The organism is Acidovorax temperans, from assembly GCF_006716905.1.
In the GTDB taxonomy this organism is placed as follows: Bacteria; Pseudomonadota; Gammaproteobacteria; order Burkholderiales; family Burkholderiaceae_C; genus Acidovorax; species Acidovorax temperans.
Genome location: NZ_VFPV01000004.1, coordinates 446,278 through 489,425 on the forward strand (window position 1 = coordinate 446,278; position 43,148 = coordinate 489,425).

38 protein-coding genes, 6 tRNA genes and 3 pseudogenes (1 of these 47 running past the window's edge) are annotated in these 43,148 nt (G+C 62.7%); 31 read left to right on the plus strand and 16 right to left on the minus strand.

Features of this window, described 5'->3' with window-relative positions; genetic code table 11:
• A pseudogene (locus tag BDD18_RS20680) lies at positions 1 to 171 on the plus strand (ABC transporter substrate-binding protein) (its annotated part extends 507 nt beyond the left edge of the window); the annotation flags it as partial.
• Here the strand turns inward: BDD18_RS20680 and BDD18_RS20685 are convergent.
• The 4 genes and pseudogenes from BDD18_RS20685 to BDD18_RS22195 form a co-directional block, all read right to left on the minus strand.
• Positions 170 to 544 (minus strand): annotated as a pseudogene (locus BDD18_RS20685) (helix-turn-helix domain-containing protein); the annotation flags it as partial. The pseudogenes BDD18_RS20680 and BDD18_RS20685 overlap by 2 nt on opposite strands.
• Positions 545 to 804: 260 nt before the next feature.
• Positions 805 to 1,233 (minus strand): type II toxin-antitoxin system VapC family toxin, encoded by a 429-nt coding sequence (locus tag BDD18_RS20690; RefSeq protein WP_211360851.1) that lies wholly within the window; start codon positions 1,231 to 1,233, stop codon positions 805 to 807.
• Positions 1,230 to 1,484, minus strand: coding sequence for a type II toxin-antitoxin system Phd/YefM family antitoxin (locus BDD18_RS20695; RefSeq protein ID WP_142085626.1), 255 nt, complete (start codon positions 1,482 to 1,484; stop codon positions 1,230 to 1,232). The genes BDD18_RS20690 and BDD18_RS20695 overlap by 4 nt, the downstream gene beginning before the upstream one ends.
• 80 nt (positions 1,485 to 1,564) lie before the next feature.
• Positions 1,565 to 1,732: a hypothetical protein gene (locus tag BDD18_RS22195; protein ID WP_170207427.1), complete on the minus strand. Its 168-nt coding sequence runs from the start codon at positions 1,730 to 1,732 to the stop codon at positions 1,565 to 1,567.
• Between BDD18_RS22195 and BDD18_RS20700 the strand changes: the two genes are divergently transcribed.
• From BDD18_RS20700 to BDD18_RS20805, 22 genes are all read left to right on the plus strand, one after another.
• Positions 1,716 to 1,937 (plus strand): transposase, encoded by a 222-nt coding sequence (locus BDD18_RS20700; protein ID WP_142085628.1) that lies wholly within the window; start codon positions 1,716 to 1,718, stop codon positions 1,935 to 1,937. The two genes, BDD18_RS22195 and BDD18_RS20700, sit on opposite strands and share 17 nt — an antisense overlap.
• A gap of 206 nt (positions 1,938 to 2,143) precedes the next feature.
• Positions 2,144 to 2,219 (plus strand) — tRNA-Arg (locus BDD18_RS20705).
• 67 nt (positions 2,220 to 2,286) lie between these two features.
• Positions 2,287 to 2,372, plus strand: a tRNA-Tyr gene (locus tag BDD18_RS20710).
• A 55-nt stretch (positions 2,373 to 2,427) separates the two neighbouring features.
• Positions 2,428 to 2,501, plus strand: a tRNA-Gly gene (locus BDD18_RS20715).
• A gap of 54 nt (positions 2,502 to 2,555) precedes the next feature.
• Positions 2,556 to 2,630: transfer RNA gene (locus tag BDD18_RS20720), tRNA-Thr, on the plus strand.
• 74 nt (positions 2,631 to 2,704) lie between these two features.
• Positions 2,705 to 3,895, plus strand: a complete 1,191-nt coding sequence (gene tuf / locus BDD18_RS20725) for an elongation factor Tu (RefSeq protein ID WP_044397365.1) — start codon at positions 2,705 to 2,707, stop codon at positions 3,893 to 3,895.
• 13 nt (positions 3,896 to 3,908) lie between these two features.
• Positions 3,909 to 3,984: transfer RNA gene (locus tag BDD18_RS20730), tRNA-Trp, on the plus strand.
• A gap of 90 nt (positions 3,985 to 4,074) precedes the next feature.
• The gene (gene secE / locus BDD18_RS20735; protein ID WP_066698575.1) at positions 4,075 to 4,461 is read left to right on the plus strand and encodes a preprotein translocase subunit SecE; all 387 of its coding nucleotides are present in this window, start codon (positions 4,075 to 4,077) and stop codon (positions 4,459 to 4,461) included.
• Entirely contained in the window at positions 4,458 to 5,051 is a 594-nt protein-coding gene (gene nusG / locus BDD18_RS20740; RefSeq protein ID WP_066698573.1) for a transcription termination/antitermination protein NusG, read from the plus strand. The genes secE and nusG overlap by 4 nt, the downstream gene beginning before the upstream one ends.
• Positions 5,052 to 5,180: 129 nt before the next feature.
• Positions 5,181 to 5,612 carry a 50S ribosomal protein L11 gene (rplK, locus tag BDD18_RS20745; protein WP_044397362.1) on the plus strand — a complete coding sequence of 144 codons (432 nt, stop codon included), beginning with the start codon at positions 5,181 to 5,183 and terminating at the stop codon, positions 5,610 to 5,612.
• Complete coding sequence (gene rplA / locus BDD18_RS20750; protein WP_015012232.1) at positions 5,613 to 6,308, plus strand: 50S ribosomal protein L1; 696 nt, start codon at positions 5,613 to 5,615, stop codon at positions 6,306 to 6,308.
• 233 nt (positions 6,309 to 6,541) lie between these two features.
• Positions 6,542 to 7,048: a 50S ribosomal protein L10 gene (gene rplJ / locus BDD18_RS20755; RefSeq protein WP_044397358.1), complete on the plus strand. Its 507-nt coding sequence runs from the start codon at positions 6,542 to 6,544 to the stop codon at positions 7,046 to 7,048.
• Between the two features lie 42 nt (positions 7,049 to 7,090).
• Entirely contained in the window at positions 7,091 to 7,468 is a 378-nt protein-coding gene (gene rplL / locus BDD18_RS20760) for a 50S ribosomal protein L7/L12 (protein ID WP_005797571.1), read from the plus strand.
• Positions 7,469 to 7,757: 289 nt separating this feature from the next.
• Positions 7,758 to 11,870 carry a DNA-directed RNA polymerase subunit beta gene (gene rpoB, locus BDD18_RS20765; RefSeq protein WP_142085630.1) on the plus strand — a complete coding sequence of 1,371 codons (4,113 nt, stop codon included), beginning with the start codon at positions 7,758 to 7,760 and terminating at the stop codon, positions 11,868 to 11,870.
• A 131-nt stretch (positions 11,871 to 12,001) separates the two neighbouring features.
• Positions 12,002 to 16,234, plus strand: coding sequence for a DNA-directed RNA polymerase subunit beta' (gene rpoC, locus BDD18_RS20770; protein WP_142085632.1), 4,233 nt, complete (start codon positions 12,002 to 12,004; stop codon positions 16,232 to 16,234).
• A gap of 150 nt (positions 16,235 to 16,384) precedes the next feature.
• Positions 16,385 to 16,921 (plus strand): LemA family protein, encoded by a 537-nt coding sequence (locus BDD18_RS20775; protein ID WP_142085634.1) that lies wholly within the window; start codon positions 16,385 to 16,387, stop codon positions 16,919 to 16,921.
• A gap of 91 nt (positions 16,922 to 17,012) precedes the next feature.
• A complete protein-coding gene (rsmB, locus tag BDD18_RS20780; RefSeq protein WP_142085636.1) occupies positions 17,013 to 18,473 on the plus strand; it encodes a 16S rRNA (cytosine(967)-C(5))-methyltransferase RsmB in 1,461 nt (486 codons plus the stop codon).
• 10 nt (positions 18,474 to 18,483) lie between these two features.
• Positions 18,484 to 19,083, plus strand: coding sequence for a DUF4390 domain-containing protein (locus BDD18_RS20785; protein WP_420837345.1), 600 nt, complete (start codon positions 18,484 to 18,486; stop codon positions 19,081 to 19,083).
• Positions 19,084 to 19,109: 26 nt separating this feature from the next.
• Positions 19,110 to 21,401 (plus strand): sensor histidine kinase, encoded by a 2,292-nt coding sequence (locus BDD18_RS20790; protein WP_244939174.1) that lies wholly within the window; start codon positions 19,110 to 19,112, stop codon positions 21,399 to 21,401.
• A gap of 204 nt (positions 21,402 to 21,605) precedes the next feature.
• Positions 21,606 to 22,286 (plus strand): response regulator, encoded by a 681-nt coding sequence (locus tag BDD18_RS20795; protein ID WP_142085642.1) that lies wholly within the window; start codon positions 21,606 to 21,608, stop codon positions 22,284 to 22,286.
• 52 nt (positions 22,287 to 22,338) lie between these two features.
• Positions 22,339 to 22,414, plus strand: a tRNA-Phe gene (locus BDD18_RS20800).
• A gap of 179 nt (positions 22,415 to 22,593) precedes the next feature.
• Positions 22,594 to 23,847, plus strand: coding sequence for an Hsp70 family protein (locus tag BDD18_RS20805; protein WP_066699603.1), 1,254 nt, complete (start codon positions 22,594 to 22,596; stop codon positions 23,845 to 23,847).
• A 133-nt stretch (positions 23,848 to 23,980) separates the two neighbouring features.
• Here the strand turns inward: BDD18_RS20805 and rsmI are convergent, their stop codons facing one another.
• Positions 23,981 to 24,922 carry a 16S rRNA (cytidine(1402)-2'-O)-methyltransferase gene (rsmI, locus tag BDD18_RS20810; RefSeq protein WP_142085644.1) on the minus strand — a complete coding sequence of 314 codons (942 nt, stop codon included), beginning with the start codon at positions 24,920 to 24,922 and terminating at the stop codon, positions 23,981 to 23,983.
• Between rsmI and BDD18_RS20815 the strand changes: the two genes are divergently transcribed.
• The 3 genes from BDD18_RS20815 to BDD18_RS20825 all read left to right on the plus strand — a co-directional run bounded on the left by BDD18_RS20815 (position 24,922) and on the right by BDD18_RS20825 (position 26,704).
• A complete protein-coding gene (locus tag BDD18_RS20815) occupies positions 24,922 to 25,323 on the plus strand; it encodes a YraN family protein (protein ID WP_044397342.1) in 402 nt (133 codons plus the stop codon). The genes rsmI and BDD18_RS20815 overlap by 1 nt on opposite strands.
• A gap of 125 nt (positions 25,324 to 25,448) precedes the next feature.
• Positions 25,449 to 26,048, plus strand: coding sequence for an SIS domain-containing protein (locus BDD18_RS20820; protein ID WP_142085645.1), 600 nt, complete (start codon positions 25,449 to 25,451; stop codon positions 26,046 to 26,048).
• Entirely contained in the window at positions 26,048 to 26,704 is a 657-nt protein-coding gene (locus tag BDD18_RS20825; RefSeq protein WP_044397338.1) for a BON domain-containing protein, read from the plus strand. The genes BDD18_RS20820 and BDD18_RS20825 overlap by 1 nt, the downstream gene beginning before the upstream one ends.
• A gap of 142 nt (positions 26,705 to 26,846) precedes the next feature.
• Here the strand turns inward: BDD18_RS20825 and BDD18_RS20830 are convergent, their stop codons facing one another.
• From BDD18_RS20830 to BDD18_RS20845, 4 genes are all read right to left on the minus strand, one after another.
• Entirely contained in the window at positions 26,847 to 27,761 is a 915-nt protein-coding gene (locus BDD18_RS20830) for an NAD(P)-dependent oxidoreductase (protein ID WP_142085647.1), read from the minus strand.
• Between the two features lie 98 nt (positions 27,762 to 27,859).
• Entirely contained in the window at positions 27,860 to 28,996 is a 1,137-nt protein-coding gene (locus BDD18_RS20835; RefSeq protein ID WP_142085649.1) for a PilT/PilU family type 4a pilus ATPase, read from the minus strand.
• Between the two features lie 66 nt (positions 28,997 to 29,062).
• Positions 29,063 to 29,698 carry a cyclic nucleotide-binding domain-containing protein gene (locus tag BDD18_RS20840; RefSeq protein WP_044397333.1) on the minus strand — a complete coding sequence of 212 codons (636 nt, stop codon included), beginning with the start codon at positions 29,696 to 29,698 and terminating at the stop codon, positions 29,063 to 29,065.
• A 66-nt stretch (positions 29,699 to 29,764) separates the two neighbouring features.
• Positions 29,765 to 30,808, minus strand: coding sequence for a type IV pilus twitching motility protein PilT (locus BDD18_RS20845; RefSeq protein ID WP_044397331.1), 1,044 nt, complete (start codon positions 30,806 to 30,808; stop codon positions 29,765 to 29,767).
• 38 nt (positions 30,809 to 30,846) lie between these two features.
• Here BDD18_RS20845 and BDD18_RS20850 point away from each other — a divergent pair, with 38 nt between their 5' ends.
• On the plus strand, positions 30,847 to 31,575 hold the full coding sequence (locus BDD18_RS20850) for a YggS family pyridoxal phosphate-dependent enzyme (RefSeq protein ID WP_066697706.1): 729 nt from the start codon (positions 30,847 to 30,849) through the stop codon (positions 31,573 to 31,575).
• A gap of 16 nt (positions 31,576 to 31,591) precedes the next feature.
• On the opposite strand, the gene ltaE is transcribed toward BDD18_RS20850, so the two are convergent.
• Positions 31,592 to 32,662, minus strand: a complete 1,071-nt coding sequence (gene ltaE / locus BDD18_RS20855) for a low-specificity L-threonine aldolase (protein WP_142085651.1) — start codon at positions 32,660 to 32,662, stop codon at positions 31,592 to 31,594.
• 143 nt (positions 32,663 to 32,805) lie between these two features.
• Between ltaE and BDD18_RS20860 the strand changes: the two genes are divergently transcribed.
• Together BDD18_RS20860 and BDD18_RS20865 are read left to right on the plus strand one after the other, a co-directional pair.
• Positions 32,806 to 33,942 (plus strand): aminotransferase class V-fold PLP-dependent enzyme, encoded by a 1,137-nt coding sequence (locus BDD18_RS20860; RefSeq protein WP_142085653.1) that lies wholly within the window; start codon positions 32,806 to 32,808, stop codon positions 33,940 to 33,942.
• A gap of 36 nt (positions 33,943 to 33,978) precedes the next feature.
• Entirely contained in the window at positions 33,979 to 35,304 is a 1,326-nt protein-coding gene (locus BDD18_RS20865) for a DUF445 domain-containing protein (protein WP_142085655.1), read from the plus strand.
• A gap of 77 nt (positions 35,305 to 35,381) precedes the next feature.
• On the opposite strand, the gene BDD18_RS20870 is transcribed toward BDD18_RS20865, so the two are convergent.
• From BDD18_RS20870 to BDD18_RS20895, 6 genes are all read right to left on the minus strand, one after another.
• Complete coding sequence (locus tag BDD18_RS20870) at positions 35,382 to 36,107, minus strand: LrgB family protein (RefSeq protein ID WP_142085657.1); 726 nt, start codon at positions 36,105 to 36,107, stop codon at positions 35,382 to 35,384.
• Complete coding sequence (locus tag BDD18_RS20875) at positions 36,091 to 36,453, minus strand: CidA/LrgA family protein (RefSeq protein WP_142085659.1); 363 nt, start codon at positions 36,451 to 36,453, stop codon at positions 36,091 to 36,093. The genes BDD18_RS20870 and BDD18_RS20875 overlap by 17 nt, the downstream gene beginning before the upstream one ends.
• Positions 36,454 to 36,462: 9 nt before the next feature.
• Positions 36,463 to 37,959 carry an FAD-linked oxidase C-terminal domain-containing protein gene (locus tag BDD18_RS20880; RefSeq protein WP_370541303.1) on the minus strand — a complete coding sequence of 499 codons (1,497 nt, stop codon included), beginning with the start codon at positions 37,957 to 37,959 and terminating at the stop codon, positions 36,463 to 36,465.
• Positions 37,960 to 38,166: 207 nt separating this feature from the next.
• Positions 38,167 to 39,081, minus strand: a complete 915-nt coding sequence (locus tag BDD18_RS20885; RefSeq protein ID WP_067512390.1) for a LysR substrate-binding domain-containing protein — start codon at positions 39,079 to 39,081, stop codon at positions 38,167 to 38,169.
• A 23-nt stretch (positions 39,082 to 39,104) separates the two neighbouring features.
• Positions 39,105 to 39,953, minus strand: a complete 849-nt coding sequence (gene purU / locus BDD18_RS20890) for a formyltetrahydrofolate deformylase (protein ID WP_044397315.1) — start codon at positions 39,951 to 39,953, stop codon at positions 39,105 to 39,107.
• Between the two features lie 86 nt (positions 39,954 to 40,039).
• The gene (locus tag BDD18_RS20895) at positions 40,040 to 40,939 is read right to left on the minus strand and encodes a ChaN family lipoprotein (protein WP_244939175.1); all 900 of its coding nucleotides are present in this window, start codon (positions 40,937 to 40,939) and stop codon (positions 40,040 to 40,042) included.
• A 104-nt stretch (positions 40,940 to 41,043) separates the two neighbouring features.
• Here BDD18_RS20895 and BDD18_RS20900 point away from each other — a divergent pair, with 104 nt between their 5' ends.
• Together BDD18_RS20900 and BDD18_RS22650 are read left to right on the plus strand one after the other, a co-directional pair.
• Positions 41,044 to 43,014, plus strand: coding sequence for a type IV pili methyl-accepting chemotaxis transducer N-terminal domain-containing protein (locus BDD18_RS20900; protein WP_142085724.1), 1,971 nt, complete (start codon positions 41,044 to 41,046; stop codon positions 43,012 to 43,014).
• A pseudogene (locus BDD18_RS22650) lies at positions 43,011 to 43,148 on the plus strand (DNA-binding response regulator); the annotation flags it as partial. The gene BDD18_RS20900 and the pseudogene BDD18_RS22650, both read left to right, overlap by 4 nt.

Below are 43,148 nucleotides of genomic sequence, written 5' to 3' on the forward strand. Positions count from 1 at the left end.
CTGATCGAGGCCAAGAAGGCCGGCCAGTTCCGCAGCCTCTGGAAAGACTTCAACGAGTCGGTCAACCTCATGGCCTCGGGCGAGGTGGTCATTCAGTCGATGTGGTCGCCCGCCGTCACGGCTGTGCGCTCCAAGGGCATTGCCTGCACCTTCCAGCCGCTGAAAGAGGGCCCACCGCTCGCACAGATAGTTTGAGCCCCAGGTCGCGCTCGATAAGTTCGCGCACTGCGGCTCGACTCCAAAGCGCAAACTCCATCTTGATCTGCTCGGGGCGTTTGTCGATGATGGTCATTCGAATGGCGAGCTCTTGCTCAGCGATCAGGCTGCGTCCACTGCCCGGTTTCTTTCCCCTGGCGTGGGGCTTGAGTGCAGCCGCCCCGCCTTGCTCGAACAGGCGCAGTGCAGTGTTGACCCCAGACCAACTGAGTCCGGTTTGCTCAACGATCTGCATCACCCCGACACCTTTTCGATGCAAGCGGATGACCTGCTTGCGCCGTTCGTGCAGCACTTCCCGCGACTGCGTGCGTGCATCTTCGTTTTCCATGAACTTTGGAGTGATGCCATCAACAAAAGTTCATGAATAAATGATGCCGGGTCTATAGTGTCGACGCCATTTTGACCGCCCCTACCGATCTCGATTGACCAAGATTATCTGTTCTACAGCCCGCATGAACGTTCAGATTCCATAAGACCGGTGGTGATCATCGATTTTCGGCGCTCGTGATCAAAACAGGGGTGGCGCCAACACCTCAGTGCTCCCGGAGCGTTACCCCAGCCATGTCATGTAACGCTCATGGGCAGCGGTCATTGCATCGCCTCCCACGGATTGAGAATGATCGCGCCCGTTGACTGGAAATCAGCAACGTTGCGAGCAACCACCGTCATGCCATGCACAAGGGCTGTTGCCGCAATGAGTGCATCACGCTCGCCGCGCTTGTCGGGGACATGCAACCGGGCGCAGCGTTGCGCCACGGCGGTATCAATAGGCAGCGTGCGGCCGGAGAACTCGGGCAATACGTGCTGCTCCAGCCATGAGCGCAACATGGCCCCCTGGGTGGAGTCCTTGCGCTCAATCGACAGAACGCCAAGCTCCAGTTCCATGATGGTGATGGCTGACACAAAGAGGTCGGCCGCATCGACGGTTTCAGCCCATGCGGTCACGTTCGCATCGGCCTTGCCAATCCGTACCTTGCGCAGCTCGGACACCACGTTGGTGTCAAGAACAAACATCATGAGAAATCAACCGACCGGGGTTTGATGGTCACACGCGGCGGCACAAACTCGATGTCGGCGATACCCGGCATTGCCAGCGCATCGGCAATGTTGCGCCGCTGCTTGGTGAGTCGCTGATAGTCCTCAAAGCTCATCAGCACATGGGCTGGGCGGCCTCGATCTGTAATGAACTCTGGCCCGTTGTTTGCCGCCCGTTTTGCCTCGCTCGCCCCTTGGTTGAACTCGCGGCTTGATAGGGTGGTGATGGTCATAACGGCACCTCCAGTTTATGAGCAGTGTTACAACATAAAACCGGGAGCAAGCGTTTTTAGAGTCGGCAAACGGTGGTTTCCTAGCCCGGTGCCGCCCCGGCCTTGGGCAGGATGGCCGCTGCCTCGGCCCAAATGCCTGTGATCTTTTCCTTCGCCATGTTGGTGTGCAGGTACTCGCCTCGGTGTTCTTGCCCCAAGCGCACAGCACGCTCGCGGACCCCGGGGGAAAACATGTTTGACTTCGTCATGGCTCAATCCTCTCAGAGTGTTGGGTCTCCACAAAAACCGGGGCGATTCAAGCATCGCTGGCAGGTGGAGTGGTTCTTCAAGTGGATCAAGCAGCACCTGCGCATCAAGTTAGGGGGGGTGAAGACCCGGCGGGGCAAGAAGCAAGAGGCCAAGAGTCATCAATTGCGAGTGGCGCTTCGGGCCGTTTTTGCGGGATCGGCGTGACAATGTGTGCCTCTTGAGCGCAAATGAGGGCTCTGTGATGTCCCAATGGGGAGGGGTGGAAATCCTGTATGATCAACGACTTACGTCGATTGGTTGCTTTTTGAGTGGAAAAATTGCTGTTGATGCGCAGCAATTTTTTTGCCCTCCGAAGGCTATAGTCATCCGGGCTGCCAGCGGAATTTTGAGTATTGGTCTTTTTCAGCGTTGCGGCTGTAGCTCAGTGGATAGAGTATCGGCCTCCGAAGCCAAGGGTCGTGGGTTCGATCCCCGCCAGCCGCGCCAAATCTTTTGTCTTTTCGCCGATTTTTGTGGGTGTTGATGAAAGTCGTGCTAGAATTCGAAATTCTTCGGAGGGGTGCCCGAGTGGCTAAAGGGGGCAGACTGTAAATCTGTTGGCTTACGCCTACACTGGTTCGAATCCAGTCCCCTCCACCAAATTTAGTGAGTGGCTTGTCAGTCTGACGAGCTTCGCAGAGGCTGAAAAGCCAGTGCGGGAGTAGTTCAATGGTAGAACCCTAGCCTTCCAAGCTAATGACGCGGGTTCGATTCCCGTCTCCCGCTCCACTTTTTTGGTTCTTTGGTTTTTCGTCTGTCATTGTTTTTATGATGATCAGATTTGCCCATGTGGCTCAGTGGTAGAGCACTCCCTTGGTAAGGGAGAGGTCGCGGGTCCGATTCCCGCCATGGGCACCATTTGAAGGTGCGTCCGGTTCTGGTTGCGCCGAGATCCTGTTGTTTTGAGATAGATATTTTTCGGAGTCGGAAAAATGGCAAAAGGAAAATTCGAGCGTACCAAGCCCCACGTCAACGTGGGCACGATCGGTCACGTGGACCATGGCAAGACAACCCTGACGGCTGCTATCGCAACCGTGCTGTCTGCCAAGTTCGGCGGCGAAGCCAAGAAGTACGATGAAATCGACGCAGCGCCCGAAGAAAAGGCACGCGGCATTACCATCAACACTGCCCACGTTGAATACGAAACCGCTAACCGCCACTACGCTCACGTGGACTGCCCCGGCCACGCTGACTATGTGAAGAACATGATCACTGGCGCCGCTCAAATGGACGGCGCCATCCTGGTGTGCTCCGCTGCTGACGGCCCAATGCCCCAGACCCGTGAACACATCCTGCTGGCTCGCCAAGTGGGCGTGCCTTACATCATCGTGTTCCTGAACAAGTGCGACATGGTGGATGACGAAGAACTGCTCGAACTCGTCGAAATGGAAGTGCGTGAACTCCTGGACAAGTACGACTTCCCAGGCGACGACACCCCCATCATCCGCGGCTCGGCCAAGATGGCCCTCGAAGGCGACAAGGGCAAGCTGGGTGAAGAAGCCATCATGAAGCTGGCTGAAGCCCTGGACACCTACATCCCCACGCCCGAGCGTGCGGTGGACGGCGCCTTCCTGATGCCCGTGGAAGACGTGTTCTCCATCTCCGGTCGCGGTACCGTGGTGACCGGCCGTGTCGAACGCGGCGTGATCAAGGTCGGCGAAGAAATCGAAATCGTGGGTATCCGCGACACGCAAAAGACCACCTGCACTGGCGTGGAAATGTTCCGCAAGCTGCTGGACCAAGGTCAAGCTGGCGACAACGTGGGTCTGCTGCTGCGCGGCACCAAGCGCGAAGACGTGGAACGTGGCCAAGTGCTGTGCAAGCCCGGCTCGATCAAGCCCCACACCCACTTCACCGCTGAAGTGTATGTGTTGAGCAAGGACGAAGGCGGCCGCCACACTCCCTTCTTCAACAACTACCGTCCTCAGTTCTACTTCCGTACGACTGACGTGACTGGCGCCATCGAGCTGCCAGCCGACAAGGAAATGGTGATGCCTGGTGACAACGTGTCGATCACTGTGAAGCTGATCAACCCCATCGCCATGGAAGAAGGTCTGCGCTTTGCTATCCGTGAAGGCGGCCGTACTGTGGGCGCTGGCGTGGTTGCCAAGATCATTGCTTAATTAGCGTGTTCGTAGGGGTATAGCTCAATTGGCAGAGCGTCGGTCTCCAAAACCGAAGGTTGTAGGTTCGATTCCTACTGCCCCTGCCACTTGAATGTGGCTCAAACAAAGCCCGCCAGGATCTGGCGGGCTTCGGTGTCTTGTGTGATGCCGTGTGAAATGAAGTGGAAATATTAAACATGGCTGCCTCACAGGTTGAAACCGTCAGTTCGGGTGCAGACAAGGCGAAGCTCTTTGCTGTTGCTGCCTTGGTCGTTGCTGCTGTTGCCGGCTTTTATTTCTTGGCAAAGCAAGGTGTCTATGTTCAATGGGGCGTCTTGCTGGTTGGCCTAGTGGCAGCGGCAGGCGTATTCCTGATCTCCGAGCCTGGTCGTCAGTTTGTTGCTTTCGCCCGTGATGCATGGCGCGAAGTCAAAAAAGTGGTGTGGCCTACGCGCAAGGAAACACTGCAGATGACTGCTTATGTGTTTGCCTTCGTTGTCATCATGGCGCTTTTTCTGTGGTTTACGGACAAAACCCTGGAATGGGTTTTTTACGACCTCATTTTGGGATGGAGAAAGTCATGACAACCGATGCTGTGATGGTGGATAGTGCTGCTTCTGCACCTGCCGCGTCTTCCAATCCTGATTTGCGCTGGTATATCGTCCATGCCTATTCAGGCATGGAGAAGGCCGTAGAGCGCAATATTCTTGAGCGTATTGGTCGCGCAGGAATGCAAGACAAGTTTGGTCGCATCCTCGTTCCCACCGAAGAGGTGGTGGAGATGAAAAACGGCCAGAAGAAAACAACTGAACGCAGACTGTTTCCGGGCTATGTGTTCGTCGAGATGGTCATGGATGACGACACTTGGCACTTGGTGAAGCACACCAACAAAGTGACGGGTTTTGTCGGCGGTGCGAAGAATCGCCCTGCTCCCATCTCTGAAGAAGAGGTGCAAAAAATCGTCAGCCAGATGCAGGAAGGCACTGACAAGCCACGCCACAAGATCGAATTCATGGTGGGTGAGTTGGTTCGTGTCAAAGAAGGCCCATTCACTGACTTCAATGGTTCGGTGGAAGAGGTCAATTACGAGAAGAATCGTCTGCGCGTGTCGGTGATGATCTTTGGTCGCTCGACTCCTGTGGAATTGGAATTTGGTCAGGTTGAAAAAACCTGATTTGAAAGTGATCCTCGCATTTTTCGGCTCAATGCGAGGATTTGTTTGATGAGTCGTTAACCCCGGGGAGCCGGTTCCCGTACGCGACGGTGCACGAGAACTGGCGTTACAACCCGCAAGGAGCAAAACATGGCGAAGAAAATCGTCGGTTTTATCAAGCTGCAAGTTCCAGCTGGTAAGGCCAACCCATCCCCACCAATCGGTCCTGCACTGGGTCAACGTGGTCTGAACATCATGGAGTTCTGCAAGGCATTCAATGCCCAGACCCAAGGTGTTGAGCCAGGTCTGCCACTGCCCGTGGTGATCACTGCGTTTGCCGACAAGAGCTTCACCTTCATCATCAAGACGCCTCCAGCGACGACCTTGATCAAGAAGGCCATCAAGCTCGAAAAGGGTTCTTCCAACGCGCTGAAGACCAAGGTAGGCAAGATCACACGCGAACAGCTCGAAGAGATCGCCAAGACCAAGATGAAGGACATGAATGCTGCTGACGTGAACGCCGCTGTGCGCACGCTGGCTGGTTCTGCTCGCTCGATGGGCGTGACGGTGGAGGGTTTGTAAATGGCCAAGTTGACTAAAAAGCAAAAGGCCCTGCAGGGCAAGGTAGACAGCACCAAGCTGTACGCTTTCGCTGATGCCGTGGCTTTGGTGAAGGAAGCAGCTACTGCCAAGTTCGATGAATCCATCGACGTGGCTGTGCAGCTCGGCATCGACGCCAAGAAGTCTGACCAAGTGGTGCGCGGCGCTGTGGTGCTGCCCAACGGCACAGGCAAGACAACTCGCGTTGCCGTGTTTGCACAAGGTGCCAAGGCTGAAGAAGCCAAGGCTGCTGGCGCTGACGTGGTTGGTATGGACGACCTGGCCGCCATGGTCAAGGCCGGTGACATGCCCTTCGACGTGGTGATTGCTGCTCCAGATGCGATGCGTGTGGTGGGTACGCTGGGTCAAATTCTGGGTCCACGTGGCCTGATGCCTAACCCCAAGGTTGGCACAGTGACTCCAGACGTTGCCACGGCTGTGAAGAACGCCAAGGCGGGTCAGGTGCAATTCCGTGTCGACAAGGCCGGTATCGTGCACAGCACCATTGGTCGCCGTTCGTTCGACAACGAAAAGCTCCAGGGTAACCTGGCTGCGTTGATCGACGCGCTGAACAAGGCCAAGCCTGCTTCGAGCAAGGGTCTGTACCTGCGCAAGGTGGCTGTTTCCTCCACGATGGGCGTTGGCGTCCGCGTGGACACACAGTCCATCGCAGCGTAATTGCAAGAAATCTTCGGGTCTTTCGCGAGGCCCGATGTGGTGGGCTGGGAGTGCTGCACAAGAACTCCCAGGCCATCCAAGACCGTTGGTGTGCGCTGCTGCACTTAATCCGTTAGAGGGCCAACGCAGATGGCGATCCCGCTGCAGATGGAATTCGTTCCGAAACAGTTGGTCGCTGCAACAAGAGCGTGCATGAGGGTGAAAACCTGATTGCGCAAATGAAGGAGTAGACCTTGAGTCTTAATCGCAGTGAGAAAGAAGCGGTCATTTCTGAAGTGACCAGCCTCGCCGCAAAAGCTCAAACGCTTGTGATCGCGGAATACCGTGGCATCACGGTCGCCGACATGACCAAACTGCGCGTTGAAGCACGCAGCAAGGGTGTGAGCCTGAGTGTTCTGAAGAACACCCTGGCCCGCCGTGCTGTGGCTGGCAGCCAGTTTGACGTGGTGGCCGACCAGATGACTGGTCCCCTGATCTATGGCTTCTCCGAAGATGCCGTGGCCGCCGCCAAAGTGGTGGCCGATTTCGCGAAGACCAACGACAAGTTGGTGATTCGCGGCGGTGCTTTCGGTGGCAAGGCCCTGGATGTCAACGGCGTTAAGCAACTGGCCAACATTCCTTCCAAGGAAGTGTTGCTGGCCCAGTTGTGTGGCTTGCTTATGTCGCCTATTTCCCGCACCGCAGTGGTGTTGGGTGCCTTGGCGGCGAAAAAAGGCGAAGGCGAAACTGCCGCTGCTTGATAGCAGTGCAGTCACGTGTTAACCAATTGTTAGGAAATCAAAATGGCATTCGATAAAGACGCATTTCTGACCGCTCTCGACAGCATGACGGTCCTGGAACTCAATGACCTGGTGAAGGCCATTGAAGAGAAGTTTGGCGTGAGCGCTGCAGCCATGGCTGCTCCTGCTGCCGCTGGTGGTGGCGCTGGCGCTGCTGCTGCTGAAGAAAAGACAGAATTCAACGTGGTGCTGACCGATGCTGGCGCCAACAAGGTTTCCGTCATCAAGGCAGTGCGCGAAATCACTGGTCTGGGCCTCAAGGAAGCCAAGGACCTGGTGGACGGCGCTCCCAAGAACGTCAAGGAAGGCATTGCCAAGGCAGATGCCGAAGCCGCTGTCAAGAAGCTGGTGGAAGCCGGCGCCAAGGCCGAACTCAAGTAATTCGGTTCCTTTCAAGGGCTGGAGTGCTCCTCAAGGGCCTCCAGCCTTTGGCGCTTTCAGAGCGCACTCGAAAACCGGCTTGGCTCTTCATTCAAGGGCCTTGCAAACAGCCCAGGTTTTCGAGTGTCTTCTGACAACCCCGACAGCAGAAGATACCTTGGTTCGGGTGATGTGCAACGCATCGCCGTCCGCCATGGTTGGTAGTGGCCAACCGCCAAGCCCGCACAGGAACGCACCTTGCGGGTCAGTCGTCGAAGACCCAGGACTCATGTCTTTGCCCGGAGATCTCATGGCCTATTCTTACACCGAACGCAAGCGAATTCGCAAAAGTTTCGGCAGCCGCGATAGCGTGCTCGAAGTTCCTTACCTGCTGCAGATGCAGAAGGATGCGTACACCGCTTTCTTGCAGGCTGATACGCCCCCCCAGAAACGAACCATCGAAGGGCTTCAGGCCGCTTTCGACGCAGCTTTCCCTATCGTCTCTCACAACGGTTTTGTGGAGATGAAGTTCATTGAGTACAACTTGGCCAAGCCTGCCTTTGATGTACGTGAATGCCAGACCCGTGGTCTGACGTTTGCGTCTGCCGTGCGTGCCAAGGTGCAGCTCATCATTTATGACCGCGAGTCTTCGACTTCGCAGTCCAAAGTGGTCAAGGAAGTGAAAGAGCAAGAGGTCTACATGGGCGAAGTGCCCCTGATGACTGACAAGGGCTCGTTCATCATCAACGGCACGGAACGCGTGATCGTGTCCCAGCTGCACCGCTCGCCAGGCGTGTTCTTCGAGCACGACAAGGGCAAGACGCACAGCTCGGGCAAGTTGCTGTTCTCCGCCCGCATCATTCCTTACCGTGGTTCGTGGCTGGACTTCGAATTCGATCCGAAGGACATCCTGTACTTCCGCGTGGACCGTCGTCGCAAGATGCCCGTCACCACGCTGCTCAAGGCCATTGGCCTGAACCCCGAGTCGATCCTGGCCAACTTCTTCGTCAACGACAACTTCCGCCTGATGGACAGCGGCGCACAAATGGAGTTTGTGCCCGATCGCCTCAAGGGTGAAGTTGCCCGTTTTGACATCACTGACAAGAGTGGCAAGGTCGTCGTCGCCAAGGACAAGCGCATCACCGCGCGCCACACGCGCGAGCTGGAGCAGTCCGGCACGACCCACATCAGCGTGCCCGAAGACTTCCTGATTGGTCGCGTCGTGGCCCGCAACATTGTGGATGCGGACACCGGCGAAATCATCGCCAAGGCCAACGAAGAGCTGACCGAAGCCCTGCTTAAGAAACTGCGCTCCGCTGGCGTGCGTGACCTGCAAGTCATCTACACCAACGAACTCGACCAAGGCGCCTACATCTCGCAAACCCTGCGCATTGATGAAACGGCCGATGAGTTCGCTGCGCGCGTGGCCATCTACCGCATGATGCGCCCCGGCGAGCCGCCGACGGAAGACGCCGTGCAGGCCCTGTTCCAGCGCCTGTTCTACAACCCCGACACGTACGACCTCTCGCGCGTGGGCCGCATGAAGTTCAACGCCAAGATCGGCCGCGACGAATCCACAGGCCCCATGGTGCTGTCCAACGAAGACATCCTGGCCGTGGTCAAGATCCTCGTGGATCTGCGCAATGGCCGTGGCGAGGTGGACGATATCGACCATCTGGGCAACCGCCGCGTGCGCTGCGTGGGCGAACTGGCTGAGAACCAGTACCGCACTGGCCTGGCGCGTATCGAAAAGGCTGTGAAGGAACGTCTGGGTCAGGCTGAGCAAGAGCCGCTGATGCCCCATGACCTGATCAACAGCAAGCCGATCTCGGCTGCTCTGAAAGAATTCTTCGGCGCATCGCAGCTGTCGCAGTTCATGGACCAGACCAACCCTCTGGCCGAAATCACGCACAAGCGCCGTGTGTCCGCTCTGGGCCCAGGCGGTTTGACCCGTGAGCGCGCAGGCTTTGAAGTGCGTGACGTGCACGTGACCCACTACGGTCGCGTTTGCCCTATCGAAACGCCTGAAGGTCCCAACATTGGTCTGATCAACTCGCTGGCTCTGTACGCCCGCCTGAACGAGTACGGCTTCATTGAGACGCCTTACCGTCGCGTGGTGGACGGCAAGATCACCAACGAGATCGACTACCTGTCGGCCATCGAAGAAGGCAAGTACGTGATCGCTCAGGCGAACGCGCAGCTCGACAAGGATGGTCGCCTGACGGGTGATCTGGTGTCTGCCCGTGAAAAGGGTGAATCCATTCTGTGCGGCGCAGACCGCGTGCAGTACATGGACGTGTCGCCCGCACAGATCGTGTCGGTGGCGGCCTCGCTGGTTCCGTTCCTGGAGCACGACGATGCGAACCGCGCGTTGATGGGCGCCAACATGTCGCGTCAGGCGGTGCCTGTGCTGCGTCCTGAGAAGCCCCTGGTGGGTACGGGCATTGAGCGCGTGGCGGCTGTGGACTCCGGCACCGTGGTCACGGCCAACCGTGGCGGTGTGGTGGACTACGTGGACGCCACCCGCATCGTGGTGCGCGTGAACGATGCTGAAGCGGTGGCCGGTGAAGTGGGTGTGGACATCTACAACCTCATCAAGTACCAGCGTTCCAACCAGAACACGAACATCCACCAGCGCCCCATCGTCAAGAAGGGTGACAAGCTGGTCAAGGGCGATGTGATTGCGGACGGCGCCTCGACCGACTTCGGCGAAATCGCCATCGGCCAGAACATGCTGATCGCGTTCATGCCCTGGAACGGCTACAACTTCGAAGACTCGATCCTGATCAGCGAGCGCGTGGTGGCTGAAGACCGCTACACCTCGATCCACATCGAAGAGCTGGTTGTGATGGCCCGCGACACCAAGCTGGGTGCCGAGGAAATCACACGCGACATTCCGAACCTGTCGGAACAGCAACTGAACCGCCTGGACGAGTCCGGCATCATCTACGTGGGTGCCGAAGTGCAGCCTGGCGACACGCTGGTCGGCAAGGTCACGCCCAAGGGCGAAACCACGCTCACGCCGGAAGAGAAGCTGCTGCGCGCGATCTTCGGTGAGAAGGCTTCGGACGTGAAGGACACCTCGCTGCGTGTGGACCAGGGCTCGTCGGGCACCGTGATCGACGTGCAGGTGTTTACCCGCGAAGGCATCCAGCGCGACAAGCGCGCCCAGCAGATCATCGACGATGAACTCAAGCGCTTCCGTCTGGACCTGAACGACCAGCTGCGCATTGTGGAAGCCGATGCGTTTGACCGTATCGAAAAGCTGCTGACTGGCCGCGTGGCTAACGGCGGCCCACAGAAGCTGGCCAAGGGCACGAAGATCGACAAGGCCTACCTGGCCTCGGTCGAGAAGTTCCACTGGTTCGACATCCGCCCCGCAGAGGACGAAGTCGCGACCCAGCTCGAATCCATCAAGAACGCGCTGGAGCAAACCCGCCACAGCTTCGACCTGGCTTTTGAAGAAAAGCGCAAGAAGCTCACGCAAGGCGACGAGCTGCCTGCTGGCGTGCTGAAGATGGTCAAGGTGTACCTGGCCGTCAAGCGCCGCCTGCAGCCTGGTGACAAGATGGCCGGCCGCCACGGTAACAAGGGTGTGGTCTCCAAGATCGTTCCCGTCGAAGACATGCCTTACATGGCCGACGGCACGCCTGCCGACATCGTTCTGAACCCGCTGGGCGTGCCTTCGCGGATGAACATTGGTCAGGTGCTGGAAGTCCACTTGGGCTGGGCTGGCAAGGGCATTGGTCAGCGCATTGGCGACATGCTGCAGCAAGAAGCCAAGGCTTCTGAGCTGCGCGCCTTCCTGGAAGAGGTCTACAACTCGCGTGGCCGCAAGGAAGACTTGTCGCAGCTGTCGGACGACGACCTGTTGGCCATGGCGCAGAACCTGACCGCCGGCGTGCCTTATGCAACGCCAGTGTTCGACGGCGCTTCGGAAGAAGAAATCAAGGACATGCTGAAGATTGCATACCCTGACGACATCGCCGAGCGCAAGGGCCTGACGCCTACCCGCACGCAAGCCTATCTGCACGATGGCCGCACGGGTGACCGCTTCGAGCGTCCCACAACCATCGGCTACATGCATTACCTGAAGCTGCACCACTTGGTGGACGACAAGATGCACGCCCGCTCGACCGGTCCCTACTCGCTCGTCACGCAGCAGCCGCTGGGTGGTAAGGCGCAGTTCGGTGGCCAGCGTTTCGGGGAAATGGAAGTGTGGGCGCTGGAAGCGTACGGCGCCGCCTACGTGCTGCAGGAAATGCTGACCGTGAAGTCCGACGACGTGGTGGGCCGTACCAAGGTGTACGAATCCATCGTCAAGGGCGAACACGCCATCGAAGCCGGCATGCCGGAATCGTTCAATGTGCTGGTCAAGGAAATTCGTTCCTTGGGCCTGGACATCGAACTCGAACGCTCCTGAACAGGATCGGGATTATTAAAAAAGTGAGCTGCTAGCGCTTGTTAATAAAGGCTTTGCGTATGTTTAAGCATCCAAAGCCCCGTGTATCAAGCGCTGGTAGCTATGATTTTTGACGAAAAGGAAAGAGTCACATGAAATCGCTACTCGACCTGTTCAAGCAATTCACGCCGGATGAGCACTTTGACGCCATCCGCATTGGCATGGCCTCGCCCGAGAAGATCCGTTCGTGGTCTTTCGGTGAAGTGAAGAAGCCCGAAACCATCAACTACCGTACGTTCAAGCCCGAGCGCGACGGCCTGTTCTGCGCCAAGATTTTTGGTCCTATCAAGGACTACGAATGCCTGTGCGGCAAGTACAAGCGCCTGAAGCACCGCGGCGTGATCTGCGAGAAGTGCGGCGTGGAAGTCACGCAGACCAAGGTGCGCCGCGAGCGCATGGGCCACATCGATCTGGCCGCGCCTTGCGCCCACATCTGGTTCCTGAAGTCGCTGCCATCGCGTCTGGGCCTGGTGCTGGACATGACCCTGCGCGACATCGAACGCGTGCTGTACTTTGAAGCCTACGTGGTGACCGACCCCGGCATGACCCCGCTGAAGAAGTTCAGCATCATGTCCGAGGACGACTACGACGCCAAGCGCAAGGAATACGGCGACGAATTCATCGCCAAGATGGGCGCTGAAGGCATCAAGGACCTGCTTGAATCCATCGACATCGACCTGTCGATCGAGAAGCTGCGCGGCGACCTGACCGGCTCCGAAGTCAAGGTCAAGAAGAACGCCAAGCGCCTGAAGGTGCTGGAAGCGTTCAAGAAGTCGGGCATCAAGCCCGAGTGGATGGTGCTGGAAGTGCTGCCCGTGCTGCCGCCGGACCTGCGTCCGCTGGTGCCGCTGGACGGCGGCCGTTTCGCCACATCCGACCTGAACGACCTGTACCGCCGCGTCATCAACCGCAACTCGCGTCTGCGCCGCCTGCTGGAGCTGAAGGCCCCTGAAATCATCGCCCGCAACGAAAAGCGGATGCTGCAAGAGGCTGTCGATTCGCTGTTGGACAACGGCCGCCGTGGCAAGGCCATGACCGGCGCCAACAAGCGCGCACTGAAGTCCCTGGCTGACATGATCAAGGGTAAGTCGGGCCGCTTCCGCCAGAACTTGCTGGGTAAGCGCGTGGACTACTCCGGTCGTTCCGTGATTACCGTGGGCCCAACGCTCAAGCTGCACCAGTGCGGTCTGCCCAAGCTGATGGCGCTGGAGCTGTTCAAGCCCTTCATCTTCTCGCGCCTCGAAGCCATGGGCATCGCGACGACGATCAAGGCCGCCAAGAAGGAAGTCGAATCCGGCACCCCCGTGGTGTGGGACATTCTGGAAGAGGTCATCAAAGAGCACCCCGTGATGCTGAACCGTGCGCCTACGCTGCACCGTTTGGGTATCCAGGCCTTTGAGCCCATCCTGATCGAAGGCAAGGCCATCCAGCTGCACCCCCTCGTTTGCGCGGCCTTCAACGCCGACTTCGACGGTGACCAGATGGCTGTTCACGTGCCGCTGTCGGTGGAAGCGCAGATGGAAGCCCGCACGCTGATGCTGGCCTCCAACAACGTGCTGTTCCCTGCTTCGGGCGAACCCTCCATCGTTCCTTCGCAGGACGTGGTGCTGGGCCTGTACTACGCCACCCGTGACCGTATCAACGGCAAGGGCGAAGGCCTGGTGTTTGCTGACACCGGTGAAGTGCAGCGCGCTCTGGACGCCGGCGAAGTGGAACTGGCCGCCCGGATCACCGTGCGCATGACCGAGTGGACCAAGGACAAGGAAACGGGCGAATTCGTGCCTTCGACCTCGCTGGTGGAAACCACCGTGGGCCGTGCACTGCTGTCCGAGATCCTGCCCAAGGGCCTGCCGTTCTCGTACATGAACAAGGCGCTCAAGAAGAAGGAAATCTCGCGCCTGATCAACGTGTCCTTCCGCAAGTGCGGTCTGAAGGAAACGGTGGTGTTCGCCGACAAGCTGCTGCAAAACGGTTTCCGTCTGGCCACACGCGCTGGTATCTCCATCTGTATCGACGACATGCTGGTGCCTCCACAAAAGGCCAGCATCATCGAGCGCTCCGAAAAGGACGTGAAGGAGATTGCACAGCAGTACGCCTCCGGTCTGGTGACCTCGGGCGAGCGCTACAACAAGGTGGTGGACATCTGGGGCAAGGCCGGTGACGAAGTCTCCAAGGTGATGATGGCCCAGCTGTCCAAGCAGAAGGTGGTAGACCGCCACGGCAAGGAAGTGGACCAGGAGTCCTTCAACTCCATCTACATGATGGCCGACTCCGGCGCCCGCGGCTCTGCAGCCCAGATCCGTCAGGTGGCCGGTATGCGGGGTCTGATGGCCAAGCCAGACGGCTCGATCATTGAAACGCCTATCACCGCGAACTTCCGCGAAGGTCTGAACGTGTTGGAGTACTTCATCTCCACCCACGGTGCCCGTAAGGGTCTGGCCGACACGGCGCTGAAGACCGCCAACTCCGGTTACCTCACCCGCCGTCTGGTGGACGTGACGCAGGACCTGGTCGTGACCGAAGAGGATTGCGGCACTGCCAATGGTTCGCTGATGCGCGCCATCGTTGAAGGCGGTGAAGTGATCGAATCGCTGCGCGAACGTATCCTGGGCCGCACGGCTGCGGAAGACATCCTGCACCCCGAAAACCGCTCGGTGCTGGTGCCTGCCGGCACGATGCTCGAAGAAGACCTGATCGAAGAGATCGAGTCTGTGGGCGTGGACGAAGTGAAGGTGCGCACTGCGCTGACCTGCGAAACCCGCTACGGCCTGTGCGCCAAGTGCTACGGCCGCGACTTGGGCCGCGGCGGTCTGATCAACCTCGGCGAAGCCGTGGGTGTGATCGCTGCCCAGTCCATCGGTGAACCCGGCACGCAGCTGACCATGCGTACCTTCCACATCGGTGGTGCCGCTTCGCGTGCTGCCATCGCTTCGAGCGTGGAAGCCAAGTCCAACGGCGTGATCGGCTTCAATGCCACGATGCGCTACGTGAGCAACACCAAGGGCGAGCTGGTGGTGATTGCACGTTCGGGTGAAATCATCATCCAGGACGAGCATGGCCGCGAGCGTGAGCGCCACAAGGTGCCTTACGGTGCGACGCTGACCGTGAAGGCCGACCAGGCCATCAAGGCCGGTACGATTCTGGCCAACTGGGATCCGCTGACCCGACCCATCATTACCGAATTCGCCGGTCAGGTGAAGTTCGAGAACGTGGAAGAAGGCCTCACCGTCGCCAAGCAGGTTGACGAAGTGACCGGCCTGTCCACCCTGGTGGTGATCGACCCCAAGCGCCGTGGCGCTGCCAAGGTCGTTCGCCCACAGGTGAAGCTGATCGACGCACAAGGCCAGGAAGTGAAGATCCCCGGCACCGACCACTCGGTGACGATCGGCTTCCAGGTGGGCGCTCTGATCCAGGTGCGCGACGGCCAGGACGTGGGCCCCGGCGAAGTGCTGGCCCGTATCCCTGTCGAAGGTCAGAAGACCCGCGACATTACCGGCGGTCTGCCCCGTGTGGCCGAACTGTTCGAAGCCCGTACGCCGAAGGACAAGGGCACGCTGGCAGAAATGACCGGCACCATCTCCTTCGGTAAGGAAACCAAGGGCAAGGTTCGCTTGCAGATCACCGATCCCGAAGGCAAGGTGTGGGAAGAACTCGTGCCCAAGGAAAAGAACATCCTGGTGCACGAAGGCCAGGTGGTCAACAAGGGCGAATCGATTGTGGACGGCCCCGCCGACCCACAAGACATCCTGCGTTTGCTGGGCATCGAAGAGCTGTCGCGCTACATCGTGGACGAAGTGCAGGACGTGTACCGCTTGCAGGGCGTGAAGATCAACGACAAGCACATCGAGGTGATCGTTCGCCAGATGCTGCGCCGTGTGGTGGTCGAGAACGTTGGCGAGTCGAACTACATTGCCGGCGAACAGGTCGAGCGTTCCGAGATCCTCAACACCAACGATGCGCTGCAGGCCCAAGGCAAGATCCCTGCCACGTACTCCAACGTGCTGCTGGGTATTACCAAGGCATCGCTGTCGACCGACTCGTTCATCTCTGCGGCTTCCTTCCAGGAAACGACCCGCGTGCTGACCGAAGCGGCGATCATGGGCAAGCGCGACGAGCTGCGCGGCCTGAAGGAAAACGTGATCGTGGGTCGCCTGATTCCTGCCGGTACGGGTCTGGCCTACCACCAGGCGCGCAAGGCCAAGGAAGCCATGGACGACGCCGAGCGCCGCGCCATTGCCGAAGCAGAAGCCGCCGAAATGGCCGCGACTGCCGACGACTCCGAGGTGGAGAGCAGCGCTTCCGCGTCTGACGCCGCTGCCGACTAAGCCCTTGGGCTTTGTCTGAAAGCGCTCCCGTCCTGCCGCTAGGTGGGCCGGGAGCGTTTTTTATTGGAACCGTCTTTCTCTTTTTCTCTGTGCTTTGGCTGTTGGTGCCATGGCCCGCCAGGGCCGCGCATTGCCTTGTTTGTGCCCTGTATGTGGTCGTCCCCCCTGTTCTGGATCTTGGTTGCGGTGATGGTGTTCTGGGCGCTGGGCGCCTACAACCGCCTGGTGCGCCTGAGGGCTGCAGCGCAAGCGGCTGATACCCAGTGGCAGGAGGTGCTGCGCCGCTGGGTGCAGATGTCACAGGCCTGGCGGGCAGCCGCCCCGGCGCAAGCTGTTGATTTGGCAGACAGCGCTGCCTTGGCGGTGAATGAGCGGCTGGAGCACGCGAGCCAGGTGCTGGAAGCAGCCCTGGTGGCCGCCCAGGCGCGGGGTGGGGAGCGCCTGCCCAGCCACCCGGAATGGGACGCTTGCCGCGCCTTGCTGGCGGCTGGAACCGACATGCTGGCCAACGCTGGCGGCACCGAGGGGGCAGAGATGGCGCCCTGGCGTGCGCAGGCTGCCGATTTGCAGGCCGTGACCACCATCGCCGCGCGCAATGCGGAGGACGCCATGCAGGCATACCAAGCGGCCATTGGCCAGTTCCCCGCCAGCGTGTTGGCGCAGGTTTGTGGCTTTGGTCCAAGGTAGCGGCGCCTCTGGCGCTACCGGCGAGCTGACCGCCCCTCTTTTTTGAAGCTGTTGCACACTGCTGCGTGCTGACTTGTCACTGGATTCCTTGATGAACCCCTCTGCCCCACGCCCCGCCCGACCCTCCCCCCGACCTGCGGCGCCGCGTGCCCAGGCCGCCGCTTCGCGCTCGCCCGCCGCAGCGTCCGGTGCGCCAGCGTCTGCAGCGCCTGCGGGCACCGGCGTGCCCTTGTGGCAGCAGCTGATGCTGGTGTGCCAGGCGTTGCAGGGCATTCGCGGAGGGCAGTCGGGTACGGCGGTGATCGAGGGCGTGGAACCGCGTCTGCGCCCCGGTGTGCAGGCGCTGTTGTTCCAGGTGCTGCGCAACCTGGGTCGGGCCGATGCACTGCGCAGCCAGCTCGTCGCCCGCAAGCCGCCCCCGGCGGCAGACGCGCTGCTGTGCACGGCGCTGGCGCTGGCGTGGGACCCGCAGGCCGCGCCCTATGAGCCCTTCACCTTGGTCAACCAGGCGGTAGAAGCCGCCAAGCGCGGCCAGGCCACGCGGGGGCAGGCCTCCTTCATCAACGCCTGCCTGCGCCGCTTTTTGCGTGAGCGTGATGCACTGGTGGCCTCCACCGATGGCGACCCCGTTGCGCGCTGGAACCACCCCGCCTGGTGGATTCGCCGGTTGCGGCAAGACTATCCGGCGGATTGGGAACGCATCCTGCAGGCCAACAACGCACATGCGCCCATGGCGTTGCGGGTCAATCAACAAAAATGCACTCTGGCGCAATACCAGCAAGCGCTAGCAGCTATCAATTTAGAAGCAAAAGTGGTGGGGCCGCAGGGCCTGGAGCTGGCACAGCCCGTGCCGGTGCAAGTGCTGCCTGGGTTTGCTGACGGCTGGGTGTCGGTGCAAGACGCTGCTGCCCAGCAGGCGGCGCCCCTGGTGCTGCAAGGGCTGGATTTGACGCAGCCCTTGCGCGTGCTGGATGCCTGCGCTGCGCCGGGTGGCAAGACTGCGCATCTGCTGGAACATGCGCCCGCGGGCTCGCCGCTGCAGGTCACGGCGCTGGAGGTGGATGAAAAGCGCAGTGCGCGCATCCATGACACGCTGGCGCGGCTGGGCTTGTCGGCGCAGGTGCTGGTGGCCGATGCGTCGCGCCCCCAGGACTGGTGGCAGTCGCAGTGCGGCGGAACCCCCTTTGACGCCATCTTGCTGGACGCGCCTTGCACCGCCTCGGGCATCGTGCGCCGCCATCCTGACGTGCGCTGGTTGCGGCGCGAATCGGATGTGGCGCAGCTGGCGCAACTGCAGCGTCAGATTCTGGAAGCGCTGTGGCCGTTGCTCAAGCCGGGCGGGCGCCTGCTGTACTGCACCTGCTCCGTCTTCAAGGCCGAGGGCGACTTGCAGATCCAAACGTTTCTTGCACACAACACCAACGCCCAGTTGCTGCCCTCACCAGGCCATTTAATTCCAGGAGTGGGGGAAAAATCCGGGCCTGTCCGGGACAATCCGGCAGGTGACCACGACGGTTTCTTTTACGCCCTGTTGCAAAAATCGGCCCATTGAGTCCCTGGTGATTCGCTGGCTGCGCTTTGTCGTGTGCTGCTGGGCCCTGTGGTGGGCCCCCGGCGCAGCTGTTTTTGCGCAGCAGGACGCTGGCGAGGCGCAGGGTTTGCGAATAGAGCGTGCAGAAGACGGCCTCTACCTGGGCGCGTCGTTTGATTTCACCTTGCCCGATCTGGCCGAGGATGCCTTGCACAAAGGCATTCCCATGTTTTTCGTGATGGAGGCCCAGGTTCGGCGCGACCGCTGGTATTGGTCAGACCGGGTGGTGGCCGAAGCCACGCGCTACCTGCGCCTGAGCTACCAGCCGCTCACGCGCCGCTGGCGACTCAGCACCTCTTCGGTGCCGTTCACCAACAGCGGACTGGGCGTGGTGCTGGGGCAGAATTTTGACGAGCTGGACGAAGCCCTGTCCGCCATGCGGCGGGTGATTCGCTGGCGCATTGGGGATGCCGATGTGCTGGAGCCCAACGCCGCGCACACGGTGCAGTTGCGCTTCCGGCTGGACATGTCCCAGCTGCCGCGGCCCTTGCAGATTGGTGCTGTGGGTCGCTCGGACTGGAACCTGCTGGTGTTCCGCAGCCAGCGGCTGCCTTCGCGCACGCAGCCTTAATCCCGCCTTTTTCTGAAATGCCTGCTGTGCCAGACGCTTCCTCCGCCCCCCGATCCGCCTCCGCCGAAGCCGCCAGTCGCGCCTCGGTTGCCGTGCGCTGGGCTGTGGGCGTGGGCGCCGCCACCATGACGGCCATCGGCCTGGTGCTGCTGTTCCTGCTCACACTCGCCACCAACAACCGGGCGCTGTACGAGCGCAACTACGCATGGCTGTTTGGCGTCAACGTGCTGGTGGCGGCACTGCTGCTGGGGGTGCTGGTGTGGATTGGCGCCCGGCTGCTTTTGCGTTTGCGCAAGGGGCGCTTTGGCAGCCGTCTGCTGGTCAAGCTGGCGGCCATCTTTGCGCTGGTGGGGCTGATGCCGGGGGTGCTGATCTATGTGGTGTCGTACCAGTTCGTCACGCGGTCGATTGAAAGCTGGTTTGACGTGAAGGTGGAAGGCGCGCTGGTGGCGGGGGTCAACCTGGCTCGGGTGTCGCTGGAGTCACAGGCCGCCGACATGGCCGCCAAGACGCGCACGGCCAGTGCCCAGGTGGCCCAGGGCTCATCGGCCACCGTGGGGCTGGCGCTGGAGCGAATCCGGGACCAGCTGGGCGCCACCGATGTGGTGCTGTGGAATGCCGCCGGCCAGCCGATTGGCAGCGCGGGGCAGTCCCGCTTCAGTCTCAATCCCGAGCGGCCCAGCGCCGCCTTGCTGCGCTCGGTGCGTGAGCAGCGCGCTGTCACCCAGATCGAGGGGCTGGACGATATTGCCGACCCCAACGCCGTGCAGATGGCCCGCGTGAAAGTGCTGGTGCTGGTCACCAACCCGGGGCTGGGCCTGTTGACCGAACCCCGGTTTTTGCAAGCCACCTTGCCGTTGCCCCCCGCGCTGGTGTCCAACGCCATCGAGGTCCAGGAGGCCAACCGCGAGTATCAAGAGCGTGCGCTGGCGCGCGGCGGCCTGCGCCGCATGTATGTGGGCACGCTCACGCTCAGCCTCTTCCTGGCGGTGTTTGGCGCGGTGCTGCTGGCGGTGTTGCTGGGCAACCAGCTGGCGCGCCCGTTGCTGGTGCTGGCCGAAGGCGTTCGTGAAGTGGCTGCGGGCAACCTCAGCCCGAAAGCAGCCTTGCAGGGAAAGGATGAGCTCGGTGGTTTGACCCGGTCATTTGCCATGATGACGCAGCAGCTGGCCGATGCGCGGGCGGCGGTGGAGCAAAGCATGGTCAAGGTCGATGCTGCCCGTTCGAACCTGCAAACCATTCTGGACAACCTCACCGCCGGGGTGATCGTGCTGGGGGAGGGCGGGATCATCCGCTCTTCCAACCCCGGCGCCACCCGCATTCTTCGAGCACCCATGGCGGCGTACGAAGGCCGACCATTGTCCGAAGTGCCTGGGCTGGCTGATTTTGCGGCAGCCGTGGAGCGGCATTTCCTGGCGTTTTTTGGTGACCGCGACCGCCACGGGCTGGACCACTGGCAGCAGCCTTTCGAGTTGCATGCATCGTCTGCTGGTGCGGGGCAGCACGCGACCAGCCTGGTGGCGCGGGGTGCGGAGCTGCCCGATGGCGCGCAACTGTTGGTTTTTGACGACATTTCAGAGATTGTTTCCGCCCAGCGTGCACAGGCCTGGGGCGAGGTGGCGCGCCGCCTTGCACACGAAATCAAGAACCCGTTGACCCCCATCCAGCTGTCTGCCGAACGCCTGGAAATGAAGCTGTCGGGCAAGGTGCCGCCTGCGGAACAAGCCATCCTGGCCAAGTCGGTCAAGACCATCGTGGACCAGGTCGATGCGATGAAGCGCCTGGTCAACGAGTTCCGCGATTACGCGCGGCTGCCAGCGGCAGAGCTGCAGCCCCTGGACCTCAATGCCTTGATCGCCGATGTGCTGCATCTGTACGGCGAAGAAAACGCGTCAGTCCCCGTGAAAGCCGAGCTGGACCCGCGTTGTCCTCGCATCGCAGGCGATGCGCAACAGCTGCGCCAGGTCGTGCACAACCTGCTGCAAAACGCCCAGGACGCCACCATGCAGGCACGGGCAGAGGGCAAGGAAACAGAGCCTTTCGTTCGCATCTCGACCCGGTTGAGCGAGTCCTCGGGGCGGGTGCGGCTCAGCATTTCAGACAGCGGCACGGGCTTTCCTGCCCACATCCTGCAGCGTGCCTTCGAGCCCTATGTGACCACCAAGGCCCGGGGCACAGGCTTGGGTTTGGCGGTGGTGAAAAAGATCGCAGACGAGCATGGCGCCCGCATTGATCTGTCCAACCGCATGGAAAACGGCGAGTTGCGCGGCGCGCAAGTGTCGCTATCATTTGCCCCAGAAACCGCGGTGGTGTCTTAGTCACCCTCCGCACAACTCCTGCGGACTGTGTTAGTGCACACCTCGGGTGGTCGGGAAGTTGGCACCGGTGCTTGCGCATGGCGCCAACGGATCGTGGCCTCGGCACAGCCCATCCGGGCTGCAGTCCAGACTCCCGCCCAAAAGAAGCTGTGCAGAGAGTCCCATCGTTACCGCACGGCAGCATTCCTAGGCGCTTCTATACACATGGCAAATATTCTGGTGGTCGACGATGAACTTGGCATTCGCGACCTGTTGTCTGAAATCCTGAACGACGAGGGCCACAGTGTGGACCTGGCGGAAAACGCCACGCAGGCCCGCGCGGCCCGCCTCGCCAACCAGTACGACCTGGTGCTGCTGGACATCTGGATGCCCGACACCGATGGCGTGTCCCTGCTCAAGGAGTGGGCCGCCGCCAGTGTGTTGACCATGCCTGTGATCATGATGAGTGGCCATGCCACCATCGACACAGCGGTGGAAGCCACGCGCATTGGCGCTTTCTCCTTCCTGGAAAAGCCCATCACCATGCAGAAGCTGCTCAAGGCGGTGGAGCAGGGGCTGGCACGCAACCACGCGCGCCCGGCCGCTCCTGCCGCGGCAGCCCCCGCCGTCATGCAGGCGTCGGTGGATCCGAACGTGACCACATTCGCTGCCATCACCGTGCCTGTGGGCGTGGATCCCGGCCCGCATGCACACCAGGGCTTTGATCTGGATCGTCCGTTGCGAGAAGCGCGTGATGGCTTTGAAAAGGCGTACTTCGAGTTTCATCTCGCGCGTGAAGGCGGCTCCATGACCCGTGTGGCCGAGAAAACAGGCCTGGAACGCACCCACCTGTACCGCAAGCTGCGCCAGCTCGGCGTGGACTTGGGGCGCGGCAAGCGCAATTAATTTTCAGAAATTCCGTTTTGCTGGAAATTCTCTGGTTATAATTTGAGGCTCAGGCCCGGTAGCTCAGTCGGTAGAGCAGAGGATTGAAAATCCTTGTGTCGGCGGTTCGATTCCGTCCCAGGCCACCAAATTAAAAAGCCCTTGATCTCTGGTCAGGGGCTTTTTGCATTGCGCCTTCGGCTGGTGCTTCGATCCAAGCCACCCTTCAAAGCGCTCGCAATCGTGGCGCTTGCCGCACACGTTTCCGTTTTCAAACTGCTTCAGGTCGGCGCAATTGGCGCGCTGGTCTGCATTCCCCCGCTTCAAGATGGCTCTCCTGCAAGACGTCACCCTCGGCATCGACTTCGGTACCTCCAACTCGGCCATGTCCGTGCGCCAGGGGCAAGGCGCAGCGCGCATGATTTCGCTCGAAGGCGATGCCCGCACCTTGCCCACCGCCCTGTTCTTCAACGCGGAAGAGCACCGCACGCACTTTGGGCGGGATGCGATTGCGCAGTACCTGGAAGGCACTGAAGGCCGGCTGATGCGTTCGCTCAAAAGCCTGCTGGGCAGCGCGCTGCTGCAGGACAAGACGGCGGTGCACCAGCAGTTGATCAGCTACCAGGACGTCATCAGCCTGTTCCTGCGCATGCTGGCCCAGAAGGCGCAGGCCGATCTTGGCGGTATGCCGGGGCGTGTGGTGATGGGCCGCCCGGTGCATTTTGTGGATGATGACCCCGTGCGCGATCAGCAGGCCGAAGATGCGCTGCGCCAGGCCGCTGTGGATGCAGGCTTTGAAAACATCTCCTTCCAGCCCGAGCCGATTGCGGCGGCGCTGGACTACGAGCAGCGCATCGACCACGAGGCGGTGGTGCTGGTGGTGGACATTGGCGGGGGCACCTCGGACTTCACGGTGGTGCGCCTGGGCCCGGGCCGCATGGGGCGCGCTGACCGCCTGGCCGATGTGCTGGCCACCACCGGCGTGCACGTGGGTGGTACGGACTTTGACCGCCGCCTGAGCCTGGAGCTGCTGATGCCGCTGCTGGGTTTTCGGCACCTGGGGCCGAGCGGGCGGGAGGTGCCGAGCCGGGTGTTTTTTGACTTGTCCACCTGGCATCTGATCCAGTGGCTTTACTCACCCAAGGCGCTGCGCGACGCCCAGGCTTTGCGCACTGACTACGCCGACCAGCGATTGCATACGCGTCTGATGACGGTGCTGAACGAGCGCTTGGGTCACAAGCTGGCCAACGCCATGGAGCAGGCCAAGATCGCCGCATCGGTGAGCCATGCGGATGCGCCCATCCCGCTGGACTGGATCGAACCCGCGCTGGCGTCCTGCGTGACGCCCGAGGGGCTGGAGCAGCACCTGGACGGCCCGCTGGCGCAGGTTGTGGCTTGTGCTCAGCAGTGCCTGCAGCGGGCAGGTCTGCAGGCGGCAGACCTGCATGCGATTTATCTCACCGGGGGCTCGTCGGCTTTACGGCCTTTGCGCGACGCGTTGCGCAAAGCGTTTCCCGACACCGCCCAGGTGGAGGGAGACTTGTTCGGGGGCGTGGCCATGGGGTTGGCTGTGGCCCCTTGATTTGCTATCAAAAGAGAAGCTGCTTGCGCTTTCTGGATAAGTGTTAGAACCGCTTTTTGCTTAAAACCTCATCGGCCATTGAGCTGACCGGCGCGCGCCTGCCGATGGGGCTCTGCCCGTGCGCCTGTCTCCCTCAAGCGTTGTGGTCGCCTTCGCCATCGGCGTTGCGCTTCCATTCCAGCGCGGTGTCGTACAGGGCGTTGCGCGATGCACCGGTCACTTCGGCCGCCAGCCGCACAGCGGTTTTCAGGGGCAGTTCTTTGAGCAGCAGGCGCAGCACGCGCAGGCTTTCGCCATTGCCATCGCTGGCCACCACCACCGGGTGCAGCAGCACCACAAATTCTCCCCGTGCGCGTTGCGCCCCTCCTTCCAGCCAGGCCGTCAAAGCGTGGGCGGGCTGGGTGGTGATTTCTTCAAACTGCTTGGTCAGTTCGCGGGCCAGGGTCACAGGCCGTTCGCCCAGCGGGGCCAGCGCCTGCGCCAGCTCCTGGATGCGGTGCGGGGCTTCCAGCAGCACCACGCAGCGCGGCTCGCCCGCCAGCACCTGCACTGCAGCGGCGCGTTCGGCTTGCTTGACGGGCAGGAACCCTGCAAACACAAAACCCCCCTGTTCGGCGCTGTGGGCCACGGCCCCCGCCGCGCTCAAGGCCGTGGTGATGCTGCTGGCTCCTGGCAGCGGCACCGGGCGCAGCCCTGCCTCGCGCACGGCCTGGACCAGCCGGGCGCCGGGGTCGCTCACGCCGGGCGTGCCTGCGTCGCTCACATACGCCACACGTTGCCCTTGCTGCAGCCGCTGCACCACCTGCTGGGCGGCTTCTGCCTCGTTGTGCTGGTGCACGGCCAGCAACTGGTGCGTGCTTTTATCGATGCCGTAGGCCCGCAGCAGCGCCTGGGTGTGGCGCGTGTCCTCGCAGGCCACCGTGTCTGCGAGTTGCAGTACGTGCAGCGCGCGCAGGGTGATGTCGGCCAGGTTGCCAATGGGCGTGGCGACGACGTACAGGGCGCCCTGCGGATAATGCTGCGCGGCGGCCGCATCGCGTGCGGCGGCCAGTGCTGTTGCGAAAGATGCGCTCAATGAAATTCCTTGGAAAAAGGCCCGCCCCCACGGGCGCTGTGGCAAACGCCACCACCCGCCAGCGCGGCAATGCTGCCGAAGACCAGGCGCTGGCGTATCTGCAGGCGCAAGGCTTGCAGTTGCTGGAGCGCAATTATCGAACGCCAGGGCGCGGAGGGGGCGAGATCGACCTCATCCTGCGCGAACGTGGCGGTACGGTGGTGTTTGTGGAAGTGCGCAGCCGCAGCAGCAATGCCTTTGGCGGTGCCGGTTCCAGCATCGGTGCAATCAAGCAGCAGCGGGTGGTGTTTGCCGCGCGCCACTACCTGCTGCGCTACGCGTCGCCTCCGCCATGCCGCTTCGATGCGGTCCTGATCGAGGGACAGGTGCAGTGGATCAAGGCGGCCTTTGATGCGCAGTAATCCCGCATGGCAGATGCTGTGGCGCGCACCGCGCATCTCTGCGCTGGCTCCCGGCTCTGGGGCTTGCTGCGAGGCAACCCTTTGCTACAAAAGCGATAACAAGCGGCGGGTATCATCGGGCCCTCATGCTTGAGCAACGCATCCAACAACACTTCATCGACAGCGCCGATCTGAAATACCAAGCGGCGCAGGTCTTGAGCCAACCCATCGCCGCCGCCGTCCATGCCATCCTGGCCTGTGTGACCAGCGGTGGCAAAGTGCTGGCGTGCGGCAACGGCCCCTCTGCCGCCGAAGCGCAGCAGTTTGCTGCGTTTTGTGTGGCGGGGTTTGAACGCGACCGGCCCGAGCTTGCGGCCATGGCGCTGACGGCAGACAGCACGCTGTTGACGGCTTCGGCCAGTGGGCTGGACATGTCTTCCCAGCAGTTTGCCCGGCAGGTGCGGGCCCTGGGCCAGGCGGGCGATGTGCTGCTAGCGCTGTCGGTGTCGGGCAACGACGCCAACTTGCTGGCGGCCACAGAAGCCGCCCATGAGCGCGACATGACCGTGATCGTGTTGTCGGGCCGCACCGGAGGCCGTTTGGCAGCCGTGTTGCGCGAGACAGATGTGTTGATCAACGTACCCCACGACCGCGCTGCGCGCGTGCGCGAGGTGCATGCCCTGGTGCTGCATTGCATCAGCGATGGCGTGGACGCCCAATTACTTGGTGACCAGGAGATTTCTTGATGAAGCAGACCTTGAACCGCACCCTTTGTTCTTTGCTGGCCGCCGCTGCGCTGGCTGCCGGCCTGTCGGCCTGTGCCCCCCTGGTGGTGGGCGGCGCCGTGGTGGGCACCATGATGGCGGTGGACCGCCGTACCACCGGCACGCAGGTGGAAGACGAGGGCATCGAGCTGCGCTCGGCCAACCGCCTGAGTGAGCTGCTGGGCGACCGTGGTCACGTCAACGTGACCAGCTTCAACCGCCAGGTGCTGCTGACCGGTGAAGTGCCCAGTGCTCAAGACCGCCAACGGGTCGAGCAAGTGGTGCTGGGGGTTGAGAACGTCCGCTCGGTGGTGAATGATTTGGCGGTGATGCCGCCCACCAGCCTGGGGCAGCGTTCCAACGATACTTTCATCACCGGCAAGGTGCGCGCCAGCCTGGTGGACGCCAAAGACCTGTCTGCCAGCGCCTTCAAGGTGGTGACTGAGCGCAACGTCGTCTATCTGATGGGGCGTGTGACCCCGCGCGAGGCGCAGCGTGCGACCGAGATTGCCCGCGGCGTGAGCGGTGTGAGCAAGGTGGTGCGCGTGTTTGAAATGCTGACCGAAGAAGAACTGCGCAACATCACTCCAGCCCCAGTGGTGCAAGACGCACCCCCTGCGTCGACTCCCCGCAACTGATCGCTTGAGAGACGCGTTCACTGGCCTCTGAGGGCGGCGAACGTGATTTCATCTTTGGGAGAGGCACACATCCTCCGTGATGGTGTGCCTGCAGGCTCCGCACGGAGGGAAGTTCAGCGCGGGCCTTCCTTAGGGCTGATCTTTACTTGAGCCGCTTGATCAGGCTGGACGTGTCCCAGCGGTTGCCGCCCATTTTCTGAACGTCGGCGTAAAACTGGTCCACCAGCGCAGTCACAGGCAGACGCGAGCCGTTGCGCTTGGCTTCATCCAGCACCAGCCCCAGGTCCTTGCGCATCCAGTCCACGGCAAAGCCGAAATCGAACTTGTCGTCCACCATGGTCTTGCCACGGTTGTCCATCTGCCAGCTCTGGGCGGCACCTTTGCCAATCACATCCAGCACCTGCTTCATGTCGAGCCCGGCGTTCTGCCCGAACGCAATGGCTTCGGAAAGCCCTTGCACCAGGCCTGCAATGCAGATCTGGTTGACCATCTTGGCGAGCTGACCGGCGCCGCTGGACCCCAGCAAGGTGAAGGCGCGCGAAAACGCCATGCCGACAGGTTGCGCTGCGGCAAATGCGTCGGTATCACCTCCGCACATCACCGTCAGCATGCCGTTTTGTGCACCGGCCTGGCCGCCCGAGACGGGGGCATCGACAAACTGCAAGCCCTGCGTCTTCGCGGCGGCATACAGCTCGCGCGCCACCTCGGCCGAGGCAGTGGTGTGGTCCACAAAGATGGCACCGGGCTTCATGCCTGCAAATGCGCCGTCAGTGCCCAGCGTGACCGAGCGCAGGTCGTCGTCGTTGCCGACGCAGCAAAAAACGATATCGGCGCCGGTGGCTGCTTCTCGCGGCGTAGCCGCACTGCGCGGCGCCGGGGAGGCGGCAAATTCCTCGCACCATGCCACGGCCTTGGCGGCAGTCCGGTTGTACACGGTCACTTCATGGCCGGCCAGGGCCAGGTGCCCAGCCATGGGGTAACCCATCACCCCGAGGCCTAGGAAAGCGACTTTGCGGCTGGCAATGGATTCGTAAGAGCGTGGGTTGGTGCTGGGCATGGTGTGGCTCGGGAGGTCAAAGAAAAAGCGCCTGCCTTGCGAACGGATTCCAAGGGCAGGCGCCGGGGTGGGAGTGTGGCGCGCCGCAGCGCAGGGGCTCAGACGATGGCGAAATGCTCGGTGCCCGAGGCCAGATCAGGCGACCTGGCGCGCTGGCTGTTGAGCTTGATCTGCAATCGCAGGTCGTTCAGCGAATCGGCATTGCGCAGTGCGTCTTCGTAACTGATCACATTGGCTTCGTACAAGTCAAAGAGCGACTGGTCAAACGTCTGCATGCCCAGGTTGCGGCTCTTCTTCATAATTTCTTTGATTTCCGAGACTTCACCCTTGAAGATGAGGTCGGAAATCAGGGGCGTGTTGATCATGATCTCCACGGCCGCCGCACGGCCTTTGCCGTCCTGCTTTGCCACCAGGCGTTGCGACACCATGGCGCGCAGGTTCAATGACAGGTCCATCAGCAGCTGAGCGCGGCGCTCTTCAGGAAAGAAGTTGATGATCCGGTCCAGTGCCTGGTTGGCACTGTTGGCGTGCAGCGTGGCCATGCACAAGTGCCCGGTTTCCGAGAACGCGATGGCGTGCTCCATGGTTTCGCGGTCGCGGATTTCGCCCATCAGGATCACGTCCGGGGCTTGGCGCAGGGTGTTCTTGAGCGCTGCCTCCCAAGTGTCGGTGTCCAGCCCCACTTCGCGCTGCGTAACCACGCAGTTCTTGTGCGGGTGCACAAATTCGACAGGGTCTTCCACGGTGATGATGTGGCCGAACGAGTTTTCGTTGCGCCAATCCACCATCGCTGCCAGCGTGGTGGACTTGCCCGAGCCTGTGGCACCCACGATGATGCACAAGCCGCGCTTGGTCATGGTGATCTCCTTGAGCACCTGGGGCACGCCCAGACCGTCAATGGTGGGCAGCGCCAATGGAATGGTACGCAGCACCATGCCCACTCGGCCTTGCTGCACGAACGCATTGACCCGAAAACGGCCGATGCCTGCAGGCGAAATGGCGAAATTGCATTCCTTGGTGCGCTCGAAATCGGCCACCTGCTTGTCGCTCATGATGGCGCGGGCCAAGGTCAGCGTATGCGTGGGTGTCAATGGCTGCGGGGATACCTTGGTCACCTTGCCATCGACCTTGATGGCTGGCGGGAACTCCGCAGTGATGAACAAGTCGCTGCCGTTGCGGCTCACCATCAACTTGAGCAGGTCATTGATGAATTTACTGGCCTGATCGCGTTCCATCCGAAATCCTCTCTGGCGTCATTGTCACCCGCTGGCGCGGATGTGATTTCTGCTTCTTACGTGCCGTTATTTTTGGTAGTCGCTCAGGCGGGCACTGACCACACGCAAGCGCAGCGACAGTTTACGCGCCAGCAGGGCAATCAGACTGGCTGCCAGTTGGGGATCCTGGGACATCATTTCGTCCATGGCTTCAGCGCTGAGCACCGCAATTTCGCAGTCGGTCAATGTGGTGCAGGCCGAAAAGCGGATGCCGCTGTCCAGCAGGGACATTTCCCCGAGGATGTCCCCCGGGCGGGTTTCTGCCAGGCGCAGCTGCTCACCCCAAGGCTGAACGCGGTCCACCGCAATGGTGCCCGTCAGCAACACCACCATGAAATTGCCATATTCGTCTTGGCGAATCAGGTCGCGGTTCGATGGCACCGACGCAAACTCAAAGAAGCGCTCCATGCGCTCCACGGCGTCCTTGTCCAGGTGCGCCATGTATTTGTCTTTGGCCCACAAGCCTTGCAGCAGCTTGCCCCCCCGGCTGGCGGACAGCCTTTTTGCGCCCACTTCTACTGCACGGGCTTCCCAGGGCACCAGCATGGAATCGTCCACGCCCTGGCCAGCGAACGCGGTGGAGAAGAGCATGGAGTCCGTGCTCTCATCCTTGGGTTTGTTCACCAAGGTTTTAGAACGCAGAAGGCCAAGAATGCCTTTCATAAGTTGCTCCGGTCTGCGGCAGTTTGTGCCGCCAAGTGTGTTCGGGTGGGCTGGCGTGGGTGCCCATCAGCCTGGGAAGTTTTCTGGGATCTTGGCTTTGCTGCGCGCTTCAGCGGGGCTGATGATGTTGCGGCGCACCAGGTCTGTGAGGTTCTGGTCCAGCGTCTGCATGCCCACGCTGTTGCTGGTCTGGATGGTCGAATACATCTGCGCCACCTTGGCCTCGCGGATCAGATTGCGGATGGCGCTGGTGCCCAGCATGATTTCGTGCGCAGCCACACGGCCAGAGCCGTCCTTGGTTTTGCACAGGGTTTGGGAGATCACGGCCTGCAGCGATTCCGACAGCATCGCGCGCACCATTTCCTTTTCTTCAGCCGGGAACACGTCAATGATCCGGTCGATGGTCTTGGCCGCGCTGGAGGTGTGCAGCGTGCCGAACACCAAGTGGCCGGTTTCGGCAGCCGTCATGGCCAGGCGAATGGTTTCCAGGTCGCGCATTTCGCCCACCAGAATCGCGTCCGGGTCTTCACGCAGCGCAGACTTCAGCGCTGCCGCAAACGACAGCGTCATCGGCCCCACTTCGCGCTGGTTGATCAGGCACTTTTTGGATTCGTGCACGAACTCGATCGGGTCTTCCACCGTGAGGATGTGGCCGTACTCGGTTTCGTTCAGGTAGTTGACCATGGCGGCCAGCGTGGTGGATTTGCCCGAGCCCGTGGGGCCGGTCACCAAGACCAGACCACGGGGCTTGAGGGCCAGGTCGCCGAAGATCTTGGGCGCGTTGAGCTGCTCCAGCGTCAGGATCTTGCTGGGAATGGTCCGGAACACGGCAGCCGAGCCGCGGTTCTGGTTGAACGCGTTGACGCGGAAACGGGCCAGGCCTTCGATTTCAAACGAGAAGTCAACCTCGAGAAATTCCTCGTACTGCTTGCGCTGAGCGTCGTTCATGATGTCGTACACCATCGCGTGCACGGTCTTGTGGTCCAGTGCTTCCACGTTGATGCGTCGCACGTCGCCGTGGACTCGAATCATGGGTGGCAATCCCGCCGACAAGTGCAAGTCGGAGGCCTTGTTCTTGACGCTGAACGCCAGCAATTGGGTGATGTCCACGGGGCTCCCTCTATCGTTTGGTACGCTTGGCGGCCATTATGACCACGATTGCCAACAACCTCCAACAAGTGAACGACCGCATTTCCCAGGCGTGCCAGGCCGCTGGGCGGGCGCGCGAAGAGGTGTCTTTGCTGGCCGTTTCCAAGACATTTGGGGCCGCCGTAGTGGCCGAAGCCGCAGCTGCCGGCCAGCGGGCGTTTGGAGAGAACTACATTCAGGAAGGCGTGGACAAGATCCTGGCGCTGCGTGAGATGGTGCCGTATGCGTTGCAGTGGCACTGCATTGGCCCCATTCAGAGCAACAAGACGCGCCTGGTGGCCGAGCACTTCGACTGGGTGCACACGGTGGATCGTCTCAAAATCGCCCAGCGCTTGTCAGACCAGCGGCCCGCGCATCTGCCGCCGCTGAACGTTTGCATCCAGGTCAATGTGGATGGCGGCGACAACAAAGCCGGTGTGCCCCCCGAAGAAGCTTTGGAGTTGGCCCTGGCCGTGGCAAAACTGTCACGGTTGCAGCTGCGCGGGGTGATGAGCATTCCCGAGCCTTATCCCGAATTCGCCGCGCAAAAGACAGTGCATGAAGCAGCGCATGCGCTGTTCGAGAGAATCCGGGCGGCTCTCGCGGCACATGCAGATGTGCACAGCGCTCCATGGGACACCCTGTCGATGGGCATGACCGCCGACCTGGATGCCGCCATCCAGGCGGGCAGCACCATGGTGCGTGTGGGCACGGGCGTCTTCGGTGCGCGCACCTACCCGGCTGCTTGAAAGAGACCCCGGCCGGTCAGCCCGGCAGCGTAAAGCGCGCCACGCAGTCGAGCGCAGCCTGTACGTCGGCAGCGTTCACATCCAGATGCGTGACCCAGCGCAGACGCGACTGGCCGCCGTACAAACTGCTGGTCACCCGGATCTGGTGCTGCGCCAGCCAGGCAGTGAATGCCGGTGCCACATCGGCCTGCACATCAGTGAACAGGATGTTGGTTTGCCAGGGGTGTACGGTGATGCGCCCGCGCAGAACCGGGTGGTTTTCACCCACGGCACGCAGGCCTGACGCCAGCGTGTGCAAATTGGCGTGGTCTTCTGCCAGACGCCTGACGTGGTGCTGCAGCGCGTAGTGGCCCGCCGCTGCCAGCACGCCAGCCTGGCGCATGCCGCCCCCCAAAATCTTGCGCGTGCGGCGTGCCTGGCGAATAAAGGCCGCGCTGCCCAGCACCAGTGAGCCCACGGGGGCGCCCAGGCCCTTGCTCAGGCATACCGATACCGAATCAAAGTGGCTGCACAGCTCGCGCGCTTCCTGGTACACATCGGTGCCGCGGCGTGCTGCGTTGGCCGTGGCTGCATTGAACAGGCGCGCGCCATCCAGGTGCAGTGCCAGCCCGCGCTGGCGCGCCAGTTGGGCCACCTCGGCCACGTACTCGGGCGGTAGCACCTGGCCACCGGTGGTGTTCTCCAGCACCACGAGGCGGGTGCGCGCAAAGTGCGGGTCGTCGGGCTTGATGGCGGCGGCGATGTCGGCCAGGCGCAGTGTGCCGTCGGGCTGGGTTTCGACCGGCTGCGGCTGGATCGAGCCCAGCACCGCCATGCCGCCCGCTTCCCAGCGGTAGGTGTGCCAGCTCTGCCCCACGATGGCCTCGTCACCCCGCTGGCAGTGGCCCCACAGGGCGATCAGGTTGGTCTGCGTGCCGGACGGGGCGAAGAGCGCTGCTTCAAAGCCCAGCAGCTCGGCCGCGTGCTCCTGCAGGGCATTCACCGAGGGGTCGTCGGCAAACACATCGTCGCCCAGCGGGGCCTTGAACATGGCCTCGCGCATGGCGGGCGTGGGCTGGGTGACGGTGTCGCTGCGAAAGTCGGGCATGGCGGTCCTGCGGATAAAAAGGGCATCGTAACGCCCTGCGTACATCAGGGCTGGCGCAGGTCTTTTGCATTGACTGCGTGCTAAGCTGATCCGTCTAGCCCGCCCCGTGCCGGGGTGGCGTTCCTGTTGATGGAGAGGTTTACATGCCCGGCCTTTTGCCCGATATCGACCCCGATGGCCTGCTCGAATTCTCGGTGGTCTACACCGACCGTGCGCTCAACCACATGTCCAAGCGCTTCACCGGCGTCATGCAGGACATCCTGGCCACGCTCAAGGAGGTGTACCACGCCCATACCGCCGTGCTGGTGCCCGGCAGCGGCACGTTCGGCATGGAGGCCGTGGCGCGCCAGTTTGCCAACCAGCAAAAAGTGCTGATCGTGCGCAACGGCTGGTTCAGCTACCGCTGGAGCCAGATTTTTGATGCCGACAAAGGCCTGGGCGGCGGGGCCGTGGTTTGCAAGGCGCGCCGTCAGGGCGATGGCGCGCAGGCCCCCTGGGCGCCGTGCCCCGCCGAGGAGGTGGCTGCCACCATCCGCGCTGAAAAGCCCAAGGTGGTGTTCGCCCCGCATGTGGAAACCTCCAGCGGCATCATCCTGAGCGACGACTACATCCGCACCGTGAGTGCTGCCGCACACGAAGTGGGCGCGCTGTTCGTGCTGGATTGCATTGCTTCGGGCGCGATGTGGGTGGACATGCAGGCCTCGGGGGTGGACGTTTTGATCTCCGCCCCGCAAAAGGGCTGGAGCAGTAGTCCCTGCTGCGCGATGGTGATGCTGAGCGAACGCGCCCGGCAAGCCATTGAAGGCACACAAAGCTCCAGCTTCGCGTGCGATCTGAAAAAGTGGATGCAGATTGCCGAGGGCTATGAAAAAGGCCAGCACGCGTACCACACCACCATGCCCACCGACGCACTGGTTCGCCTGCGCGACGTGATGGCGGAAACGCGGGCGTACGGCTTTGAAAAAGTGCGGCAGGAACAGATGGACCTGGGCGCCAAGGTGCGTGCCCTGCTGGAGTCGCGCGGCTTTCCCAGCGTGGCGGCAGACGGCTTCAAGGCGCCCGGCGTGGTCGTGAGCTACACCAGCGACCCCGCCATCCAGAGCGGCAAGAAATTCCTCGAGGTGGGGCTCCAGACGGCTTCCGGCGTACCCCTGCAGTGCGACGAGGGGCCAGACTTCAAGACCTTCCGCATCGGCTTGTTTGGTCTGGAGAAATGGCACAACGTGGACCGCACCGTGGGGCACCTGAGTGCCGCGCTCGACAAGGTCGCAGCCGCTTGATGCTTGGAATGGGCTGGATGGAGTTGCAGCCTCCGCATGCCAGATAGCGACCGCGTTGAGCACCCCGCTGGGGCTGTGGAGACCCCGGCGCATGTAGCCCTGCGCCGTGCCAAGCGCCAGGCGCTGGCGCTGCTGCTGGTGGTCACGGCCGTTTTTGTGGCTACCAGCCTGGTCGAGCGCGGCCTGCTGCTCAACTGCATCAAGGCCATGGCCGAGGCTGCCATGGTGGGTGCTCTGGCCGACTGGTTTGCCGTGGTGGCCCTGTTTCGCCGGCCGCTGGGGCTGCCCATACCGCACACGGCGGTGATTGCCCGCAACCAGGAGCGCATCGGGCGCAACCTGGGCTCCTTTGTGCGCGACAAGTTCCTCGACGTGCCCTCGCTGGTGGCACTGATCCGCAGGCACGACCCGGCTGAGCGCCTCTCGCAGTGGTTGCTGGCCCCCGGCAACGCGGCCTTGCTGGGCCAGCAGGCGGTGCGCCTGGCGTCTGCCGCGCTGGAGACAGTGCAGGATGCGCAGGTGGAGCGCTTCGTCCAAAAGGCGGTGCGCACCCTCATTGGGCAACTGGATCTGTCGCGCGCCCTGGCGGCGGTGCTGGGTACCCTCACGCACAACGGGCGCCACCAGGCGCTGCTGGAAGAAGTGCTGCACAAGCTCGTCGAGTGGCTGCAGAACCCCGAAACGCGTGAATGGGTGGCGCAGACCATCGTGGCCTGGCTCAAGAAAGACCACCCCCGCACTGAAAAGCTGCTGCCCACCGACTGGCTGGGCGACAAAGGCTCTGCCATGCTGGCCCGGGCGCTGGAGACTCTGATGTCCGAGGTCGCCGCCAACCCCCAGCACACGCTGCGGGCCCAGTTTGACGGCGCGCTGCAGCGCTTTGTCGAACGCCTGCGCCACGACCCCGAGTGGCTGCGCAAAGGCGAAGAAATCCGCACCTACCTGCAAACCGACCCGACCGTGGGCGAGTACGCGAAGACGCTGTGGGTGGACCTGCGCGCCGCATTGCAGCGCGATCTGGCCGACGCTGATTCCGTGCTGGCGCGGCAGGTGGTGAAGTTGGGTGTGTGGCTGGGCGAATCGTTGGCGGCCGACCCGGCACTGCGCCAGTCCTTCAACACGCGAATGGAAGGCTGGGTGCAAGGACTGGCGCCGGACGTGTCGCAGTTTGTGGCGCAGCACATCCAGGACACGGTGCAGCGCTGGGATGCCGAGCAGATGTCTGCCTTGATTGAGTTGAACATTGGCAAGGACTTGCAGTACATCCGCATCAACGGCACCGTGGTGGGCGGGCTGATTGGCTTGGTGCTGTTCGGTCTGTCTCATGCCCGCGAGATTGCGCGGGCCGTGGCCGGTGGCTGAGTGGCTGTAACGTGGCTGCTATTAAAAATATAGCTGCCAGCGCTTGTTGAATAAGCGCTGGAGCCACTTTTTATCACTTAAAAAAGCCGAAACACCAGCGGCATCAACACGGCCGCCAGCACCACCTGCAGGCCCAGTGCCAGCCCGGCATAGGCTCCGGCATCGGCATTCACCTGCATGGCGTGGGCGGCGCCAATGCCGTGGGAGGCTGTGCCCAGCGCGAAGCCACGCAGAGCCATGCCCTCAGGGTCGGTGGGCAGGCGCATCAGGCCAAACAGCCAGCGGCCCGACAAGGCACCCACCATGCCGGTCAGCGCAGCGAATACCGCCGCCAGCGCGGGCACGCCGCCAATCTGCGCGGCCACGCCCATCGCCACCGGGGCCGTGACGGATTTGGGGGCCAGGGACATCAGCACATCCCCAGGCAGACCCAGTGCCCAGCCCAGCCCCACGGCACTGGCTGCCGCTGCGGTGCCCCCTGCCAGAGAGGCCAGCACCAGCCGCCCCCAGCGTGCGCGCAGGGCGGCCCGGCGCTGCCACAGCGGCCAGCCCAAGGCCACGACGGCGGGGCCCAGCAAGAAGTGGATGAACTGCGCGCCCGCAAAGTAGGTGGGGTACGCCGTGCCGGTGGCCAGCAACACCCCCGCCAGCACCGCCACCGAGAGCATCACCGGGTTGGCCCATGGGGCATGCCCGGCACGCAGTGACACCGCCTGTGCCAGCACATACACAGCCAGCGTCGCCGTCAACCCGAACAGAGGGGCCGACGACAGGTAGACCCAGAGTTCAACGAAGTTCTGCATGCTCATTCACCTTGGGCTTCCAAAGCCGCAGTACCCCTGCCGTGACGGCCATGCCCACCCAGGTGGATAGCACGATCACCGCCACCAGCTGCAGGCCGTGCGCACTCAGCAGGGCCAGATGCGTCATCACCCCCACGCCCACGGGCACGAACAGCAGCGACAGATGGCTCAGCAAAAAACCGGCCGCCGGTGCCACAGCCGCCTGCACGGGAGACCACCGCAACGCCAGCAGCAAAAGCACCATGCCCACCACCGGGCCTGGCACGGGCAATTTCAGGAAGTGGGAAAGTGCCTCGCCTCCCGATTGCATGAGCAACAGGAACGCCAGGCCTTGCAAGGGTCGCATGGGCAAGCGTCAGAACCGGGGCAGGTCCGGGTGCTTGATCTGCCCGCCGCGCACCAGCATCTTTCCGTACTCGGCGCACCGGTTCAGCGTGGGAATCACCTTGCCGGGGTTGAGCAGACCGGCCGGGTCAAACGCATGCTTGAGCCCGAACATCTGCGCGTTTTCCTCGGTGGTGAACTGCACGCACATGCTGCTGAGCTTTTCCACGCCCACGCCATGCTCGCCCGTCACGGTGCCGCCCATGGCCACGCTGGTCTCCAGAATGTCGGCACCAAACAGCTCGCAGCGGCGCAGCTGGTCCGGGTCGTTCGCATCGAACAGGATCAGCGGGTGCAGGTTGCCGTCGCCCGCGTGGAACACGTTGGCGCAGCGCAGCTGGTACTTTTTCTCCATCTCGGCAATGGCCAGCAGGATGTCGGCCAGGCGCTTGCGCGGGATGGTCGAGTCCATGCACATGTAGTCGGGGCTGATGCGGCCGCTGGCGGGGAAGGCGTTTTTGCGGCCGCTCCAAAAGCGCAGGCGTTCGGCCTCGTCCTGGCTCACGCTGATGGCTGTGGCGCCCGCCGCGCGCAGCACCTCGCTCATGCGGCCAATTTCCTCTTCCACCTCTTCGGGTGTGCCGTCGCTTTCGCACAGCAGGATGGCTTCGGCACTCAGGTCATAGCCTGCGTGCACAAAGTCTTCCACGGCGGCGGTCATGGGCTTGTCCATCATCTCGAGCCCGGCGGGGATGATGCCCGCCGCAATCACGGCAGCCACGGCGTCGCCCGCTTTGCGCACATCGTCAAAGCTGGCCATGATGCAGCGCGCCAGCTGGGGCTTGGGCACGAGCTTGACGGTGACTTCAGTGGTCACGGCCAGCATGCCCTCGCTGCCGATCACGGCGGCCAGCAGGTCGTAGCCGGGGGTGTCCAGCGCCTCGCTGCCAAATTCCACGGGCTCGCCTTCCACCGTGAAGCCCTTTACCTTGAGCACGTTGTGCACCGTGAGCCCGTATTTCAGGCAGTGCACGCCGCCCGAGTTCTCGGCCACGTTGCCGCCGATGGTGCAGGCGATCTGGCTGCTGGGGTCCGGCGCGTAATAAAGGTTGTACGGTGCCGCCGCCTCGCTGATGGCCAGGTTGCGCACGCCGCACTGCACCACGGCCGTGCGGCTTTCGGGGTTCACTTCCAGAATGCGGTTGAACTTGGCCAGCGACAGCGTCACGCCCATGGCGTGGGGCATGGCCCCGCCCGAGAGGCCCGTGCCCGCTCCGCGGGCCACCACGGGCACCTGCAACTGGTGGCAAGTGCGCAGCACGGCCTGCACTTCGTCGTACGTTTCGGGCAGGCACACCACCAGCGGGCGCTGGCGGTAGGCGGTCAGGCCGTCACATTCGTAGGGGGTGGTGTCTTCAGCGTTCCAGAGCAGGGCGTGGGCGGGCACCACGGCAGACAGGGCCTGCACCACACGGGATTGCAGCGCCTGGCGCTCGGCAGGGGAGGGGTGGGGTGTTTCGGTGATCACCTGCGCACTGTAACGCGGTGTACCGCTGCTTGGGAGGGGTCCCGTTTTGAAGTTTTGTCACGCGCTGTGTGACAAAAGCGCTCGGAAGGTCTTTAGAGCGGCTAACAAAACTCTTCTGGCGTCGTTGCCGCGTCTTGTCGTACTACGCGTACTGCCTGCGACGCGGCGCCTAGCCAGAACCGCTTCGCTGAGTTTTGTTAGCCGCTCTTATAGCGTGGCCTTGAGCCACTGCGCAAAGGCAGAACACTCCCAGCGCTCCATCGCACCGGTGCGCCAGCACAGGTAGTGGGCGTGGGGGCTGGGCGCTTCGATGGGGAACAGGCGCACCAGCGTGCCGTGGTCCAGCCAGGGCGCACCCAGCTTCAGGCGCACCAGGGCCACACCCATGCCTGCGGCTGCGGCGTCGCACATCAGGCCAATGTCGTTGAACTGCGAGCCCTCGCTAGGCTCCGCCCAGTCCAGTCCGCTGACCGAAAACCAGGTGCGCCAAGGCTCCAGCGGGCTGCGCAGCAGGGGCAGGCCCTCCAGGTCTTCCGGGCGCTCGAAAGGGCCGTGTTCGCGCACAAACGCGGGCGATGCCAGCGGCGTGACCACGTCGCGCGCCAGCTCGATGTGTTCCACATCGGCGTAGTGGCCGGGGCCAAAGCGCACCATCAGGTCGGCGTCTTCCGCCACCACGTCCAGCAGCGGGATGGACACCTGTAGCGCCAGGTCGATTTCGGGGTACGCCTCGGTGAACTGGCGCAGCCGGGGGATGAGGATGGTGCGGGCAAACGTGGGTGTGACGGCCAGCTTCAGCCGCCTGCGCCCTGGCGCCGAGGCCGCGCCCGGAAAGCGCTGCAGCGCGCCCAGTCCCTCGCGCACATGGGCCAGGTAGGCGCTGCCTTCGGTGGTGAGCGAAAAATCTGCCCGGCCAAACAGCCGCACGCCCAGAATCTGCTCCAGCTGCTTGACCCGGTGGCTCACCGCGCTGGGCGTCACGCACAGCTCGTCCGCCGTCAGCGTCACGCTGCGCAGGCGGGCCAGTGCCTCAAAGGTAAGCAGGCACTGGATCGGCGGGATGCGCCGGGCGTTGCCTGCCTGGAAGGCCAGGGCGCTGCTGCTCACCGGGGGCTGGGCCATGCGGTGGGATGTTGCGCCGCTGCTTAGCGGAAGACCACGGTCTTGTGGCCGTTGAGCAGCACGCGGTGTTCGCTGTGCCACTTCACGGCGCGGGCCAGCACCTGGCTTTCGGTGTCTCGGCCCCGGGCCGTCAGGTCTTCCACCGTGTCGGTGTGGTCTGCGCGGGCCACGTCCTGCTCGATGATCGGGCCTTCGTCCAGGTCCGCCGTCACATAGTGGGCCGTGGCGCCGATGAGCTTCACGCCCCGGTCGTGCGCCTGGTAGTAGGGCTTGGCGCCCTTGAAACTGGGCAGGAAGCTGTGGTGGATGTTGATGGCGCGGCCTGCCAGCTTGCGGCACAGGTCGTCGCTCAAGACCTGCATGTAGCGGGCCAGCACCACCAGTTCGGCGCCTTCGGCCTCGATGATCTCGAACTGCTTGGCCTCGGCCTGGGCCTTGGTGGCTGCCGTGACCGGGATGTGGTGGAACGGCACGTTGTAGCTGGCGGCCAGCTGATAAAAATCGCGGTGGTTGCTGATGATGGCGCGGATGTCCACCGGCAGCAGGCCGGATTTCCAGCGGAACAGCAAGTCGTTGAGGCAGTGGCCTTCCTTGCTGACCATCAGCACCGTCTTCATCGGCTCGGCCGTGGTGTGCAGGCTCCAGCGCATCTGGTGGGGCTCGGCAAAGGTGGCCAGGCGGGCCTTCAGGGTGGCGTGGTCGTGCTGGTCGCAGGCAAACTGCACACGCATGAAGAACAGGCCTGTGGCGTTGTCGTTGTACTGGGCTGCTTCTTCAATATTGCCGCCGTGTTCCATCAGGAACCCGGACACGGCGTGCACCAGTCCCAGTCGGTCGGGGCAGGACAGGGTAAGGATGTAGGCTTGGGTCATAGGCGCCCGATTGTCGCAGCACCGGCGCCAGTTTGCTGCGCAAGGCATATGGCGGGCGCTCGCCAATGGCGCCCTTTTGCGCTGCGTCACTGCAATTGCTGGCGCAGTGTCTCGCAGTGGTCGGGCCCTTCGCGCCAGGGGGAAGCCCACACCAGGTCGGCATCGGCCGGAACGGTGCGCTCAACCGCCTGGGCCATCGCGTCGTCCGCCGGGGCGGGTGTTCCATCACTGGGTGGCGGCGCCTTGTGCTGCATGGCGATCACGATGCGCGCAGTGAGGTCTTTGGGGAGGTGCACTGGCACCCCCGCTGTGCGCAGCACATGGCCGGCGCCGGTGATCAGCACCGTCGTCTGGCCATATTGCCGCTGGGCCTCTACCAGGACCTGGGCCATGCTCTTGTCGCGGGCAATCTGGATGCGCGCCATGGCGGGCACCTGGGTTTCCGCCAGCAGTCGGCAGTGCCCCTGGCGAATGGCCTCGCGCTGGCGCTCCAGGGCCGGGGGGGTCAAGACCAGGTCCAAGGTGTCATCGCGCATCGCACTGCGGTTTTGTGTGCGGGGCAGGTTGCCCCCCAGCACCGGCACGCCAGCCCGCACGGCTTCCATGATGGCCGGGGCATAGGCGGCCCAGGGCCAGGCCGCGTCGTTCCAGCGCAAAGCGTTCTGCACCTGGGCGGGCGTGGCATCCACCGGCAGGGCTGCAGTGCTGGTGCCACGTTCTGCCATCTCCAGCACCACGGCCCCCAACTGGTTGCGGATGGCCAGCCACTGCACGGCAGCGTGTTGCATGCGCTGGTGCTCAGGGTCGTCGTGCTGCTCGCCCAGCAGCAGCACCTCGGCGGGCAACACGGTGCGCAGCACCAGGGGCCATTGCTCCCCCTCGGCCACCGGAGGGCGCTGGGCGCAACCTGTCAGGGCCAGGACCATCAGCAGGGCCAGCGCGGTGCGGCGCGTTGAAAGAGGGGGAAGAGGCAAACGGAAGGACATGGAGCGCATGCGCAAATGCTAAGCGGTTGCTTTGGTGGATGTGCGGGTGTATGGTCTTGATCCTGGTCAAGACTCACTGGGCAGCCCATGCCTACACTGCGCCGATGCGAAATTCCCCATCCCTCACAACCAAGCTGCTGGCGATGGGCGCAGGCTTCCTGCTCGTGGCCCTCAGCTCTATTGGACTGACCCTGTGGGTGACCTGGAAGCTGGAAGGCGGTGCCGCGGCCGTGAACGAGGCGGGGCGGCTTCGCATGAACATGCTGCGCATGGTGATGGTGCTGCAGACCGAGCCCGTGCAGGCCGTGCAGCAGCATGCCAAAGAATTTGACGCCAGCCTGGAGCTGCTGCGCACGGGCGACCCATCCCGCCCCCTGTTTGTGCCCTGGAGCGATGAGACCCGCCCCCGCTTCGACGCCATCCGACTCAACTGGGCCCAGCTGCAGCAACAGTGGACGCAGGAGCCGCGCCCCAGCCGGGACCAGGCCCTGGCGCAGGCCGACCACTTCGTCAGTGAGGTGGACCGCTTTGTGGAAACCATTGAGGTCCAGATTGCGGGCTGGACGGCCGCGCTGCACCTGTTTCAGCTGTGCATGATGGCCCTGGCCATTGCGGCGGCGGTGACCTTCATGGCCGTGAGCTATCTGCTGGTGATCAACCCCGTGGCCCGGCTGCAAGGCGCGCAGGCGCGTCTGCGCCAGGGTGATCTTTCTACCCGCTTGCCGGTGGACACCGATGACGAATTCGGCCAGCTGTCTGCTGGCTTCAACCTGATGGCGCATGCGCTGCAGGCGTCGCACGAGGGGCTGGAGCAGAAGGTGCAAGAAAAAACGGCCAGCATTGCCGTGCAGAACCAGCGGCTGGAAGCCCTGTACGCCGTGAGCGGCCTGGCGTCGGATGCGGCCAGCCTGACGGAGCTTGCCAATGCGTTTGTGCGCCATGCCCGAAAAGTGGCCGGGGCCGATGCGGTGGCCATGCGCTGGTCAGACGAAGCCAACGAACGCTATGTGTTGCTGGCCAATGACGGCCTGCCCCGGGCCATGGCGGAAGAAGAGCATTGCCTGCACACGGGCTCTTGCCATTGCGGACAGCCCCAGGAAAAGGCGCGCACCCGCGTCATCCCCATCACCCCCACATCCATGGTGGCGCTGCCCCATTGCCGCGAAGCCGGGTTTGAGACCATGGTGACCATTCCCGTGCAAATGCAGCAGCGCGTGCTGGGCGAGGTGGATCTGTTCTTCCGCTTCCCGGTGGTGTTGAACGATGATCTGCGGGAGTTGCTCGAAGCCATGACGCGCCACCTGGCCAGCGCCATGGAGGGCTTGCGTGCCACGGCGCTGGAGCGGGAAGCCGCCGTGGCGCAAGAGCGCAGCATGATCGCGCGTGAGCTGCACGACTCCATCGCCCAGTCGCTCGCCTTCCTCAAGATCCAGACCCAGCTGCTGCGCGATGCCGTGGCCAAGGGCGACACCGCCAAGCGTGACCGCAGCATCGACGAACTGGATGTAGGCGTGCGCGAGTGCTACAGCGATGTGCGCGAGTTGCTGGTGCACTTTCGCACCCGCACCAGCGAGGAGGACATCGAGGCTGCGCTGCGCGCCACGCTGTCGAAGTTTGAGCACCAGACCGGCATGGCCACGTCGCTGTCCATGGCCGGCCACGGCGTGCCCCTGCCGTCCGATGTGCAGATCCAGGTGCTGCACATGGTGCAGGAAGCCTTGTCGAATGTCCGCAAGCACGCCAAGGCGACGCGGGTGGAGCTGCGGGTGGAACGCCATCCGCGCTGGCGCTTTGAAGTCCAGGATGATGGCATGGGCTTTGAGGTAGAGCAGGTTCCGCCCGATTCCTTGCACGTAGGCCTGGGTATCATGCGCGAGCGCGCCCAGCGCATTGGCGCGGTGGTGCAGGTGCAGTCGCACCGCGGGCAGGGCACACGCGTGTGCATCGAGCTGCCCAGCAGCCCCAGGCCACCCGCACCAGCCAATGCTGCCGCAAGCCCGGCCCAGGCCGCGCCTGTGGCTGCCGCGCCCATCGCCCCCCATTCGCCCGCCCCCCTTCAGGAGCTATTGACGTGACCCAGCCCGCTGCCGCCGCCCCCGTGACCTTGCTGGTGGTGGACGATCACACCTTGTTCCGGCGTGGCCTGATCGCCCTGCTGGGGCAGGATGCCGGCCTGCAGGTGGTGGGTGAGGCAGGCGACGCCGCCGAG

What these genes read in the sequence shown, in the direction of transcription:
- BDD18_RS20865 (WP_142085655.1), top strand. Translation starts at nt 33,979, where the DNA reads ATGCCAGATAGCGACCGCGTTGAGCACCCCGCTGGGGCTGTGGAGACC.
- rplA (WP_015012232.1), top strand. Translation starts at nt 5,613, where the DNA reads ATGGCCAAGTTGACTAAAAAGCAAAAGGCCCTGCAGGGCAAGGTAGAC.
- BDD18_RS20815 (WP_044397342.1), top strand. Translation starts at nt 24,922, where the DNA reads ATGAAATTCCTTGGAAAAAGGCCCGCCCCCACGGGCGCTGTGGCAAAC.
- BDD18_RS20690 (WP_211360851.1), bottom strand. Translation starts at nt 1,233, where the DNA reads ATGATGTTTGTTCTTGACACCAACGTGGTGTCCGAGCTGCGCAAGGTA.
- BDD18_RS20805 (WP_066699603.1), top strand. Translation starts at nt 22,594, where the DNA reads ATGGCTCTCCTGCAAGACGTCACCCTCGGCATCGACTTCGGTACCTCC.
- BDD18_RS20900 (WP_142085724.1), top strand. Translation starts at nt 41,044, where the DNA reads ATGCGAAATTCCCCATCCCTCACAACCAAGCTGCTGGCGATGGGCGCA.
- BDD18_RS20850 (WP_066697706.1), top strand. Translation starts at nt 30,847, where the DNA reads ATGACCACGATTGCCAACAACCTCCAACAAGTGAACGACCGCATTTCC.
- BDD18_RS20895 (WP_244939175.1), bottom strand. Translation starts at nt 40,939, where the DNA reads ATGTCCTTCCGTTTGCCTCTTCCCCCTCTTTCAACGCGCCGCACCGCG.
- BDD18_RS20700 (WP_142085628.1), top strand. Translation starts at nt 1,716, where the DNA reads ATGTTTGACTTCGTCATGGCTCAATCCTCTCAGAGTGTTGGGTCTCCA.
- BDD18_RS20840 (WP_044397333.1), bottom strand. Translation starts at nt 29,698, where the DNA reads ATGAAAGGCATTCTTGGCCTTCTGCGTTCTAAAACCTTGGTGAACAAA.
- secE (WP_066698575.1), top strand. Translation starts at nt 4,075, where the DNA reads ATGGCTGCCTCACAGGTTGAAACCGTCAGTTCGGGTGCAGACAAGGCG.
- BDD18_RS20875 (WP_142085659.1), bottom strand. Translation starts at nt 36,453, where the DNA reads ATGCGACCCTTGCAAGGCCTGGCGTTCCTGTTGCTCATGCAATCGGGA.
- BDD18_RS20820 (WP_142085645.1), top strand. Translation starts at nt 25,449, where the DNA reads ATGCTTGAGCAACGCATCCAACAACACTTCATCGACAGCGCCGATCTG.
- BDD18_RS20830 (WP_142085647.1), bottom strand. Translation starts at nt 27,761, where the DNA reads ATGCCCAGCACCAACCCACGCTCTTACGAATCCATTGCCAGCCGCAAA.
- BDD18_RS20695 (WP_142085626.1), bottom strand. Translation starts at nt 1,484, where the DNA reads ATGACCATCACCACCCTATCAAGCCGCGAGTTCAACCAAGGGGCGAGC.
- purU (WP_044397315.1), bottom strand. Translation starts at nt 39,953, where the DNA reads ATGACCCAAGCCTACATCCTTACCCTGTCCTGCCCCGACCGACTGGGA.
- rplK (WP_044397362.1), top strand. Translation starts at nt 5,181, where the DNA reads ATGGCGAAGAAAATCGTCGGTTTTATCAAGCTGCAAGTTCCAGCTGGT.
- BDD18_RS20870 (WP_142085657.1), bottom strand. Translation starts at nt 36,107, where the DNA reads ATGCAGAACTTCGTTGAACTCTGGGTCTACCTGTCGTCGGCCCCTCTG.
- BDD18_RS20825 (WP_044397338.1), top strand. Translation starts at nt 26,048, where the DNA reads ATGAAGCAGACCTTGAACCGCACCCTTTGTTCTTTGCTGGCCGCCGCT.
- BDD18_RS20885 (WP_067512390.1), bottom strand. Translation starts at nt 39,081, where the DNA reads ATGGCCCAGCCCCCGGTGAGCAGCAGCGCCCTGGCCTTCCAGGCAGGC.
- nusG (WP_066698573.1), top strand. Translation starts at nt 4,458, where the DNA reads ATGACAACCGATGCTGTGATGGTGGATAGTGCTGCTTCTGCACCTGCC.
- BDD18_RS20795 (WP_142085642.1), top strand. Translation starts at nt 21,606, where the DNA reads ATGGCAAATATTCTGGTGGTCGACGATGAACTTGGCATTCGCGACCTG.
- rplL (WP_005797571.1), top strand. Translation starts at nt 7,091, where the DNA reads ATGGCATTCGATAAAGACGCATTTCTGACCGCTCTCGACAGCATGACG.
- tuf (WP_044397365.1), top strand. Translation starts at nt 2,705, where the DNA reads ATGGCAAAAGGAAAATTCGAGCGTACCAAGCCCCACGTCAACGTGGGC.
- ltaE (WP_142085651.1), bottom strand. Translation starts at nt 32,662, where the DNA reads ATGCCCGACTTTCGCAGCGACACCGTCACCCAGCCCACGCCCGCCATG.
- rsmB (WP_142085636.1), top strand. Translation starts at nt 17,013, where the DNA reads ATGAACCCCTCTGCCCCACGCCCCGCCCGACCCTCCCCCCGACCTGCG.
- BDD18_RS20860 (WP_142085653.1), top strand. Translation starts at nt 32,806, where the DNA reads ATGCCCGGCCTTTTGCCCGATATCGACCCCGATGGCCTGCTCGAATTC.
- BDD18_RS20835 (WP_142085649.1), bottom strand. Translation starts at nt 28,996, where the DNA reads ATGGAACGCGATCAGGCCAGTAAATTCATCAATGACCTGCTCAAGTTG.
- BDD18_RS22195 (WP_170207427.1), bottom strand. Translation starts at nt 1,732, where the DNA reads ATGACGAAGTCAAACATGTTTTCCCCCGGGGTCCGCGAGCGTGCTGTG.
- BDD18_RS20775 (WP_142085634.1), top strand. Translation starts at nt 16,385, where the DNA reads ATGTGGTCGTCCCCCCTGTTCTGGATCTTGGTTGCGGTGATGGTGTTC.
- rpoB (WP_142085630.1), top strand. Translation starts at nt 7,758, where the DNA reads ATGGCCTATTCTTACACCGAACGCAAGCGAATTCGCAAAAGTTTCGGC.
- rpoC (WP_142085632.1), top strand. Translation starts at nt 12,002, where the DNA reads ATGAAATCGCTACTCGACCTGTTCAAGCAATTCACGCCGGATGAGCAC.